Genomic DNA, 57,157 nt, shown 5'->3' on the forward strand with positions numbered 1-57,157 from the left:
TCCGCCAAGGGAGCAGACGGTCGTTTTGAAATACAATTCCGATTTTCCCGCGAAACTGATCGAAGTCGCGAAATGGATCACACCCGTCAACGGTAATCGTGCCGCTCGTCGGTTTGGTCAACCCGACGAGCAAGCCAAAAGCAGTCGATTTTCCGCAGCCGGTTTTCCCGACGATCGCCACCATTTCGCCCTTCTTCACCTCGAAATTCAAATCCAGTACGCCGTAATTCCCGGGGGAAAACTCTTTTGTGACTCCTTCAAACCGGACCATGGTTTCCATAGGATGTCCTCCTTATCGCTCTGACTTTGGACGCCAGCTGAGCAGTGTTCTTTCCAGTGCGCCAATGACAAACTGCATGAAGAAAATGAATATCACCAAGGCAAACGTCCAGGCAATCGCTTGCGACATTTCAAACAGAGCTTGGGCAGCTTGCAGTTGGAAGCCGATACCCAATGTAGCTCCGACCAGTTCGGCGACGACCGCAACACGCGTCGTATTCCCCAGGTTGACTTTCCAGGACGTGAGAATGTCCGGGATCAGCGAAGGCAGCACGAGCATGCGAAACATCTGGGTCGGCTTCGGTCTTAGCACCAGCAGCATTTCCCGAAAATCCTTGGAGATGGCCTGGATGGAATCGAAAATTTGCAACGAAAAGTTGGGCAGCGCGGTGATAAAGATGATAAAAAACATCCGAAACTCCGGTTGCGGAAACCAAATCACCGCAAACACCACCCAGGACAAAGCAGGAATCCCCTGGATCAGATTCAGCGCTGGCCGAATGTACTGATCGAAACTCTTGCTTTTGGACATGATCAGACCAATCGCCGTACCAATGACGAACGAAAAGAGCAAACCTAGCAAAATGCGGCCCATTGTAGCCAGGGCGTGTTTGGCAAGATCAAAGTTCAGAAAAATCGACAGCAGGTCTGCCCCGATTTGCTGTACAGGCGGAAATTTTCCTGGCGATTCCGTCACCCACGAGACAAACTGCCAAATGGCCAAGAGAAAAATGACGCTCAACCAACTCCGGTAATATCCCTTTTTTGCCACGGTAGCACCTCACCCGTCACTGTAATTTTTCGGTGTAAATGATCGATTCGTCGGGCATTTCCTTGATGTATCCGATGTCTACACCTGCCTGAAACACGGCCTTGATGTCTTGAACCAACTCGGAAGATGCTACAACGTCCATTCCCAGACGGTCGTTGTTTTCGATCAATTGCAAAATGACATCCGCATTTCCGCCGGGGATCTTCTCGGCGATGATTTCAGCGGCCTCTTGCGGATTTTCCTGAAGCCAGTTTGCCGCGTCCACGTATGACTGATACAGCTTGGGAACGAGCTCCTTGTTTGCCTCCACCCAATCCTGATGGGCAGCGACACCCAGGTACGGAATCCGATCCGAACCGGTGTATTCCTTCCAACGGTCGCGTCCGAAATCGACCTCATGGAATTTGCCGGGGTTGTTGTTGATCAGCGTCGAGTAGCCGGGCTCCCACAGTTGCACGCCATCGGCACGGTCTGCTGAAGCGTATGTGTTGAGTGCGGCGGTACCCGCGTTCATCACGGCCATTTTGTTCAGATCGACCCCTGCCTTATGGGCAAAGTAGGAAAACATGGCGTAGTTCGTGGTACTTTTTGCGGCAGCCAGGTTTTTGTTTTCCAGGTCTTTGATCGTCTGGATTTCGGGATTCGCGGATATTACCGTTCCCCAGAAGTTGAACAGGTTGAACAGATACGTTACCTTTACGCCTTTATCCATCCGGTTTGCTTCGGAAAGCAGTGCGGCACTTCCGCCAACCGGGTACTGCCCGGAAGCGAACTCGTTGTTGTAGGCGTCCGTATCCCGTTCGGTAAAGTTGATGCGAATGCCGTTTTTTTCATCAAACTTGTTCTTCTCAATAATCGGCGGCAAAAACGCACCCAAGGATGGAGGAGAGAAAACAACCATATTGATTTCCGGCAATTCGGCCGGCGTTTCCCCGCCAGCAGATGAAGACGGATTCGTTGATCCCCCACCACAACCGGCGATGCCTAACGACAGAACCAAGCAAAGTGCGGACAAACTGATGAAGCGCTTTTTCTTCATTTCCTTCTCCCCCTTATCGTGTAATCACTTCCAGGACATCCTGCGGTCTGACTGGCACATGTCGCATCACGTGTTCATACGGTTCCAGCGCATCGTTGATCGCATTGACGATCGCGGCCGGCGCACTCATATACCCCCCTTCGCCCACTCCTTTTTGACCCAAAGACGTCAGCGGAGATGGTGTGCAATGTTTTACCAACTCAATATGCGGAACTTCCATCGTGGAGGGCATCAGGTAGTCCATGAAGGTCTGTGCCGTCATCTGTCCGTTTTCGTCGTAGGTAAAATGTTCGTAGAGAGCTACGCCGATTCCGTGCGCGACCCCGCCGATAACCATTCCCTTGACGATGTCCGGGTTGATGACTGTTCCGCAGTCGTCTGCAATGAAGTATTTCAGAAACTCGATTTTGCCCGTTACAGGATCGATCTCGATGACCGGAATATGTGCGGAGAACGAGTAGCACGGATACATCTGCACCCGTCCTTCAGGCGTTGGCAGCACTCCGCCCAGCGGCACTTCCAGCACAAATTGCGATTGCAGTCCAGGGTCCATTCCTTCGGGCATTTTATGGTATTTCAAATGGGCGATGTCCACGATTTCCTTCCACGTCAACGCTCGCTCCGGTTCATCCTTCACGCGGATCGTCGAAAGATCCCAGTACAGTTGTTCTTCCGGCACCTGCAGGTTGTGGGCGGCAATCTCCAACATCCGCTTTTTCAATCGCTGTGCAGCCCCGCTTACGGCACCGCCTAGCACGATTGCCATCCGGCTGGCTACCGGAGATTGGGAAGGCAGCGCTGTTAGTGAATCGGAATGAATGACGCGGATGTCATCTCTCTCCAGCCCCAATTCTTCCGCGAGAATGGTGGCGACCATCGTTTGATGTCCCTGCCCGGATGAGGAGAAGCCAATTTGCGCGACGACTTTTCCGTACTGGTCGACTTTTACCTGACAGCCTTCCGGGAACGTGGTCTTGTCGTTTTTCGGATTCAGCAGCGGCTCGAACAAAGCGTTTCCACCGCCGGGCTCGATGCACGTGCCGATCCCGATTCCGACGATCCTGCCCTGTTTTCTCGCTTCGTCCCGCCAACGGATCAATTCCTCATAGTTCGCAAGGTCGAGCGCCTTCTGCAGGACGACGGGATAATTGCCGCTGTCGTATTTGGTTCCGCTCGGGATTTCGTAAGGGAACTCCTCCGGCTGGATGAAGTTTTTCTGGCGAATTTCGACCGGGTCCATGCCCAGTTCCTTGGCGATCTGGTTTACCGTCATCTCAATAATCCAGTTTGTCGGCGACTGGCCAAATCCGCGAACTGCCACTTGGCCGGTCTTGTTGGTCACGACGGCAATCCCTTCATATTCCACACATTTGATTTTGTAAGCGCCGACGATCGCCCCGACCGGTTTTCCCATTTGCAAAGGGGAGCGTCCCGGATAAGCGCCTTCGTCATCGATTGTTCTAATTTTCAGGCCATTTATAATACCGTCGCTGTCATATGCCGCTTCCACTTCGAAAATCCGGTCAGGACCGTGCATATCGCCGGCGCGCATATTTTCCATGCGATCTTCGATAAACTTCGTCGGGACGCCAAAGCGTCTGGCCAAATAGCCGGTCAATACGGAATGTTTGATCCCGCGTTTGACGCCGTAGCTTCCGCCCACATCGACGTCGTAGTGAACGCGCACTCCATTTAGCGGAATTTTCAGCGCACTTGCCATTTGCTCCGCGTATTGGGGCATCTGGATAGAAGCCCATACATCCAAAATCCGGTTCCCCTCGTCCCATTTGCAGACTACGCCAAATGTTTCGAGCGGCACGGTAGAATTGCGATTCCAGCGGTAACGCGCCTGGACCTTGTGGGAAGCGCTGCTGAATACTTGGTCGACTTCCCCCCAGACGAATTTGCGCTGCCACACCACATTGCTTGACGTACCTTTGTGAACGACGGGGGCATCCGGCTCCATCGCCTTTTCCGGGTCAATCACAAACGGCAACGGTTCGTACTCCACTTTGACCAACTCTGCCGCATCCTCCGCGATATACCGGTCATCGGCCAGAATGGCGACGACCCATTCGCCCGCGTAGCGGACTTCCTCGTACGCCAGCGGCCGCCACTCGATGCCCGGCACGTCGATGTACTGTCGCAGCGGCACGGTATCGCGAGCGATGTCTTCGCCTGTAACGATTCCGATGACACCCGGTACCGCAAGCGCTTCGCTGACATCGATCGAGACGATGCGCGCATGTGCATGAGGGCTGGCGACTACGGCTACATGCTTCATTCCTTCCAGCTTCACATCGGCCACATACTTGCCTTTTCCCAGTACGAATCGATAGTCTTCCATGGGTGGATTCTTTTTCCCCACTACCCGAAATTCCCGCATGTCCTTCACCCCTCTTGCAATTTTTGCGCAGCCAGTTTGACTGCATCCACGATCTGGACGTATCCGGTGCATCGGCATATATTTCCGGAGAGCGCCAAGCGGATTTCTTCCTCGGTCGGATTCGGGTTTTCCTCCAGCAAAGACTTCGTCGTCATCAGCATGCCAGGCGTGCAATACCCGCACTGCAAGCCGTGACACTCCCGAAACGCCTCCTGAATCGGCGAAAGGGCAACCTTCACTTCTCCTTCAAAAGATTGCGACGCCAAACCTTCCACCGTTTCCAGCCGATGTCCGTCTGCCTGGACCGCCAGCATAATGCACGACCGCACTACCTCGCCGTCCATGAGAATCGTGCACGTGCCGCAAACCCCGTGTTCACACCCGATATGCGTGCCGGTCAGGTCAAGCTCGTCACGCAAAAAATCAACCAATGTCATGCGGGAGCTTACCGTTCTTTCATGTTGGCGGCCATTGATCTCGACTTTGATCGTATGTGTGCTCATTTTCCGCCCTCCTTGTCTGTGCTCGCTTCCAAAAACGCTTCGATCAGAACCTGCTTGGTCAGTCCGATTGCAACACTGCGCCGATATTGCGCGGAAACAGCAGGATCATCGTCAGGCTCGAGAAGATCGCCAATCGCTTCGGCAGCTTCCATCAACAGATCGATTGTCGCTTCCTTGCCTTTCAGGAAGTCCTCTGTCTCCACCAGGCGCTGGGGCGCTCCGCCTACACCGCCTACACCAAGGCGCACATCTGCGATCACGCCATCGTGCAAATCGATTTGCCCGGCTGCGGAAACCAAAGCGAAATCGCCGTCCCTGCGAGCCATCTCCTGGAAGGAAGTCCCCCGCTTGCTCCCCGGCTGACAGGTGATGTCCGGAAATACCAGGGCAGTCGCCACTTCATCTGCTTGCAAGTCGTTCATCATGTAGCCGAAGAAGAAATCGGCCAGCGCTACCGTGCGGACGCCGTCTGTGCCATGCAATTCGAGACTGGCGTCGAGGATCAGCGACACCAGCGGGATTTCCGCAGAAGGATCGGCGTGGACCACGCTTCCGACCAATGTCCCGCGTGAACGAATCGGCCGATGCCCGACCAGCGGGATCGCCTTCGCCAACAACGGCAGATATTCTTGTACGACAGGGGAAGTCTCTGCCTGATGATGGCGCACTGTGGCACCGAATCGCAGTTCATTTCCGACCCGTTCAATCCGGTTCAGCTCCGGAATCTTGTTAATGTCAACCAACAAGGAGGGACGCGCCAACCTCATATTCAAGATCGGCAGAAGACTTTGACCGCCTGCGATGATTTTTGCTGTCCCCCCTGCCTGCGAAAGAGCAGCAACCGCTTCTTCCACACTATTGACAGCAATGTAATCAAAGTTAACCGGTTTCATTGGATATCCCCTCCTGCGCTACTTGTTCTCAAAATAGGAAACGGGCTCAAGCACGTGGGAGACCATCTTGGTGGTCAAAGGACCGGCACTCTCACTCTGCTTTTTTACGCGAATCCAGTCGGGATCGGCCGCGAATGCTGCCCAAGCCGCTTGTTTCTGTTCCTCACTGTCAAAACGGCAAAGGTACACCAGGATCGAAGGATCGTCCTTTCTTGTCCAAAACCCCAGTACCGAAATGCCGTGGCGCAAAAACAGGTCCATGGTTTCATCGCGGAAACGAGCATGAAGCGCTTCTGTTTTTCCTTCCGCCGCGTGATATTCGCGAAGCTCATAAATCATCGTTTCTCCTCCTCCTTGCTGGATGTGTGCCACATTCGCTCCCCGGTCTGTCTCCTTTTGTTATGAAAACGCTGTCATAACAAACAAGGGAAAAGTTCGAGAGGCGAGAGACATCCGTGTGGTTTGATGCTTTTTTTCAAGTCATCTCCAGAAAGATTCACCTTGCTGTCCGTAAAACGCCACCCTGCTTTTCTAGCTGTATCGAGGACTCCGGCGGCAATCTCCTCCTTTTCATCAAAGGCATCCCTGTTTCCGTGTCCATGAGCGACAATCGTCAGATTTAAAAATTTTTTTCATATTCTGGCAACAAAAGAGTAACATTTATAAAAATATATTTCAATATTTATTTTATTAGATATTTTCGATCAATTTTTAACTTTTGATTTCATAGGGTTCTATGTTAAATTTTAGGTATGGTTCGGGAATACTCTTGAAAAAAATTTTCGAATTAAATTTTTACATAGGTGGTTATGGCATGACTCAAGGACGGAAACCTGGAGTAATCGCACGCTTGAACAAAACCTTCCCAACCCTGAATGGAGCTTTGCGGGAAGTCGGAGCTTCCATCTTGAACGACCCCGACAAAGTCGTTCGGATGAATGTGACGTCTTTGGCCGAATTGTCGAATACGAGTGAATCCGCCGTTGTGCGTCTGGCAAAAAAACTTGGGTACACAGGCTTTCGTGACATGCAGATCAATCTTGCGTATGACTTGGGCGATCAGACTCGCAAGGACAATCAGGAGATCGAGCTGACCGATAGCGTCCCGGTGATCGCTGAAAAATCTTTTCATGCCAATGTCCTCGGCCTCTCGCAAACAAGAGAGATACTCGATGCTGAAGCATTGACACAGGCAGCACAGTTTATTCATCGGGCCCGAGCCGTACACATTTTTGCACAAGGGATCAACTATTCGACTGCCATCGACTTGTCTTACAATCTCGTAAAGCTGGGCATACTGTGCCAGGTGTATAACGACTCCTATATGCAGGGGGTAGCCTCGTCCATTTCCGATAAAAGCGATGTGGCGATCGGCATTTCGCATACGGGAGCGAACCGCGATGTCATCGAGGCGCTGTCGATTTCCAGGCAAAACGGCACGATGACGATCGGCATTACCGCGAAGGAGTTTTCCCCCATTACCAAAATGTCCGAAATCTCTTTGTGTACGTCCCCCAATGAAATGCTGGTGCTCGGCGAGCCCTTTTCTTCCCGAATGAACATGATGTATCTGGTCGACATCCTGTTTCTCAGAATCGCTTCCCTGTCCAATAAAAACGGGATGAACAGTTTGCAAAAGGTGAAGGACGCCCTGGAAGCAAAACGCTATCCCGGTTGAGCGACAGCAGATGATGCGTCGACTCCCGTCGGATAAAATCCCAAGCCATAAAAAATAAAAACAACAAAAAAGCGAGTCGTGGCAGTGTTTCAACGACTCGTTTTTTCGTTGTTTTGGCTACAGAACGCGGCAGCAACCGGTGTCTCCGGTCACTTCCGCCTGTGATGACCGGCAATTCCTTCTGATCGGCAGTTGATTGCTGTTTAACCATTTCCATGAATTGATCCCACCCGTACCTTCAAAGATGTCCCGCTGCCTCCATTGACATGACAGATGATTTCCGACAGGATGCTGATGGCGATTTCTTCGGGAGTTTCCGCCTTGATGTCCAAACCGATCGGCGAGTAAACAGACAGGTCTTCCGGAACCGCATCTACTTCCAGCAATTGTGCCGTTCTTTTTTTCGGTCCGAGTACACCGAGATAGGACAAGGACTGGGAGAGCATATGCTGCAAGAAAAGCTGATCCTGCTGAAAATGGTGCGTCATAATGACAGCGTAGTCCGTTTCCCGAACCACCAGATTTGACGGCACAGTGCCAATGGGCGATACGAGAATCTCGTCCGCTTCCGGAAATCTCTCCTGATTGGCGTATCCCGGCCGATGGTCCACGATCGTGACCAGCCACTGAAGCAGTTTCGCTCCGCGAACGAGCGGAACCACATCTGGCCCTGCCCCGAAAATCACAATGCGTGGAAGCGGTTTCAACTTTTCTACGTACAGTTCCAGCCTGGCACCGTTGTGCACGACAGAAGACAAGCCCGGTTCAGCAGGAATCGGCAAATCGCTCGTCGTTTGCCCGACTACTACCTTGCTGCCAACCGCATACTGCTGTGGCTGATCCGAAGCAACGATCGTGGCCGCGGGGAGATGATGCTCCATGATCTCCAGGATTTGCTTTGCCTCTGCCCTTTGGCGAAGCGGATCAAACGGCTCAATCCAGATCTTCAATGACCCGTTGCAGCCCACGCCGAGTCCCCACAGCAAATCTCCCGAGCCATAAAAATCGTATTCCTTCATTTGCGGAATCCCGGTTTCGATCACGCGCTTCGCATGTTCATAAATATCGCCTTCGACACATCCACCGCTCAATGTTCCGATGATGGTTCCATCCGGCAATATCACACTTTTCGCTCCTGTTCCCCGATACGTCGAGCCCTGTTTGTCAATAATCGTTGCAATCGCCGCACAGGCACCCTTTTCCCAGCAGCTCTGCAAGGTCTGTAAAATATCGAGCATATCGCAAAACTCCCCCACAATTTAAAATAGTTAGAACATTTACAATAAATTTATACCCTAATTGTATTTCGTTCAACCTCTTTCCTTTGTCCCGGTGTGCCAATTGCCCCTTGATCGTCTCGCCAAAGCCCGCAAACAATACGAAAAAACCAGCTGCCGACATGTCATCGGCAACTGGCTGCTTTCCGTATTCTTACTCAACGATATTGGCGTTTTTCAGGTCGATGTTGCCCAAACCGTCGACAACAACACCGGTAACTTTTTCGTTTTGCACCCACGAGTTGGTGTAGAAATAGATCGGCATGATCGGCATTTCATCCATCAGGATTTGCTCAGCCTGTGCAAGAATTTGCTTGCGTTTTTCCGGATCTCTCTCCAACGCGGACTGGTTCAGCAGTTCTTGGTACTGCGGATTTTCCCAGTTCGTATCGTTGTTTCCGCCTTTTTTATCCTTGTACAGCTCCAGGAAGTTGATCGGGTCGTTGAAGTCACCCAACCAGCCCATACGGCCGATTTGGTAGCTGCCTTGATGCAGGTCTTCGATGAACACTTTCCATTCCTTGTTTTCCAGTGTTACATCTACGCCGAGGTTTTGCTTCCATTGGTCCTGGATCGCTTCGGCAATCTTTTTGTGCGTCTCGGACGTGTTGTAGGAGAGCGTAACTGGCGGCAGGGAAGTCAGTCCCTCTTCCTTCATGCCCTCTTCCAACAGCTTTTTGGCTGTTTCCACATCGTTGTCTTTGAAGTAGCCATCCTTGTTCAGCACCATGGAAGGCGGTACAGCGCCCATCGCTGGGATTTGACCCGCTTGCAGGATGTTGTCGATCAGGCTTTGACGGTCAATCGCATACGCAAATGCTTTGCGGATTTTCGCGTTGTTGAACGGAGCTTGCTCGGTGTTGAATTTATACCAGTACGTACCTGCGATCGGCATCGTGTGCATTCTGCCGGAATCCGCCAGCGCCGGGATCGCGTCTGTCGGCAATTGGCTCATCGGCGCACCCGCCCAGTCCAGATCGCCGTTCTCAAACATCGACAGCTCGGTGTTTTCGTCCTCGATCATGGTGAATTCAATCTTGGTCAGATTCACGCTGTCTTTATCCCAATATTGATCGTTCTTCTCCATCACGATCTTGTTTTTGTGCTTCCATTCCGTCATCTTGAACGGGCCGTTTCCTACGTGGGTAGCCGCTTCCGCAGCCCAGTTTTCATTGGCTTCCACTACCTTTTGATTGACCGGGTAATAGGTGTAGAAAGCCGTCAACTCCGTAAAGAACGGCGTCGGGTTTTCCAGTGTAACCTGGAGCGTCTTGTCATCCAGCGCTTTTACGCCTACGTCGTCACGAGTGGCTTGTCCTTTGTTGTAGGCTTCGCCGTTTTTGATGTAGTAAAGCTGATACGCGTAGTTTGCAGCCGTAGCAGGGTCCAGCACGCGTTTCCAGGCGTACTCGAAATCGCCGGCGGTAACGGGATCGCCGTTGCTCCATTTGGCATCGCGCAGTTTGAATGTATATACGGTACCGTCCTCAGACACTTCAATGCTTTCTGCTGCAGCTTCGTGCACCTGGCCGTCTTCCCCGGTACGGGTCAAACCTTCAAATGTGGCACGAATGATGGTACCGGAAGTGGAATCCTCAGAAAGACCGGGATCCGCAGTCGGCGGTTCGGAGTGAAGGTTGAGTCTCAGCTCTTTTGGACCTTCAACAGGCGATTCTGCATTGCTGCCAGACTGTCCGGCTTGCTCCGCGCTGCCGCAGCCTGCAAGTGCAGCGCCGAGGACGAGGAGTGAACTCATGGCAATAAAAATGTTCTTTTTCATAAAAACCATATCCCCCTTGTCTAAATCTTTTCTCAATATACAACTTTTTATATTTACTTTGAACATATTTTAGTGTTATTTAATAAAATTTTATTTATTTATTAAAAAGAATTAAATTTAGATGAAAGTATATCCAGAAACGAAAAGCAGGAGCTGCTTCCGGCTGGTTGCAGCTCCTGCTTAGTATGCTCACTGTTGTCTTTTTTCTTTCCACAATTGTTAGTGAACGGCTGATTTTTCCTCTTCCGCATCAGATTTTGCTGTCGTCTCCGGTGGCCCCTGAAGCTTTTCCTGGATAAAACGCTGCACTTGCTGTACGTTCGGGATCAACACCGAGCCGGCACGATTGGATTCTTCAAACATACCCATTGGGGGGATCTGGTAATTGCCCGGATTTTCCGTATTTACTTGCATTCCCAGCGATGCCAGCTTCAACATGTCCAGCGAAGAAATGTTCGTCTGGATGTAAGGGGTGATCTCCTTCAAAATGTTCGGCAACTGGATCAACGTAGTGCCCTGTTTCATCTGGTCTGCCACCGCCGCCATCAGTTTGCGCTGGCGCTCGGTACGGGTGTAGTCCGAGGTGGCGTCGTAGCGAAAACGCACATACTGCAATGCCTTGTCCCCGTCCAGTGTCTGTACGCCTTTTTTCAAATCAATATCGTACTGTCCCTTGTCTGTAGGGTCGCGGTAATACATGTTTTTCTCGACTTCCAGCTCCACGCCGCCGAGTGCGTCGATCAGCGCCTTGAATCCATCAAAGTCCGTGATGACATAGCGGTCGATCGGAAGGGAGGTGAACTCGCTGACCGTTTGCATCGCCAGCTCCGGTCCTCCGTTTACAATCGCCGCGTTGATGCGCGAAGAGCCGTGCTTCGGAATGTCCACATACGTATCGCGCAAAATGGAAAACAGATCGTAGCGCTTCTTGACCGGGTCGATACTGACGACCAGCATCGAATCAGATCGCGGCAGTTCGTTCTGGCGCATTCCCCTGCGGTCTACCCCGAGCAAGAGAATATTGACGCGCTCCTTTCCGTCCCATTGCGGAATTTCCTGTGTTTTGGACGGTTCCGGTTTTGGCACCGTCGGCTTTGCTTCCGATACGAGGTTGGGCTGTTGAATGCCCTGTGTAAATTGATAAAAAGCATATCCGTAGTAACCTGCTGCCCCGAAAACCGCCACCAGCAGCAGAAACATCACTCGTTTCCAAATTCGCATGACGAATAACTCCCTTTATTCTCTTTCACTGCAGTTTCTGATACTCCCCCACTTTGTTTAGTATACTCGAATTGACTCGCTGCGGCTCAGCCTTTATTTGGCTGGATTGACATGTCTGTGACGCAGCCGCAGAAATCCGCCAGACGAAGCACTGGGGCTGAAAATACCGGCGAACTGTCATCGCATCTCGCTGCGAAACTTCGCAATCGAGAAGAATCGGCAGGTCCATCCTTGTGCTAGAATGCAGCCATGAGCACCTACCTGACTGATGATTGGAGGAATATGTCATGGCTGATGGCAACAGCATTTCGCCCGGCAACCGGATCATCCCGCACCTGTGGTTTGACAAGGAAGCAAAAGAAGCCGCAGCATTTTACTGCTCCGTTTTCCCGGATTCTCAGGTGAACAGTACGGCTACAATAAGCGACACACCTTCTGGCGACAGCCAACTGGTCACGTTCACCCTCTGGGGACATTCTTTTATGGCGATTTCGGCAGGCCCCTTTTTCACAATCAACCCATCCATCTCGTTCATGGTCATTTTCGATTCTTCCCGAGAAAAAAGCGCAGAGACGCTGATCGACGAGGTGTGGAGCAGGCTGTCCGAAGGCGGCACTCCGCAGATGCCCCTGGACGAGTACCCTTTCAGTAAACGGTATGGCTGGATTCAGGACAAGTACGGCGTCAACTGGCAGCTCATGCTCGCAGATCCGGAGGATGAACCGCGGCCGACGATTCTTCCCTGCCTGACATTCACTGGCGAACAGTGCGGGAAAACAGAAGAGGCCCGTGCGTTCTATCTGTCCGTATTCCGCAATGCCAAACCGGGCAGCTTGTTCCGCTACGGTCCCGGGCATGAGCCGAACGGTCCGGAGACGGTGATGTATTCTGATTATATGCTGGAAAACACCTGGTTTGTCGCCGCGGACAGCGTGTTGGATCAACCGTATCCGTTTAACGAGGCGATCTCCCTGTACGTCCGATGCGAGACACAGGAGGAAATCGACTACTACTGGAACAAACTTTCCGCCGTTCCCGAAGCCGAACAGTGCGGCTGGCTCAAGGACAAATACGGCATCTCGTGGCAAATCTCTCCTGCCGTGCTCGACGACATGATGACCACAGGTACACCGGAACAACGGGCTCGCATCACACTGGCGTTTTTGGAGATGAAGAAGTTTGACCTGGCAGAGCTGCACCGGGCTTTTGACGGAAAGTAAAGCGTCAGGCAGGGAAAACCCGCCCCGAAAACCACTTCGGAGGCGGGTTCTTTTTCATGTCTCGGCCGTCACACAAAAAAAAGACGCCCGTATTCGAGCGTCTTCGTCTGTTTCCTTATTCGCTGTACTTGTCGTACGCACTGGTCAGCAGATTGGCAATGGTTTGCAGATCGTTGTTTTCAATCTGGTGGCGTTCGATCATGGTCATAATTTTGCCGTCCTTCATAATCGCAAAAGACGGGGAAGACGGTGCATAGCCTTCAAAGTATTCACGTGCTTTCGCAGTCGCTTCCTTGTCTTGTCCCGCAAATACGGTGTACAGATGATCCGGTTTTTTCGGGTGGTTCAGGGAGTGAACGACAGCCGGGCGAGCCAGTCCTGCGGCACAGCCACAGACGGAGTTGACGACGACCAGCGCCAGACCCTTGGCATTAGGAAGGGTTTGCTCTACTTCTTCCGGGGTGCGCAGTTCCTGAAATCCGTTGCGTGTCAATTCGTCACGCATCGGCTGGATTACTTGGCTCATATATGCTTCATACGACATCATGGGCAATCTCTCCTTTAGAAAAAATAGCGATTAAGCCATTACCACCATTATACCCCGTTCCTCTGCTGAGGAGAATCGGGAAGTGTGCAGGCTTACACTTCCATCAAAATGGTCAGGATCATCGGATTGCGGCCGGTCTTTTCATAGATGAACGGCTTGATCACTTCGTTGATCTGCGCCTTCAGCTCTGACCATTCCTTGATCTTCTTGTCCAGCGCTTCCTGCAATCGCTGGCGAACGAGCGCAGTCGCTTCCTGGATCAGCGACTCCGAACCGCGTACGTAGACGAAACCGCGGCTGACGATGTCCGGTCCAGTCAGGATTTTGAAGTTTTTCATGTCCAGGCTGACGACGACGACCATCAGTCCGTCTTCCGCCAGATGCTTGCGGTCGCGCAGGACGATATTGCCGACATCGCCCACTCCGCTGCCATCGATCAGGACGATACCTGCCGGCACTTTGCTCAGCCACGCCTTTTCCCGGTTGCAGTTGAGCACGTCACCGTTGTCCATCAAGAAGATGTTGCTCTCCTCGATGCCCACTTGCTGCGCCAGCTTGGAGTGGGTCTTGAGCATCCGGTACTCCCCGTGGATCGGAATGAAATAGCGCGGACGGATAAAGTTGAGCATCAGCTTCAACTCTTCGCTGCTGCCGTGTCCCGAAGCGTGAATGTCGAACACGTGGCTGAGGACGACATTTGCCCCTGCCCGGTACAGCTTGTCAATCGTGCGGCTTACGTTGACCGCATTGCCCGGAATCGGCGATGCGGAGATAATCACCGTGTCCTCCGGATAGATCGAAACGGTGCGGTGCGATCCGGAAGCGATCCGGGTCAGTGCTGCCATCGGCTCCCCTTGGCTGCCCGTGCAAATGATCAGCACCTGGTTGTCCGCGTAGTTGTCGATGTGTTTAATATCAATCAGCATGCCCTCTGGCATCTGGATGTAGCCGAGCTCTTGCCCGATGAGAAATACCTTTTCCATGCTGCGTCCGATCACCGCTACTTTGCGGTTGCACTCCTGGGCGGCGTCTACCACCTGCTGGAGGCGATGCACATTGGAAGCAAAGGTAGCGAGGATGATTCTGCCCCGTGCCTTGCGCACTACATCGAGAATCCCTTCGCCGACGGTTCTCTCCGACATCGTGAAGCCGGGGCGTTCACTGTTGGTGCTGTCCGACAAGAGAGCAAGCACGTCGCCGCTCGCCCCGATTTTGGCGATTTTCCCGAATTCCGTAGTCTGGCCGACAGGCGTCATATCAAATTTGAAGTCACCGGTATGAATTACGATGCCTTCTGGTGTGTGCAGGGCAATTCCGAACGAATCCGGAATGCTGTGATTGGTGCGGAAAAAGGTAGCCTTCAAGCGGTCGAAAGGAATCTCCGTGTCCTCGGAGATGGGGATCAACTCGACATCGTTTTGCATCCGATGCTCTTCCAGCTTGGTCTTGACCAATCCGAGGGTCAGCCGTCCGCCGTAAATCGGCGCCTTGATCTGTTTCATCACATAAGGAATCGCGCCGATGTGATCCTCATGGCCGTGCGTCAACAACAGCGCCTTGATTTTATGCTGATTGGAGATCAGATAGGAGACGTCTGGGATCACGAGATCAATCCCGAACATCTCGTTCTCCGGAAATTTTACCCCACAATCAATGATGATGATCTCATCCTCGTACTCGACACAGTACATGTTTTTTCCGATCTCGCCGAGTCCGCCCATCGCGAAAATCTTAACGTCGCTCAAACTTGTTCCTCCTAACGTCATCGTGCATGATTTTGGAAACCCGAACCAAGCATGCCATTTCTATTGTAACACATTGTAAGCAATTCGTTTCATCTAGTGTTGACAGATTCTGGTCCAAACAATGCCGACTCATACAAAACGCCCACTTGCTAAACTGGTGCTCGCAAGTGGGCGTTGCACAATCTTTCTTTAGTCGGCCAATATTTTCATTTCCTTGAGCATCAAATCCATGTCCATATCGGCTGCCATGCCGTACGCTTGGCGCATATTGCCGTCTTTGTCGACGAGAAACATGCGCGCGGTATGGGTGATCGAATAGCCGCTCGGAGAGTTGTCATCCGGCAGCTTCATCACAGCCATCCCAAAATCCTGGGTGACAGCTTCGATCGCCGCTTCATCTCCGCGCAGGAACTTCCATCCGCTCTGATCGGCGCGAAATGTCTCCGCATACTCCTGCAATACTTCTGCGGTGTCGTACTCAGGGTCAAAGGTGATCGTCAAAAATTCCACCTTGTCCCCAAACAGATTTTCTTCCTTCAGTTTATCCTGCAGCAGTGTCATGTTATAGGTGGTCGCCGGGCAAATGTCCGGGCAGTTGGTGAAGATAAACTCGACCAGGCGGACTTTCCCCGTGCTTTCCGAGAAGGTGTACGTCGTGCCATCGATATTTTCCAGCGTAAAGTCACTCATCGCCTTCAAGACGGGAATCTGCTGCTTTTGCATGTACGGATAGCCCAAAACTCCGATAATGGCCAGAATCAGCACCCCAGCCAAGACAGGAAACCAGATTTTTTGACCCGGTTTTTCCTGTTGCATCTGTTCTCCACTCACCGCTATTTCCTCCCCCTGTATCTATATCTATGTCTCTATTCTACTTCTTTTTCACCGGGCCAGGCGAGCATGCCGCCTACCATGTTGGCAGCGTCGAATCCCTGGCTGCTCAAAAACTGGGTCGCCGTATGGCTGCGCGCGCCACTGCGGCAGACGAAGACGACGGGCAGCGATTTGTCCAGTTCATGCATGCGATGCGGCAAAAAGCTGAGCGGAATCAGCTTGGCCTGCTTGATGTGTCCGGCGTTCCATTCGTCTACCTCGCGCACGTCAATCACTTGCACCGGTTCGTTCGCTTCCAGCTTTTCCAGCAGTTGTTCCGGCGTTATTTCTTTTACTTGATCGTCCATTGGTTATTCCCCCTGAAATGGTATTTCCATCGATGTATGTAAAGAGCGATTGGTTTTTTTCCACTACTCATCATATCACAAGCCCTTTTGATTTTCTAATCGCTGACTGCATTGCCAATCCCTCAAAAACCAACCTGAAAACTTACGTATTGTTGTTGACATCCAGTCATTATTTTCTTACAATTGTGACAACAATTAGAGCAAGACCCAGCTTTCATCAAGAGCGGTGGAGGGACAGGCCCGATGAAACCCGGCAACCAGCATGGAGCATGCAAGGTGCCAATTCCTGCAGAATCGAATCACGGATTCTGAGAGATGAATGTGCGCACGGGATGACCGGAGCCTTCTTCTACTCAGGAGAAGGCTCCGTTTTTACTTTTACCTTCAATCGGAAAAGGAGAGATCTTGTCATGTCAGAAAAACAGTGGAAACCAGAGACGATCGCCATACACGGAGGACAGACGGTCGACCCGGCGACAGGCTCGCGCGCTGTGCCGATCTATCAGACGACCTCGTTCGTGTTCAATGACACGGAGCATGCTGCCAACCTGTTCGCGCTCAAGGAATTCGGAAACATTTACACACGGATTATGAATCCGACCCAGGACGCCTTTGAACAGCGCGTCGCCCTGCTTGAAGGAGGCGTGGGCGCACTTGCAACCGCTTCCGGGCAAGCTGCGATCACGTTTGCGATCCTCAACATCGCCCAGGCTGGCGATGAGATCGTCTCCTCCAGCAGTCTGTACGGAGGGACATACAACCTGTTCGCCCATACCCTGCCGCGCTTGGGGATCAAGGTCACCTTCGTCGATCAGTCCAATCCGGAGAATTTCCGCGCTGCCATCACCGACAAGACAAAAGCTGTCTTTTGCGAAACGATCGGAAATCCGCGCATCGACGTAGCCGATTTGCAGGCGATCGCGGCCATCGCCCACGAAAACGGCGTGCCGCTGATTGTCGACAACACGTTCGCGACCCCGATCCTCTGCCGTCCATTCGAGCATGGTGCCGACATCGTCGTCCATTCCACGACCAAGTTTATCGGCGGGCACGGTACCGCGATCGGCGGCATCATCGTAGACTCGGGCAAATTTGACTGGAACAACGGAAAGTTCCCCGGACTGACGACTCCGGACCCGAGCTACCACGGTGTGGTGTACACGGAAGCGGTCGGGCCTTTGGCGTACATCATCAAAGCGCGGGTCCAACTGCAACGCGACATCGGAGCAGCCGTCGCGCCGTTCAATTCCTTCCTCTTCCTGCAAGGGCTGGAGACGCTCCATCTGCGGATCGAGCGGCACAGCGAGAACGCGCTCGCCGTCGCCCGCTATCTCGCTTCCCATCCCGGAGTGGAGTGGGTCAACTACCCGGGGCTGGAAGGGGACAGCCAGTATGAGCTGGCGCAAAAATACTTGCCAAAAGGTGCCGGAGCCATCCTGACGTTCGGGATTCGCGGCGGTGTAGCGGAAGGCAAAAAGCTGATCGAATCCCTGCAACTGTTCTCGCATCTGGCAAACGTGGGCGATTCCAAGTCGCTGGTCATCCATCCGGCCAGCACGACCCACCAGCAGTTGACCGAACAAGAACAGGCTGCTGCCGGCGTCACTCCGGGAATGGTCCGCTTGTCCGTAGGAACCGAATCGATTGACGATATTATCGGCGACCTGGAGCAAGCCTTGAAACAGGTAGCCAACGTAAGCACGGTCTAACAAACAAAACATCGAAAAAAGCCCCGTCGCGACAACTACTGGCTGCGACGGGGCTGCTTTCATTTCCTGTCCTTGGATTCGTTAAAATGCGCGCAAATACTGCTGGGGAAGCTCGATTTCGCCAGACAGCTCGCGAATCGCATGAATCGCCCAGTACGGGTCGCGCAGCATTCCGCGTCCGACAGCGACCAGGTCGGTGTCTCCGTTGCCGAGAATCGCTTCCGCCAACTGCGCATCCTCCAGGCGGCCCACTGCGATCACTGGCACGTCGAGCGCTTCCTTGATCGCACGCGCGAACGGAACCTGGTAGCCTGGATGCACACCCGGACGGCCTCCGGAGCCGATCGGTCCTTCTCCTCCGCTCGACAGGTGGAAAATGTCCACACCCGCTTCCTTGTACCGCCGGCACAATTCCGTGCTGTACTCCAGCCCGTAACCGCCATCCACATACTCAACAGCAGACAGACGCATGATCAGCGGCATGTCCTCCGGGATTACCTTTTTGACCGCTTCGATCACTTCCACGCCAAACAGGGCGAGATCGCGTCCGTACTTATCATCGCGCTTGTTCGTCAGAGGGGATTGGAACTGATGGATCAAATACCCGTGGGCACCGTGAATCTCGATCGTATCCATGCCTGCCTCCACAGCGCGGCGGGCAGACTCGGCGAACTTGATCACCATCTGCTCCGCTTCCTCTGTCGTCAAGGCGCGCGGCATCTTGTAGCGGGAGCCAGGGAACTGAATCGCCGAGGCGCTGACCGGAACCTCCGCGTCCTCCGCCTTCCGTCCGGCATGGCCGATCTGAACGCCGATTTTCGCTCCGTACTTATGTACCTCCGAGACGATGCGGGCAAATGCAGGGATCTGCTCATCGGACCACAGCCCCAGGTCGCGGTTGGTAATCCGGCCATCCGGCTCCACATCTGTCATCTCCACGATAATTAGTCCGGTTCCGCCTACGGCACGGGAAACGTAGTGAACAAAATGCCAGTCAGTCGGAGTACCGTCATGCGCCTCTACGGAATACTGACACATCGGCGGCATGACCACACGATTTTTCAATGTAAGTCCCTTGAATTGAAACGGGGCAGCCAACAAAGCCATTTTTTCACTCCTCCTCCTCTTTTTCACCATCATGCCAAAGTGCAGCCATGAATGCAATCTCGTGCTGCACTTCTCCCACCCCGGACTCGCGCATCGCGTAAAAAACGCCCACTTGCCGGCATGGGCAAGTGGACGTCTGCCTGTTTTGCAGTCGGATTACTCCGGCATGGAACCGGTGTAGATCGATTGCGGACGAATGATCCGGTTGTTCGCCGCCTGCTCCAGCACATGGGCACCCCAACCGACGACGCGGCTGACGGCAAAGGTAGGCGTAAACAAGTCGTCGTCCAGACCGACGGCACGCATCACGGCAGCGGCAAAAAATTCGACGTTGGTGTTGAGCTTGCGACCCGGCTTGTATTCCTCCAGCAGCTTCAGCCCCACCTGTTCCACATGTGTCGCCAGGTCAAACCAGGGATCGTCACCCGACAGTTCCGAGGCGACGACACGCAAAGCGGTCGCGCGCGGATCGACAGTCTTGTAGACGCGATGGCCAAAGCCCATCAGTCTGCCGCCGTTCTCCAGCTTGTCGCGCAGCCATGGCTCCGCATTTTCCTTGCTTCCGATCGCTTCGATCATCTCCGTCACTTCCGACGGTGCGCCGCCGTGCAGCGGTCCTTTCAACGAGCCAATCGCGCCGGCAATCGCCGAAATCAGATCCGACTGTGTCGAGCTGACGACCCGGGCTGTAAATGTAGAAGCATTCATGCCGTGCTCCTGCGTCAAGATCAGGTACGCATCCAGCGCCCGTACATGCGCGTGAGAAGGCTTTGTTCCTTTCAGCATGTACAGGTAGTTGGCGGTATGTCCAAGCCCGGCATCCGGCTCAAGCGGTTCCCGCCCTTGCACACAGGCATGGCGAAAGGCTACGATCGTCGGCATTTTCGCGGCAACGGAAATGACTTCGTCAATCGTAGGTGGCCAGCGGTGCGTCGAATTGCCCAGTGCCGACACGCCAGTACGCAGCACACTCATCATGTCCACATCTGCGGGTATTGCGCGAATGACCGCCTTGACGTAATCAGGCAGTGTGCGTTTCGCTTTCATTTTGTCTGTCAGCGCTGCCAATTCCTGCTCGGTTGGCAAGTGACCGTACCACAGCAAGTGCGCCACTTCTTCAAACGTATGTCTGATCGCCAAATCCCGCGCCCAATAGCCGCGATATACCAGTAATCCATTCAGACCGTCGACAAGGCTCAAGTCTGTTTCCGCTACGGCGATTCCGTCCAGGCCAACTGCCAGCATAGGTTGTGAACCCATCATCTCCACCCCTTCAACATCTCTTTCTTATCAGTATACTAATCACCTTTCGTAATGATAAATAAAATATTGAAGTGGTATTGATTTTGTTTTGTAATTAGACTTGCGCTCTTCCTCCCGGCAGCACAGGTGTCATCGGCGGATACAGGGAACGCAAAATATCGACAAACGCTTTGGCTGCTTCACTCATGCCCCCCTTGGGAACGACCAGGTAGGAGGCCACTTTGGGCACGTTCAGTCCGGGCGTCGGCAGCTCGATAAAGCGATTTTCAAACAAATCGCGGGTGACCGCCGAATGTGGCAAAAAGGACACGCCCAGCCCGTCTTCGATGAACCGCTTGGTGATATCGACCTGGGATACAGCCATCGTCCGCAAAGCCAATCCTCGCTGTCGCAGCAGCAGCAAAAGCTCATCCCAGTAGCCGGGGTGGTTGTAGGTCAGCAGCCGCTTCGTTTCCAGCTCATTTTCCCAATCCGGCAGCGGCGCTTCCATATCTCCGCCGTTGTGCGGGACGACGAACACGATCGGGTCCTCATACAGCAAATATGCCGACAGTTGGAACTCTCCCGGAATAATCCGGGTCAAGCCCAGGTCTGCCTGCCCTTTTTGTACCCAAGGTCCTATTTCGACAGATTCTGCGATCTTGATCGACAAATCCACATCGGGATACAGCTTGGTGTAGCGATGAAGCAAATGTGACAATCGCGTTCGGGCGATAATCGGGGAGACGACGATCTCCAGCTTTTCCCGGTACCCCTGACGCCATGCCTGCAAGTCTTCAAGGCCGTGGTTCCACTTCTCCAATACGCTCTTGACGTGAGGCAGGTACCGCTTCCCGGCCGCAGTCAGCCGGACGCGCTTGCCCACCCGTTCAAACAGAGGGATGCCCAATTCCTTTTCCAATATGCGAATGTGTTGGCTTACGGTCGGCTGAGCAATAAACAACAACTCCGCCGTCTGGTGAAAGTTCTCCGTTGTCGCCGCCACAAGAAATGTTTGCAAAACGCGTAAATCCACGTGCCTTCCCCTTTCTTCCTAGACAGTTGTAAATCGTTCACACCCTCCCAGCACTCCGTACATCCTTCTTCCTAATATCGGCAAATCATGCACGGACATCCACTCTATTTCCCAAATTTTGCATACAGGACGTAAGGCACAAGATTGCAGGTACTTTTTTCCTTATTTCATTTTAAATTTACTAATTATGGTTTTCATGTTGTTTCCTGTGCTACAATACGAAACTGGGTGCAAAAATCGACAAACACGGGCACCCTGTAACCTAGAGATAGAAACCGTAAAGGGGAGAAGAGAAATGGAGACGACAACCAACGCAAGTCCTCCACGCAAGAAATCCAAAAAAATGATGCTCGGCATCGGTGCCGCCGTAGTCGTCGTACTGGCAGGTTTGGGAACGGCTTACGCCAAGCTCGATTTGTTCAAGAGTGCGAAAACCATTTACCTGCAAGCAGAGGCGACGAGCATGATGCAGCTTTCCGATCAAGTATCCACTGCCTATGCTGAATACGATGCGTATATGAAACCATATTTGGAGCAACCTGTACACACGACGACGGAGATTTCCGACTTTGTCCTGGACGCCGATATTCCAGATCCGTCGGCACAGGCCGTGCTGGACCTGCTCAGCAGTGCCAAAGTCGTAATGGACGCCAATGTGGATGAGAAAAACCAACTTCAATCCGGGAAAGTAGAGCTGCATCTCAACGGTTCTCCATTGACTTCTCTCGAATACTTTCAAAAGGATACCCAATTCGGCTTTTCATTGCCTGACTTTTACAGCAAGTACTTCTATGCAGATTTGAAAGACCGGGACACGCTGGAAGCGAATTTCGGAGAGGGATTGCCGAAGCGTTTTGTCACGACTGGCGATTTTTACGAGGCTGTGAAATTGGACAGCAGCGAAGTAAAGTCGCTTCTGACTCCGTACGCGCTGCTGTACGCGGGCAGCGTCAAGGACAGCCAGGTCAGCATGAATGACGCAGCTACCTTCAACGTGGAAGGCTACGAGACGAAAGCCAAGGAAATTACCGTCAGCTTCACCCAGGAAGAGGCTTCTGCGCTGCTGACCGAGATCGCAGAAAAGGCAAAAGCGGATGAGGCGCTGCTCACGTTCCTCTACACGCGTTACAGCAATCTGACCACACTGATGGACGACAGCGGCTATCCGGTCAACGCCTTGTCCCAGGAGGAGTTCAAAAAACAGTACGACCAGTTTTTTGCAGATATGATCGAAGAAGTAAAAGTCGGCACACCGACGCAGGAACAACTGAAAATGGTCGTGATGGTCGACAGCAACTATCACATTCTTTCCCGCAAGCTGTATTTCACCGGTGAGCAAGGAAACGAAGAGCAAGTTCTGTGGAACAGCGTCGCCTTTACCAACGGTGCTGACACGTACCACCGCTATTCCGTACATGATCCAGAAAACTGGGATAGCAACGAAATCACCTTCACTTACAAAGCAACCGAACAAGACGGAAAAACAAACGGAACGATGAGCTTCCTGTTCGTCGAGGCAGACGAACCGCATCTTGATTTGACGTCTACGTTTGAAGCGACAAAACAAGACAAACAAGAGAATACAACCTATTCCTTCACGCTTTCCGTACTGGACGATACGATTGGAGAGCAAATGTCTTTGTCGGGCGACATCACAGCAAACGTCACCAACACGGAAAGTGGCCGTCAATCGACAGCCGATGTCACGATCAACTTCGATCAGGCTACGCCAGATATGCCACAAGGAATCAGTCTGAAAGTGAACGCGACCGAAGAGTTCGGCAAGCCGCTGGAGATTCCGACCATCAGCGCAGACAACAGCGTGAATCTCGCTACACTGGATGACATGCAAATGATGGAAATCGAGCAAGAAGTCGGCATGAATCTGCAACAATTCATGATGAACAACGCAGCATTGTTCGAAGAATTTATGATGATGCCGTAAGCTGGTTACACCACGTTTTACAAGCAAGAGCAGTCCGGAAGTCTCCATGATCGAGACTTTCGGGCTGCTCTTTTTTTGCAGGCGAGAAAATGTGAAAAAGAGGGCAACGGCAAAACAGCCGGGTGCAAGGAACTCCTCCACACACGGCTGCTGTGTCCGCAAATCGTTACCGCTTTTCGATAATACTGTCGATCAAGCCGTATTCCAATGCTTCCTGGGCCGACAGGTAGAAGTCGCGATCGGCGTCGCGCTCTACCTGTTCAACCGTTTTGCCCGTACGCTCGGCGATGATGCTGTACAGCTTGTGGCGGGTGCGCAGGATGCGGTCTGCCGCGATTTTCATGTCGCTCGCCTGCCCCTGCGTGCCTCCCGTCGGCTGGTGCAGCATGACCTCGGCATTAGGCAAGGCGAATCGCTTGCCGGGCGCACCGGAAACGAGCAACATCGCTCCCATGGATGCGGCCATGCCGGTGCAGATCGTGGATACGTCGGGCGATATGAAATTCATCGTGTCGATGATCGCCAAACCGGCCGTGACAGAGCCGCCGGGCGAATTGATGTACAGGTGGATATCCTTTTTCGGGTCTTCTGCAGCCAGAAACAATAGCTGGGCGACGACGGCATTGGCAATCTGGTCATCGACCACGCTGCCGAGGAAGATAATCCGGTCTTTCAACAAGCGAGAATAAATGTCGTACGAACGCTCTCCGTAACTGGTCTGCTCCACGACGACTGGGACGAGGTTCATCGCCGATTCCTCCTTTATCTTCATCTTATATCCGGATGAAATACGCTACGCTGCCAGGCTCATGCGAATCGACTGGGCTGATCCGCCTGCCGAACGCTTTTGGGCAAAGCCGGAAGATACCTCGGTGACAATCGCGGGGCTTTCCTTGGTGCCTACCTTTCGGATCGTCACCGTCGGCTCCTGCTCCACGCCCCCCTGCTTCTGCTCCCCGGGGAGCGCAACGACCTGCCCTGTTCCTTTTCGCGGACTGCTCTCCCAGATGATGATCGGCCCTGCAATGACGGGCTCGGTTTGCTTCGCCTTCACGCCTCTTCTCCTCCTTTGGGGTAGACCGCAAGAATGACCTGATACGTCTCTGCTCCTGTTGCGGAGTGCTGGTACTTTTTCACTAACTCGTTGACCAGTTGGACGTACTCTTCGACAAAAGCGCTCCGCTGTTCGGCGCTCGCCAGCCGGACTGATGTATCCAGGGTGGCACTGGGGATATCCTCCTCCTGATCCGAGCGCTCCATCAACAGGAGCGCATCCCGCTTGATCCGTTCCGCGGTAGTAACCAAGTGGGACAGCGCTCCTTGATCCTTGATCTGCTGCACGGTATTGCCTGCCCAATTCAGTCCTTCTGACAGCACGTAGGTCCGGGCGATAGCCAGGTACAGCACTTCGACCAGATTGCGCACCTGGCGACTGCCCACACGTCGGACCAACCCTACCTTTTCCAACGCCTTTAGGTGGTAATTGACCCGCTGGGGAATTTCATTGATCGCCCTCGCTACCTCCGCGGCAGAGGCTGGTTCCGCCAGGCGACTCAAGATTTCCGCGCGCAGCGGGTTCAGCAGCGCCATGGCCTGTTCCGGCGATTCGACTAGATAGGTCTCCAACTGCTCCTCTTGGGCCACACAACCACCTCGCAATAAATAACATTTACGTAAAAATATATTATTACGTAGTTTTCTTTTTGTCAAATGCTGGGATGCAGCTTCCGAACATTTTCTTATTGCCTGTTTATTTAAACAGGCGTAGAATGAGGTTTATCTAAAGGAGGTGTCGCCATGGAAGAACTGTTGCTACTGCTTTCGTTGGACGATATCTTCGCCTTGCTTGCCACTTTTGTGGGAGGGCTGACGTCGATTGTTTACCTGCGGCACTGCCTCCATCCGCATATGCTGGCGATGCAAGTTCGCACAGAAGATGCCTACAGGCCATCCATCAATATTCGGATGATTGAAACGTATCCGATGGATTCATGGGGTACCCTGCGCTCCCGCCTGTTCCGGCGCAAGCAGCACACCGACAGCGAATCAGATGCTCTCAATCGCCTTCTGGTACCATCCGTTTGACGGAGAATCCAAAAGGAGGTTGATCGTATGATCGCGAAATTTATCGGGGAAGCCTTGCTGTTTGTCGTTGCCCTGCCTATCTTCGCCTACCAGACGGTGGAGAGCTTGCATGGCCTGGCTGAAGTCTTCGCGCAGATGACCGATTACATGAACTGGAAGTAATCGATTTCGTACTGCAAACTCATTCACCCCAAACATAACAAAAAATCCTGACTGCGCCTCGGCTGCGGTCAGGATTTTTTTCGTATGCCTCTACTGTTCTGCCTCAATGCGGTCGCCTCGCGAAGTCGGCTGGGAAATCACCAAGAATTCGACATCATCCAGACGTTCATTTTTCATCTGATGCGGCACTCCCGGCGCTACTTCGACGCCTTCGTGCTGACGCAAGACGATGCGCGTGCCGTCTACCTCGAGCATCGCCTCGCCAGACAGGACGAAGAAAAACTGGCGCGACCTCGCATGGTAGTGGCGCACCTCTGCCGTCCTGGCCGGCATTCGCTCGTGAATCACGCTCAAGTCATTTCCTTTTACCAGATGCCAGCCGTCACACGCGTCTCCCCACTGGTAGTGCTCCGCATTTTTTTTGCTGATGGAAAACGGGCGTGGCGCCGCCTGCTGTTCCACAGGGCGAGAAACAGGCTGTTGCTCAATTGGACGTGCGGCCGTCTTTGCCTGTGGTGTAAATCCTTTGAACCGCGTCCCTTGCCATGCGAGTATTCCCGTCTCATCTTCCCGGACAACTCCGTATTCCTGTCCGCTGACCGGCAGTTCGAAGCGTTCCCCGGCGCTTGTTTCAAATGACACAAAATACGAGGTACTTGCGGAGGTATTCCCCGAGCCTCCCCATACTTTCATTCGCTTGCCGACCACCGTAACCAGCTCCTGCCTGACCGGCGAAGCATTATTGTTCGCCCAGGTCCGCAGACCTTTGACGATGACAAAGACAATCCCGCCTATGACGATCAGGGGAATCAGTGTGAACATTAGTGAGAACAGAATATTGTGCATCCCCATAAAGCCCGGTTCGTAAAACAAAACAACCTCTCTCCCCTCGCAATAAGAAAACCGTATGTATTGATCTTACCATAATTGGATGCGAATTCGGCATTTTCCGACAGCATGTGCCACCGTTCATTTACTGTCCCAAGTAAACGTGTTACAATGGAAAAGTGTCCTAGCCAACACATATTGTTTTACTTATATGAGGAGCCTGTCTCAAGAGGCTTCTTTTTGCCTTTTTGAAAGAAACATAATAGCGAACCCTTATATGGTGATTCGTATTTCTGAAGGGGGATCATGCTGTATGCTTGTGTTGCAACTAGCCATCATTTTGTTGGCGTCCAAACTGGCTGGTGATCTGTCAGTCCGCTTGGGACAACCCTCTGTATTGGGGAAACTGATTATCGGGATTATCCTCGGTCCATCCGTACTGGGCTGGGTGACGAACTCGGATATACTCCATGAACTGAGCCAGATCGGGGTCATCCTGCTGATGTTCCTCGCCGGATTGGAAACCGACCTGGATGAGTTCAAAAAATCAGCCAAAGCATCAACTAGCGTTGGACTAGCTGGTATTATCGCACCCCTTGGACTCGGCTACCTCGCCGGGATGGCAATGGGGATGCACACCTTCGAATCGCTCTTCCTCGGACTGCTGCTCTCTGCGACCAGTGTCAGCATCTCGGTTCAGACGCTAAAAGAGCTAGGCAAGCTAAAATCAAAAGAAGGTGCTACTGTCCTCGGTGCGGCTGTAATCGACGACGTCGTGGTCATCCTCGCGCTGGCCTTCCTGATGAGCTTTTCCGGCGGCGATGTCGATTTGGGCATGGTTGTCCTGAAAAAAGTGATTTTCTTTGGAGCCATCATTCTGCTTTCCTGGAAGGTAGTGCCATGGGTGCTGAAGCGCTTCGCCCCGCTGCAAGTGACCGAGCCTGTCGTCACTGGCGCCTTGATTATCTGTTTTCTGTTCGCGTACTTTGCTGACTACACCGGTGTAGCCAACATCATCGGCGCCTATATCGCCGGTATCGCGATCAGCCTGACCAACTTCAAAAACGAAATTACGCACAAGACGGAAACGATCAGCTACGCTGTTTTTGTCCCTCTGTTCTTCACCTCGATCGGGGTCAGCGCAGAATTTAGCGGCATCCTGAACAACCTCTGGCTGATTATCCTGCTGAGCCTCCTGGCTATCTTCACCAAGCTGGTCGGCGGCGCGATCGGAGCGAAGATTTGCGGCTTCCCGTGGGCGAATTCGATGGCTGTCGGCGCTGCGATGATCTCCCGTGGCGAAGTGGCCCTGATCATTGCCGCCATCGGGCTGGAAAGCAATCTGCTTACTGCGGACATGTTTGCTGTGCTGATCGTCGTCGTACTCGTCACGACGATTGTAACGCCACCGCTGATGAAATTCTTCTTCTCCAAAGTAAAGGAAGGTCCAGAAAAACTGGCCCTCGACAAAGGCGAATAAGTCGACACCAACTCTCTTCCCAGGTAAATACCGGGAAGAGAGTTTTTGCTTGTGTGGCCCGAGCCCTGCACCTTAGTACAGCGGCAGCCCCTGCTCCCGCAAGTACGCCTCTTTAATCTGAATCAGCGTATCAAACACCGGATGACGCTCACCGTACACCTGTTCAAACAGCGCCTGGCTGTAGCGAAGATCTTTTAGCGTCAACAGCGGGTAATCTTTCATTCCGTACGTGCCATCCGGCAAGTACGCGTAGTGCAAATCGCCGGCCTCGTTTTCCCAGTGCGGCGCAGTGGCAATCACACCGTCCCGCAGCTTCTCCGCCGCTATGAGGTACTCTTCATTGGACGTTGTCTTGTACAGCTCCAGCAGGTAGTTCATTTCGGCGAGCTGGTGGTTGAGCGAAGCATGCGTCTTGATGTCCGGCTTCGCGTCAAAGGCGTAGTCGGATACAAGATAGCCTCCGTTATCCATCAAAAAATGCCGTGCCTCGATATGGTCGAGCAGGTAGCGCGCGTACTCTTCCGAACTCGCGAGCAGCCGCGGGTCCTGGTAGCGGTTGTAGCCTTTCAACAGAAACAGGGCCTGGTCCGTATTGAAGCGGGTATCGTAAAAATACCTGCCGATTCCGTAATCGCCGTTTAGCCAGAGCGAAGTCGGCGACGTATACCAGTAGCCCTTGTCATTTTGCCAGCGCAAGGAGGCGTACAGCGATACGAGGGCAAAATCTTCGAAAATCTGGCTGCCCTGAGTTCGCAAAAACTTCTCCCCGACCGCATTCGTCGGGTTTAGCCAAAAACTTCGCGGCGACGTGGGCGAATACGTGCTGGGCGTGGCGACCAGCATGCCTTCACGCGTCCATTTGCGCACCCGGTTGAAGTCCCCCATCCGCAGGTCGACGGCGGTACTGCTCTCCCAGTCGAAGAGCGGCTTCGCTCCTACAAACCCCCAGGTCTCGACGATCGAATTCGAGACTTGCGGCAGGGTGATGACGAGCCCTTCACGGGTGGGAAGCACCGCTTTGCCCAGCTCGTAACGCTCTTTGCGCACCTCGCTCTCCTGTTTTTCGTAAACATCTATGTAGCCGATCAGCATCGAACGGTTGGATTCCTCAATAAACGCCGTCTCCTTGGGAAGAGCGGTGCCGGCTTCACCCTGCATGGCTTCGGACCAGACCGACTTGACGAAATCAAAACCGTCGGGATACGTAATCGTCCGGTATGTAAAATCTTCCTGCAGCTCGATCGGTACTATCAAAACGATCGGTTCCGGGCTCCACCCCTTTGGTTCATAGCGGAGAAAATAATACAACGTACCGCTGGGAAGCACTGCCGTCGTCATCGCCAAACGTCCCTGCTCCTGTCCTTGCACCGCTACCTCCCACGTCCGCTCCTCTTCGGTATAGAGCGCATTGGGATGTATAGCCTGGGTCAAAAGCGTGGCGCTGGTGCCAGCAGAAAAGACTGGTTTGACCGCCGAAGAGTAGACTGGCGCATCTTCCGGGATGGAAGCAACTGCAGTTACAGAAACAGCAGAAAAAAGAATAAATACGAGAATCGGCAAACGAAGTTTTTTCATGGTGTTTACGGCCTCCTTTGCAGATAGCTGCTTCTGTTTGACGCAAATCGTTTTCCAAATGTTTCAATTCGCACTGCCATTGGAAAGTACCTGCCGGTTTGATATATTTGCTTTTTACCGATTTGCAATAACTTTTCCGCTGAGGCAAGCTACAATAGGTAAGGAAGGAAAATGGATTTACGCACAGAAAGGAATATCTGTTATGAATAAAATCTGGCGCTGTTCGGTACTTCTACTGGCCCTGTTGGCGGGAGGTTGCGGGGTGATTGAGACACCCAATGAATTGATGCGGGCTCCGTCGGCAGATGGCGATTACAGATCGATCAACCAAGCCGTGATGCAATACCTTCCTGCCGGAGCACAATTGACCATTCCCTTGCAGCCGGACGAAGCAAGTGCAGTCACGCTGCAGGATTTGGACAACGACGGCAAACCGGAAGTCATCGCGTTTTACAAACCGGAAAAAACCGATTACGAGATCGGCGTCCTGATTCTTGAGCAAAACCAGGGGCGCTGGGAGAAGCTCGCTTCCTTTACCAACGTGGGCAGTGAGTTGGACTACGTCAATTTTGCCGACTTGACCGGGGATAACGTGCCAGAAATCCTGATCGGACTGGGCGGCGGCGATCAGTTGAACAAAGAGCTTACTGTCTATTCGCTGGATCAGGGCGGCATCCAGGAAATCATCAAGCAGCCGTACTCCGTCATGGCGGTCGGTGAACTGACCCAGAACGGGCAGACCGAGCTTGCCCTCGTCCTGCACAACCACAACCAGCTCACTTCTACGGTACAGCTATACGGATTGCAAGAGGATCGACTCACCATGCTGACCGAAACAAGACTGGAGGGTGACATCAACGGTTACGAGCGGGCGCTGATCGGGAAAGCCTCTGCCGACACCAACGGCTTGTTTCTGGAAGCCGGGCTGGGCGCACATTCCGCATCCACAGAGCTGCTGATCTGGGACAACGGCGAGCTGCGCAACCCCCTGACGAATGCCGAGCTGGGCGTCGATCCTACGTTCAAGCCGTATCCTCTGTACAGTGAGGACATTGACCAGGACGGCCTGATCGAAGTGGGAATCCACGTCCAGCCAGCCGGGAGCGAAGATTTGCCTTTGGCCTCCGTCCCCTGGATCTCTGCCTACTACCAATGGGACGGCAAGGACAGCCTGATTCATGTGCAGGATCATTACCGCAACTACGTGTACGGAATCGACTTCCAAATCCCTGAAAAATGGGGAGACGCCTTTACCCTGGAGGAAGACCCGGAACCTGATTCGCGAGTGGTCAATCTCTTCTACTACGACGAGGAGAGCAAAGACAAGGCGCTGCTTTTGAGCCTCCAGGCAATTCCCCTGCAAGAATGGAAGCAAGCCGAAGAAAGCCTGAAACAGCAGCGCAAAAACTACGTCTTGTTAAAAGAGACGGGAAAACTGGTGCATGTCGCCGTCCAGCCGGATGCACAGCCGCATTTGAGCGGGGCCTCTCTGGCTGCCTACAACTCCATGCTGCTCACGGCTGACGAAATCCGCCAGCTCTACCGCACGCTGCCCGTTCCGCTGTAAACATTTGCGTTGATGCTATACAATCATGGTAAGGAGAGTAACTCGATGAAAGTGCTGCTGCTGGAAGACGAAAAATCGATTCGAGATTTTATCCGCATCAACTTACGGCGAGAAGATATCGAAGTAGTGGAAGCAGGCTCAGGGGAAGAAGCGCTGAAACTGGCAGATCAACACCAGGGCATCGAGATCGCGATCCTCGATGTCATGCTGCCGGGAATTGACGGCTTCACGGTATGCGACCGTCTGCGGCAAAAAGACCCGCGACTGGGCATCATCATGCTCACCGCGAAGAGCCAGGAAGCAGACAAGATCAAGGGACTGGGATACGGTGCCGACGATTACATATGCAAGCCTTTTAGCCCGGCCGAACTCTTGGCCAGGGTAAAAGCCTTGCACCGCCGCCTCTCCGCTCCCCCCGCTTCCTCCCAAAAAGCGGCCAAACGCATTGACCTGGATCCGTTCACGATGCTGCTGGACGAACGAAAGTTTTTCAAAAATGATGTCGAGATCGACCTGACACCAAAGGAGTTTGCCATCATCAAGCTGTTGGGCGAGAACGCCAACAAGGCGATCAGCCGCGATGAGATCCTGAGCAATGTGTGGGGCCAGTTTTACCTCGGCGACCTGAAAGTAGTCGATGTCAATATCCGGCGAATCCGCCAAAAAATCGAAGAGGATCCGGCCAATCCTGCCTTCCTGGAGACGGTATGGGGATACGGATACATGTGGCGAAAGGAACATTTTGATGAAAGGAATTAGAGGCAGACTGATTGTCCATTTCGGACTCATTCTGCTCTTGATCGTTCTCTTGCTCGAGAGCTTTTTTTATCTTGCTGTCCATACGTATTACCTCGGAACAGCCCAGGAAGCACTTGTCACCCGATCCACCACCTTCACGACCTTTATCAATAAATACACGGCGAATTACCGGCTAAAAGACAAAACCCGCTACATCCTGGAGAGCATCAGCGATGACGAGTACGCCAAAATCGAGATTCTCGACCTGAACGGGAGACTGATCCTCAATTCATATGGCTTTCAGACGGGTGAGGTCATCTACACGCCGGACGTACAGGAAGCGCTGCGGGGGGAGACAGGAATCCACGTCGGTATGACGCCTCATTCAAAAGAACGGGTAATTGCCGTGTCCAATGCCCTGACGTACGAAAATGAATACGTCGGGGTATTGCGCTACTCCATCTCAGCCGAACCTCTCTACCGCGCAGTCAATCACATCGCCTTGTACGGTGTTGGTGCCGGGGCTGTAGTCGTCCTGCTCGCCCTGTTCCTCTGCCTGCTCGCTGCCAAGCGCATTGTCGATCCGATTGAAGAGTTGACCCGGGCTGCGACCCAGATGGCGAAGGGGAATTTTTCCATCAAGACTACCAAGCATTACGATGATGAAGTCGGGACATTGGCGGAAACCTTTGTGTATATGGCGGAAGAACTGGAGAAAAACGAGAAGCTGAAAAACGACTTTATCTCCTCCGTCTCGCATGAACTGCGCACCCCGCTGACCTCGATCAAAGGTTGGACGGAGACGTTGATTACGGGCAATCTGAAGGACAGGGAGGAGACGATGCTGGGGTTGGATGTGGTCTCCAAGGAGACGGACCGGTTGATCGGACTCGTCGAGGAACTGCTCGATTTTTCCAAATTCCAGTCTGGCGAGATGAAGCTTTCGCGGGAAGAGATGGACCTGCGCGAGATTTTGGAGGACGTACGGGTACAATTTGCTGTCCGCGAACAGGAAAAGCAGGTGTCGCTTAGCATGGAACTGCCGCCAGAGCCACTGGTCTTCACCGGAGATCCCAATCGCCTCAAGCAAGTGTTCGTCAACCTCCTGGACAACGCCTTTCGCTTTACGCCGCAGCACGGTTCGATCCGGGTTGCGGTCATCCGGGAGGAACAGCACCTGCTCGTGCGGGTGTCCGATACCGGCGAGGGCATCGCCAGGGAAGAGCTTGCCTATATTACCCGGAAATTTTACAAAGGCAGCTCCAAGCTCTCCGGCAGCGGATTGGGACTGGCGATTTGCAAAGAGATCGTCGAGCTGCATGCCGGAAACCTGAGCGTAGACAGCCAACTGGGCAAAGGCACGACAGTCACAATCCAGTTGCCGCTGACAGCGTAATCACCTTTTTATCAGTCAGGAGGCTTCGTGAATGAATGTTGCACATTCCGTCGTTGTCGTAACCGGAAGCGGAAGCGGGATCGGCCGTGCTGTCGCGATGATGTACGCCCGGTACGGAGCGCATGTAGTCATCGCCGAACGCGACCGTGAAGCAGGCACAGCCACAGCCGAAGCAATCAACGAAAAGAGCGAAACGACGGGCAGCGCCTTTTTCCATCCGGTTGACGTGAGCGTCCCTGCCGACATCGAGGCACTCATGCAGATGGTCAAAGAGCGCTACGGCCGTCTCGACATTCTGGTCAACAACGCCGGAGTCAGCCACTGGGAATCTCCCTACGACCTCTCCGTCGACACATGGGATCGCATCCTCAATACCAATTTGCGCAGTGTCTTCCTCTGTTCGCGGGAAGCCGCGAAAATCATGCGGGAAAATGGCGGCGGCGCGATCATCAATCTCGCCTCCACCCGAGCCCGTATGTCGGAGCCGAATACAGAGGCGTACGCGGCTTCCAAGGGAGGCATCCTCGCGCTGACCCATGCCCTGGCCGTCTCGCTCGGACCAGACCGCATCTGCGTCAATGCCATCTCCCCGGGCTGGATCGAAACCGGCGACTACGCCTCGCTGCGCCTGGAAGACCATGAGCAGCATCCGTCCGGCCGCGTCGGCAAACCGGAAGACATCGCCCGCGCCTGTCTGTTTTTGACACAGCGGGACAACGACTTTATCACCGGAGCAGAACTGGTGATCGACGGCGGCATGACGCGAAAGATGATCTACGTGCCCTAGCTGCCTCTGTAAGCCGCGGGCGACAAGACGAAAAGAAGCCACTCTACCAGTCACTGGCGAGTGGCTTCTTTTTGCATGTTTCCCGTTTATCCTACCACGTTCGGAATGGCGGAGAACCCGGAGCCTGGTGCTGGATCTGCTCCAGAATCGGATATCCGTATGCCAGTACGATCAGCACGGTTACCACCCCGACCCAGACAGTCCAACGCTCGAGAATGGCCGGTGCCTGCTGTTCGGTTTCCGGTTCTGCGATCGGGTATTCTGTATGCCCCTTGGGTGCGTAAAAGGTGAGATAGAGCAAAATCAGAATCAACAGAACCGCCGCTACGAACAGCAACCCGCCGCCAAACGCCATCACCCGCTGATAATCCATCCAGCCTACTGCCGTGGCGTTGTCCATGTACGTCGTATACGAGGTTCTGCGCGGCGCTCCCTGCAAGCCCATCGTGTGCATCGCCAGCGACATCAGAAACATCCCGACGGCCCAAAATACGGTCTGCACCATCCCCATGCGGTTCGCCGTAGGTGTCAGCTTGCGCCCTGTCAGCACGGGTATCAGCCAGTAGCTGACGCCGAAAAAGGTGAGTGCGACCGCGGCTCCGACCGTGATGTGGAAGTGACCGGTTACCCAAATCGTGTTGTGCACGACTGCGTTCAACTGGTTGCTTGCATTGATAATCCCCCCGGCACCACCGGGAATGAAGAACAGCATCCCGACAAACGGTGCGAAGAAGCGCACATCGGTCCAGGGCATTTTTTTGAACCAGCCGAACAGGCCGACTCCTCCTTTTTTGCGCCCGGCAATCTCAAAGGTGGCAAACATCGAGAAAGCTGTCATCAAGGATGGAATTACGACAATCAGCGTCAGGATGACGTGAATCATTTTCCACCCTGGCGAGATTCCCGGCTCCATCAACTGGTGGTGAAATCCGACCGGAATGGAGAAAATCAGCAGGCAGATAAAAGCCAGGCGAGCCAGCGAGTCGCTGAATATATGGCCGCCAATCACGCGCGGCACGCATACGTACCAGGCGATGTAGGCAGGCATCAGCCAGAAGTAAACCAACGGATGGCCGAAGAACCAGAACAGCGTGCGGCTCAGCATAATATTGATCGTACTGGTCCAGCCCAGCGACCAAGGGATCAGTTGGAACAGTACCTCGATCGCTACCGGAATCGTCGCGATGATCCACATGACATACGTCGTCACCGCCATAAATACGAACAAGGGAGAGGTTTTGCCTTTGTTCAGCCGCTTCCAGCTGCGGTAGCTGGAAAAAATTCCGATGCCGGCCAGCCAGCTTCCGACTACAACCAGCGCCGTACCAATGTAAAAGACCGGGTGCGCTTTCAGCGGCGCGTAGAAGGTGTACAGGACCGAAGCCTCGTTCATCAAAATGGTGACGACCGCCATCCCTGTCCCGACGACCATCAGCACCCATCCCGACCAGCCGTATCCGCGGGCAGTCCGGTGCAACGCTCCTCCCGTCGTCTTGGCTACCCCCGAATAGAGAAAGCCAATGATGAAAAATGTGGTAAAGATAAGTGCCATCAATACGCCATGGGCGGTCAATATTTGATAGTAGTTGGTCCAACTGGGCAGCTCCATCAAGCCGCCTCTCACCATGCCTTGCACCATCCCGGCCAGCGCCGCCAGTCCAAAGGCGATGTAGGCCACCCAGATATACGCCAGACTGAGACGAGCAGACGGACCCTCGACAGCTACGGTTGTTGCGGTCCCTTCCTTTCGCAAAAAGGCCATTGTTTGTCACCTACCCTTATTTTACAGTGATCGTGGTCGCCATCACCTGATGGCCGATCCCGCAGTATTCATTGCACAAAATCAGGTACTCACCCGGCTCGTCAAACGTATGTGTCGCGGAGTTGACGTGCCCGGGCATCACCATGAAGTTTACGTTTGTCCCGACGATCTGGAACCCGTGAATCACATCCGGGCTGGTTACGTGAAAATTGACCGTCGATCCGACTGGCACCTCCATGTTGGAAGGCGAAAAGCCAAACACGAACGCCGTCATGTAGGCATCGTACTCGTTTTCCCCTACCTGCTTCAGACCGGGATTGTCAAACGGGGGTGTCTCCGTCACCTCGGCCGGGTCGATCATCGCCATATTGCTCGGTGGAGCCATGCCCATAGCGAACGCGTTGACGCACAGTAGCACGATGAACAACGCCAGTCCGCCGGCTCCGAGAATCAGCCAGATTTTTTCATATCGATGCAAATGCATAGCAGAATTCCTCCTCGCCTTTTGTTACGCCCGATCCAAAAACAGTCCGAAGATGCCAAACCAGCTCAGCAAAATAACGGCTCCGACAATCAACACGGAAGCGAGCGTACCTTTGAGATTTTCCTGCTGCGGCTGTGTCTGCTCCGGCATTTTTCCCTCTCTGTTCACGCTGTGCTGCGTCTCCATCGCGTTATCCTCCTTTCGCAAGGCTTTTGCATAATGGCGCGGTTCCTTGCACGCCTTCATTCTACTCTCGCGACAAGCGGGAAGTAATTCAGGGAAATCCCTGATAACGACCGGGAAACCTCCTGATTTTCCCTGTTTTTGGTCACATTCTGGACAAAAAAAGACGACCGGGTAAAGTCCAGTCGTCTGCATTTTGTATTGGATACTATTCGAAGTCCAGCCAGCCTTTTTTGATCGCGTAGCGCACCAGATCCGGCCGTGTGCGCAGATGCAGCTTTTCCATGATATGCGCCTTGTGCGACTCGACGGTCTTCACCGACACGACGAGCTGCTCAGCGATCTCCTTGTTGCTGAAGCCTTTGGCGATCAGGACGAGCACCTCTTTTTCCCGCTCCGTCAAAATCTCGTACTTGGCCTGCTCTTCGCCTTTTTTGACCATGGCCAGAAATTCCTCGATCAGCGACTTGGTGGCAGACGGGTACAGATACGCGTCTCCCTGTACGACCGTGCGAATAGCCTGAATCAGATCGAGGTCGGGGGCGCTTTTCAGGATGTAGCCGGCAGCGCCTGCCTGCAGTACGCGAAACAGGTACTCTTCGTCATCGTGCATCGTCAGGACGAGCACCTGGATCTCTGGAGCCGTCTCCTTGAGCCTGGCTGTCGCCGTCAAGCCGTTTTCACCCGGCGGCATGCTCAAATCCATCAGGACTACGTCCGGTCGCAGTTCGAGCGCCTTTTCGCACGCTTCCTTGCCATCAGCGGCATAGCCGACCACCTGCATATCCTCCTGGGCGTTAATCAGCATGCCAAGACCGGAGCGAACGATCGCGTGGTCGTCAGCGATCAGGATGCGTATGGACATCTTCATTTCCCTCCTTGGGCAGCGGGATTCGCACGATCAGCGTAGTGCCGTCATCCGGCGCAGAGCGAATTTCCAGTGTGCCGCCGACGAGCTGTGCCCGCTCCCGCATCCCGAACAGCCCCAGTCCGCTACCCTCGCGCAAGGCACGCTCGACATCAAAACCGACGCCGTCATCCACTACCGTCACGACGATTTCTTTCTCCCTGTCTTCAAACATGATCCCGAGCTTGCTGGCTTGGGCGTACTTCGCGGCGTTCGTCATCGCCTCCTGGACGATGCGGTACAGGGCGGTTTCCACGGCTGCGGCATAGCGCCGCCGCTCCCCTTGCACATGCAGCTCTACCTGGAGGTCGAAGCTCTTCTCCACCCGCTTCATCAGCGAGCGCAGAGCAGGCAGCAGTCCGAGATCGTCGAGGGCAGAGGGACGAAGCTCCAGCGCCATCCGCTTTACCTCCTCCATCGCTTTGGCCGTCATTTGCAACAGGTCATTCACGTGCTGGCGGTTCGCTTCGGTCAGATTGCCCTGTCCGATCACATTCAGGCCGACCAAAATGCTGTACAGCGCCTGCCCGATGCCGTCATGCAGCTCGCGGGCAATCCGCTTGCGCTCCTCCTCCTGGGCCTGGATGGCGTAGTTGGTCAGCTTGTTCTGGTAGCGTTCCTTCTCCGCCTGCTGCTGGGCGGACATGTCGCGCACAATCATCACCAGCTTGTTGCTGGAATCGTCAGGCAGCCGAGCCGAACTTGCCGCCACCGGATATTCCCGGCCGTCTTTCGTACGCAGCCGCATCTCGAAGGACGGCATTTGTGCTTGGGTAAAAAAGCAATCGGCACATGTCTTTTCTTCCAGACAAGTCGCCATGCCTCTGCATATTTCGCAAATGTGCCGGACCCCGATCAACTCATGCTTGCTCCAGCCCGTCATGCGCTCCAGCGCGGAATTGGCCATCGCGATCAAGCCGTCACGATCGACCACCAGGATCGCGTCACTCACGTTGGCAAAGATGGACTCCAACAATGCGGCTTCACCCGTCGTGCCGCGTTCTTCCTTCAACGTGCCCATGCGCTCCTCCTTTTTGACAATACGAATTACTGTCATTGTAGGTCTTTCGGGACGGAAAGTGTATCAGGGAATTCCCTGTTTTTATACACCCCTGTCGGCTGCAGTTTTTTGAAAACGGACAGGCCGAACACGATCCATACGAGGGGAACATGGTTTGCCGGGATGGGCAATAAATTTTCCATACAGACCAAATTTGCTCATGTCGCAAGCTCCTCTTTTTCCTTCATCATCCGATAGTGGGCGGCCATGCCGCTCGTTACTTCGATCATCTTGTCCAGCAGTATGTCCGGCTCCGCGATCACAATCGCTTTGCCATACGGCAGCAAAAAATACGGCACATAGGTGCGAAGCGAATCCTCGCCGAGACGAAACATTGCTTGTCCCCCCGTGCGTTCGAGCAAGGCGTGTGCAAACAGCCAGTGCTTGCACAATTCATCGAGTGCTTGCTCGCTTCCCTGGATGCGTACAGTCAGGAGGGATTCCGCATCCAGCGAACCAGGCAAAAGGTTCTGCAAAAGAAAGTCACGAGGGGAAAACGAGTCCGGCCGCTGAAAGGACTGCTCGGTATGCTCCACCCGAACGATGCGATCCACGCGAAAGCTGCGGTACTGCTGTCGCACATGGCAATATCCTACCGTGTACCAGCTTCCCTTCCAATGGACGATGCCGTACGGGTCTAGCCTGCGGATTGTCGGCTCGATCCCCCTGTCTTTCACGTATTCCAACTCCACCGTTTGTTCCTGTGCTGTCGCTTCCGCCAGCAACTGCAAGCGCATCTGCAAGGCAGCATTGGACGGTGGATGAATCACCGAGAAGCCTTCCGCGTGCCGTTCCATCCATGCGAGCTGCTCTTCGTTGGTGTACCGCTTCAGCTTTCCCACCGCCCGATTCAACGCGTCCGTAAACGGATAGCCGCTGTCCCGCGCAAAAATCGAGGCGTGAATCAGCGCCTTTTGTTCCTCCATGCTAAACAGCAATGGTGCCTTTGCAAAATGCTCCATGATACGGTAGCCGCCGTGATGACCCGGCTCGGCGATAATCGGTACGCCACTGGCGCATAGCGAATCAATGCAGCGATACACGGTGCGAATGTGGATCTCCAATTCGTCCGCCAACTGCCGGGCGGTCATTCGTCTGCCTGACTTCAACAGCCACAGGATGGACAGCATATTGTCTGTTTTTGACACAGGGGACACCCTCTTGCCGAGATTTTTCCTCATTCTACCATGTCAGCACGATGGAGCAAACCAGACCGCGAATCTGTCCCGCTCGTCAGTGTCAGCCGTACATTCTCGGGATGTCCGCGATTCCCGCCTGCCGCATAAGCACCGTCATCTGACCGCGATGGTGGGCCTGGTGCATGAGCACAAAGCGAAGAGAAGCCCCATTCTTCCACCGTTCTCCGGCCATTTCCCTCTCCTCCTGCAAACTGTCATCGCCCCACTGGGTCTGGACTGCCGCCAGCATATCACGGCTAATCATGCGGTACGCCTCGAGTATTTCCGCTGCTGTCATCGGTTGCTCGGCCCGAGGCGCTGGAAACGACAAGCCCAAATACGTCATGTAATGAAGCGATCCCACCAAATGCCAAGCGATTTCCCCGAGCGTCCAATGCCCTGGTGCAATCCGCCGCAGCAGCGACTCATCTGTCAAGGAGCTCAACAGTCGTACCGTCTGTTCAGACTCCTGCGTCCATTCCGTAACAAATTGCTCTACGCTTGTAATCATCCTGCATCCTCCCTGAAAAAAATCAAAATGTTTTCGTCTACAGGGCAAGTATAAAAAAGCTCCACTGACAAAGGCTGTCAGTGAAGCAAGAAAAAGCGGGTACGGATTCTTTTTACGCGGTTAACGCGGAGCAAACCCCTGCTGGCTCACAAAAATCCGGTCGGTGGAAAAGACGCGGGCTAGCCTGTCATAGACCATGCGAGAAGCATCGGGGTGATACCACTCTTCCAGACCCAGCTCCCGATACATAGAAGCTATGCCCATTTTTTGCGTTCGCCTGCCCCCGCTGCCATCTCCCCTAAAGTAGTCGTCGAGACAGACCCGGTCTACTGCGGCAGCCAGTGTTTCGGCAAACCCCTCGCTGCTCGGCAGAAGCGGCGCAATCGCAGCCTGCACCGGGATGCCCGCATCTCGCAAGCGTCGGAGTGTCTGCAGCCGTGCTTGTACGGGAGGAGCATGGGGAGTGAAGTGCCTGCGAATGTCCTCACGATCGGTTTCTACCGTCATGCTGACTCTCACTCTGTCTCCCAGGCGCTGCAGCAACTCGATGTCTCTGGCTACCAGCGGGCTGCGGGTCTGTACCAAGAGAAAGTCAGGAGGTTCTTCTGCCATGACCGCAAGCAAAGAGCGGGTAACCTGCTCCTTGTGTTCGACGGGTTGGTAGGGATCGGTACTCGACGACATAAAAATCGTCACCATCCCTTTTGCCTTGGCCCGCCGCAGCTCTTTGCGCAAAAGCGCAGCCGCCTCCTGCTTGACGTCCACCCACGTTCCCCACTCCTGCTGGCGAAACAGCGACACGGGCATTTGCCGCACGTAGCAGTACGCACAGCCAAACGAGCAGCCTGTATACGGATTGAGCGAATGGGTGTAATCGGTTAAAAAGCCAGTCCCTTTGTTGAGCAATGTCTTCGGATGCTTGTAGAAAATGGACGGGTTCATGCACTCGTCCTCCTTTCCCGCCAGCCGATGTTATGAACCATAATAATCCTTTTGCAGCCAGAATAAAAGAAGCGGCCCACGATGCAAATCGGGACCGCTTTTCCTCATATGATCTTATTCCGTTTCAGATGCGGTCTGCGGAATTTCCACGACCAGTTTTTGGGCAACTCCCTGTGGCGGCATGCTGCGTGTCAGGACAGGTCCGTAGAAGGCGTACACCTTCATCTCTGGTTTCAGCTCTTCTGCCTTCATCGGCTGTTGGTCGCGCGCGTTGACGATCTCGGTATTCTCGTCTACCACCAGCACTACTTTTTCAGGCGCACCCTCGTTCAACGCTTCCCCTTCTACCAAAATCCTGTGGTGACCATCCGCAGTTGTCTCGACGCTCGCCAGTTTGCCTGCTGTGCCGAGCACATCCTGGACTTCCAGGCTATCCTGCACGACGATTGTGATCGCACCGGCCTGTGGCGGCATGCTCAAAGCCATGAAATTCGGATGGACCGCTTCCACTTTCATGCCCAGCTTCAAGTCTTGTGCTGTCAGCTCTTTTCCGTCAGCGCCCGTAATCTTTGTTTCGTCGCTGATGTGGAGAATGATCCCCGTTTCATAGCCGTTGAGCAGGAAGGAGATGCTTCCGTCTTCCTTTTTCATAATCTTTGTGACGGTTCCGGTTACCGGCGGAGCAGTATCGATTTCTTCCTCCGTCACGCTGATCGCATCCTCCGTTACTGTCACCTCAGCCTGCATTACCTCTTCGACGAACGACATCGACACATAGGTGTTGCCATCTACGAGAATCGACGGGTGATCCACTGCCTGGATGCTAAGTGCTTGCGCCTGATGAGCATCTCCCAGCTTCACCTGTCCGGCGATCTCTCCTTTCCTAACTTCCGCTGCTTTCAGCGCAGTATTCCACGTGACTTCAAAGCCAAGGTTTTCTGCTACCTCCCGAAGCGGAAGCAAATAGCCCTTTTGTGCCGGTGCTGCAATCGCCGCAAGTTGAATCGGTTTGCCGTTTACTTCGACGGCAAGCTCATTTTCTGAAGCTGCCGAAACCGCTGAAATATTGGTTCCAAAGACGGCCAGTGCCGCTATAGCCAAAAAGCCTTTTTCAAGTTTTTTCATATGCGTAGCCTCCATTATCATTCTGTGGTTGTTTCGATCTGTCTATTCATTGGACGGAGGCATCCGCAAAACGTTTCACGGTTGTACCTGCTGCTCTGGCGGGCGCAGCATCGGCACGTCAGGCTTGCCCGCAGAATTGTCGTAGAGATAGTCCGGCACCTTGCCGACGAGCAAGGCTTCCGTAATCGGGAGCCGGGTGGTGACCGTCTGCTGATCGGTCGCAAACGGAATGATGACGCGCAAATCGACCTGGACGTAGATGTAGACCGTGACCAGCACCATGTTGATCCCCGCCTCTTTCATCCCGGTTTCCAAGCGCGTTTTGACCGCACCGATGGGCGTGAATGTAACGGGGATCTGTGGACCGATATGCTCGAGGAAGACATTTTTGGTAGCCAGGCCGAGCGGGATCGACGTCTCGACGTTTTCCCGCTCGAACTCTCGCAACCGGTTTTGGATGCGCGAGGTAGTTTCCCCGACGATGCGGGAATACTCGTTCAGGTTAAAATTGACCGCGCGAATCGTTCCGTCATTGTCTTTTTCCATTCGGACAATCTGGTTGAAATCGACCCCTTGTTGGCTCAGGCGCTTGGTGACCGCATCCGATATCGCCAGCTTCGCCGCTTGCTCTGCCTTGGCCTGGGCGATGAGCATCAAGGTCGGCTGAACCTGCCGCTCCACGATGAAAAACAGCATCCCCAGCACCCCGAGCAGGACGACAGCCACCGCCAGCATGCGTCTGCCGCGCCTTTGCCAACGCATCCGTTTGTAGCGCACGTGCGATCCCTCTCTCCTGTATTGCCGTCTCGCCCCGGTGCCCGGTCAGGAGCGTACGGTACGCATCGACGCGCCTTGCTTTTTGTTATGCCGCTGCTGTCCGAAGAGGACGCCTCCGATCCCGGCCACAAACGTCGGGACGCCTGCCGTGACGAGGATCAGCGCCCAATCGCGCAGGTTCAGATCGGTCGTCTTGAAGATGGGTTGCAGCGCATCCATGTAGACTACGCCGAGGACCATGATCAGGGAGGAGATCACTGCCCAGACGAGGTACTTGTTTTCAAAGATGTTGCGGTGGAACACGCTGTACTGGCTGCGGCAGTCAAAGACATGGATCAACTGCGCCATTACCAATGTGACGAAAGCGACCGTCTGCGCATGGACGAGATCGTCCGGGTTTTCCCGCAGCGTCAGCCAGAATGCGAGCAAGGTCATCGCGCCAATCAAAAAGCCGCGGCTGATGATCTTCCAGCCCAGTCCCCTGCTGAAAATGTTTTCGTTCTTGTTGCGCGGCCGCTGATACATCGTGTCTTTTTCTGCCGGGTCCACTCCCAGCGCCATCGCCGGCAGTCCGTCCGTCACCAGGTTGACCCACAAAATCTGGATCGGCACCAGCGGCAGAGGCAGGCCGAGCAGCATGGCAAAGAACATCACGAGAATTTCGCCGACGTTGGAAGCCAGCAGATAACGGATAAACTTGCGGATATTATCGTAAATATTGCGCCCTTCCTCGACAGCGGCGACGATGGTGGCAAAGTTGTCGTCGCGCAGCACCAGGTCCGCCGCTTCCTTGGTCACGTCCGTCCCGGTAATGCCCATGGCAATCCCGATGTCAGACGTCTTGATCGCCGGGGCATCGTTCACGCCGTCTCCTGTCATCGCTACCACATGGCCTCTGCTTTGCAGGGCGCGGACGATGCGCAGCTTGTGCTCCGGCGAGACGCGGGCGTATACGTTGATGCGGTCGACGTACTCGGCGAGCTGTTCGTCTGTCAGCTTATCCAGCTCACGCCCCTCCAGCACTTCCCCGTAGCCGCGGGTCATTCCGATCTGCCGCGCGATCGCCTCCGCCGTCACCTTGTGATCGCCCGTTATCATCACTGTCTTGATTCCTGCCTGATGGCACAGCCCTATCGCCGAACGCACCTCATCGCGCGGGGGATCAATCATTCCCGCCAGACCGACAAAAACGAGATTGCTCTCCATCACGCCAATTGGCTGGCCGGGACGATAGCCTTGCAGATTGCGGTAGGCAAAGGCGAGTACGCGTAGCGCACGGGAAGCCATCGTTTCCGTCTGTTCCAGCACGCGGTGGCGAATGGAGGCTGTCAGCGGCTGCAGCTCGCCCTTCCACAAAATGTGGCTGCAACGGGCCAGCACCGCTTCCGCCGCTCCCTTTGTCAACAGTGCGTAGCTGCCGTCGCTTCCCTTTTCCACGACCGACATCATTTTTCGCTCGGAATCAAAAGGAAATTCTTCGACGCGGTCAGCCGCCTGTCCGTTTCTTCCCTTTTCGCCCAGAATCGCCTTGCCTTTTGCCGCCAGTACCTTGAGCGCACCTTCCGTCGGGTCGCCCACGATGTTCCATACACGCGTCGTTTTGCCCAATCCCAGCAGCTTGCGCGCAGTTTGCTCCTCGCTGGTGAGACGGGCATTGTTGCAGCGGTCGGCAATGCGCAAGATTTGGTTGAGCGCGCCGTCGCGACCGGGTGAAACCGTTTTTCCCTGCAAGGTAAAGGAACCCTCCGGCTCGTAGCCGTTGCCGCTGACCTCGTAGGTCGTATCGCTGTGCCATACATGGGTGACAGTCATTTTGTTCTGGGTCAGCGTGCCGGTTTTGTCAGAACAAATGACGGAAGCGCAGCCCAGCGTCTCAACCGAGGGCAGCTTGCGGACGATCGCATTGCGCCGAATCATCCGCTGCACACCGAGAGCCAGCGCGACAGTGACGATGGCAGGCAGCCCTTCGGGGATCGCCGCTACAGCCAGGCTGACCCCGGCGAGGAACATCGTAAACAGCTCATGGCCGTGCCATACCCCGGCGACGATGACGACGATCGTCAGCAGCAGCGCGACGATGACGAGCAGCTTGCCCATTTGCTCCAGGCGAATTTGCAGAGGTGTCTCCGCCTCCTGAGCCGTGTTCATCATGTGGGCTATTTTGCCGATCTCCGTGTTCATCCCCGTCCCGACGACGATGCCGCTGCCAGTGCCGCCCGTGACCATCGTTCCCATGAAGCCGAGGTTTTTCTGGTCGCCCAAAGGCAGGTCCGAATCGACTGACGCGTAGTCCAGACGAACCGTCGTCTTGCTGACGGGGACGGATTCACCGGTCAGTGCCGATTCCTCTATCTCCAGACGGTTGGAAGTCAGCAGCCTCAGGTCGGCAGGCACCCGGTCGCCTGCTTCGAGCAATACGACATCGCCCGGAACGAGACGGGAAGCCGGGATCATGGCAATCTCTCCGTCCCGCACCACTCTCGCCATCGGCGAAGCCAGTTCCTTGAGCGCCTGCAGTGAACGCTCCGCCCGTGATTCCTGGATAAAGCCCAATACCCCGTTGATGATGATGATGGCGATAATCGTGATCGCATCCAGGTACTCCCCGAGAAAATACGAAATCAACGTGGCGACGAACAAGATCAAGACCATAAAATCCTTGAACTGATCGAGAAAGAGCGTATAAAGAGGCTTTTTCTTGCTTTCAGCCAACCTGTTGGCCCCGATAGCAGCCAGCCTCCGCTCTGCCTCCCGCTGCGTCAGCCCCTGTGTCGCGTCACTTTGAAGGACTTTGGTCACATCGGCTGACGCCAGCGTGTACCATTTCCGAATTGGCTGTGAATCCACCTGCATCTCCTCCATCCAGAGCTTCTCAACTCATTTCATGTCTATGCAGACGAGCCAGAAAATAAAACAACCCGTCCCGCAAAGAGGACAGGTTCGCCCATTTTATTGCAAACTTTTGGCTACTCCGATGCAGATCAACAAAATCGGCGGCAGCCAGGTCAGCTTCGCCAGCCATGCATTGTTGCCGACGCGGCTGCCCAGCGCAAGGCCGATGCGCAGCAGCAAGGAACTCATGGCGGCGATGCACAAGGAGACGAGCAGGGGTGGATACCCCAAAAAGGTCAAACTGATTCCTGCTCCAAACGCATCCAACGACAGTGCAAGCCCCAGCATGACAGCCTCCCAACCCATGATGTGCCCGGATCGGTCCGCGTCAGCCTGGGACGGGTCCCGCAATATCTGAATGATTAGCCCGAACACGCGAAACTGCGACAATACGGCGCTTGCTTGCTCGGGATTTGCGCCTGCTTCCTCAGCAGTCCGTACATCCGGACTGCCTTCGCTCGACGACGGTTTGGCGACAAACAACCGCCAAAGCGTAAACAGGCCCATGCCGATCAGTACAGCGGCACCGATCAATTGGCCGAGCTCGGGCGTCAGCCACATCGTAAGCGAGGAGCCAGCCAGCATAACACCATAGACGACAGTAAACGAGCAGGCAGATACGACGACGAGAGAGAAAAACGGCATTCTCATTTTCCGCAAACCATACGTCAGGCCGACGCTGACACTGTCCATGCTGATGGCCAGGGAAACGAGCAGGAGTGATAGCCATCCGCTCATTATGTGGTCACCTCTTTCCCGTTGCCTACTAGGTATACGCGGATGGCCCATCCAACGTGCATACAGAAAACGGAACAGAGGCTACGTTTTAGGTGCAGACTTCGAACTTTGCGTACAAAAAAGCCATCCGCTCGCTGTCTTGCAAGCAAGCGGATGGCCGTACCTTTTCTCCTCAATCAAAACTCGTCAAAACCGTCGAAGTCGTCAAATCCCATATCCATTTCTTCATCTGCGGAAAGAGCTTCATCCCCCGCCATTTCCTCGCCAAATCCGGACATCATCTCATTGAGCAGCATGCCCCCGAGAAAACCGGCTGCCATACCGCCGATCAAACCGCCCATCCCGGAACGGGCATGACCGCCTGCTCCCTGGTTGTACGCTGCCATCGACGCATACGGGATCGCTTGCGGATTGTTGGCGTACTCGCGGATTTTATCCAGCAAAAAGCGGGACAGCGCCTCTTCCTGTCCGGCAGCGAGCAGCTCCTGCGGGACGATGATTTCGGCCTTGTACTCCTTGTCACGCCCCAACTGAGCGCCAACCAGGTCAAGCTCGACCAGCATCCGCAATTCTTCCGGTCCTGCAAAGAATATCGCAGACAGCTCTTTCAACGGCAGTCCCACATCGCTACCCGGGAAAAACGAAAATTCCTGTCCGTACTGTGTCAGTTTGCCCGAATCCGGCTTCTGGCGAAAATCGCTGCGCTCCAATGCTTGCAGCACGCGCTCCACCGGTTCGGGAGGAAGAATCACGACCAGGTCCATATCGGTCGGGTCAACCGCCATTTCCACATCCAGCTTGGTTTGCAAGTTATACGAAACAGAAGGAGCGGTAACGGCCAATCCCGCCGGAACCTGGAACGAAAAGGGGATTTCCTGAACAGCAGGATTTGGCTGGACAGTGAAGTTGCTTTTCACCGGATACGTCTCCACCGTCTTGATCACTTCCTTGCCTCTCAGCGAGACTTTCATCAGCAATGCGACCTTCAGATCGACGATGCGCTGCTCGACATTCCCGCCTTCAATCCGGATTACCCCTGTCATCGTCTCACCCAGGCGATAGCCCTGGCCATCCAAACGAAGATCAATCTTGGCAGCTCCCACGCCAAACTTTGCCATTAGCTTTTTGAACATCCCTTTATCCTCCTCATACAAATCAGCTTTCGCTTATATGTGTATTGTACCAAAGAGGTTCTCCGGGTGCGAGCGGCTATTCCGCTGTCAGACGTGGAGTTCTACCGCGACTTCCTCACCGAAGGCAAACTGATCGCGAATATCGCAGACCGCTTCCCATTCTTCCCCGCCGACCTGAATCGAGTAGAGCAGCTCCCGTCCTTGAAACTGTACGTGCTTCACCCGCCCGCGGATCGCTTCTGTTCCGTCCTGCCACGCTCGCAGTTTGACCTGATCGGGCCGTACCGGCAGCACGTTTTCCTGGTAAAAGGGCGAATAGTCGTGCGCCACACGGATGCCGGGAATGTCCTGCCCTTCCATGATAAACGTCTCCCTGTCCGACCATTTTCCTTTGACAAAGTTGGCACGACCTACGAATTTGGCGACAAAGCTCGACTGCGGAGAGTAGTAAATCTCCTGCGGCGTACCTGCCTGTTCGACTTTGCCGCCGCGCATGACGACGATTTTATCCGCCATCGCAAGCGCTTCCGACTGGTCGTGCGTGACGTAGACGATGGAGGTCCCGAGCTCCCGGTGAATATGCTGGATCTCTTTGCGCATCTGCATGCGCAGCTCGGCGTCCAGGCTGCTCAGCGGCTCATCCATCAAAAGCAGCGAGGGATCGAATACAATCGCTCTCGCCAGGGCGACGCGCTGCTTTTGCCCGCCTGACAACTGGCTGGGGTACCGTTCTTCCATCCCGCCCAGGCCGACCATGTCCAATATTTTCGCCACCCGCTCGCGGGGGTTTTGGCGGTAGGCATCCGGTACATCCTGCTGATGGCGCAGCGGAAAAGCGACATTCTCATAGACGGTCATGTGCGGCCAGAGCGCGAATGACTGGAACACCATGCCGATCCGCCGCTGCTCCGGCGGCTTGCGGTACGACCCGTCTGCGACCCGCTCGTGGTTGATCCAGATTTCTCCGCTCGTCGGCGATTCGAATCCGGCCAACAGACGCAGCAGCGTCGTTTTCCCGCATCCGCTCGGCCCCAAAAGAGCGACGAATTCCCCGTCGCCAATCTGCAAGTCAATGCTATGAAGGGCTGTAACCTCGCCAAATTTCTTTGATACTCCTGTTACGACAGCGTTGTTCATCCTTCTACCCTCCGTTGCCAGTATCGTTTCAACAGACCGCCTGCAGCCAGCAGCACCAGGATCGCCGTCACAATCACCGTAGACAGCGCGGTGCTGTGTGTCGTATAGCCCGCCCGCTCAAAGCCGAAAATGATTACCCCGATCGTCTCCGAACCGGATGACCAGAGCAGGGACGAAATCGTCAACTCGGTAAACGCAGTCAAAAAGACGAGCAGCAAACCGGTCAGCATCCCCGGCGCAAACAGCGGCAGCAGGACGCGCCGCCATCTCGTCCACACCCGTCCTCCGTTGATGCGAGCCGCTTCCTCGACTTCCTTGCCGACCTGCATGATCGATACCGTACTGCTTTTCACCTGCAAGATCAGAAAGCGGGTCACGTACGCGATCAAAATCAGCCAGATCGTGCCGTATACGCCCGGCTGCCAGCCAGGAATCGGTTCGATCCAGGTCAAAATCATCGCCAGACCGAGTACCATTCCCGGCAAGGCGTACGGAAGCGACACCGCGCTTTCCATCGTTTTTCCGACCAGCGAGGGACGCTGAATCCGCCAGTACGCAAACAACGTACCGATGACCATGGAGATGATGCCGCACAAACTGGCCAGCAGCAGACTGTTGAAGATGGCGTCGCGTGTGCCTGCGTGATCGTGCAGGACAAAGAGAAAATGCTTCCAGGTCAAGTTTTCAGCGATAAACGGCAATCCGTACGCTTTGATAAACGCAGTCGAAGCCATCGAGAGCAGAGGCAGCAGACTCGTCGCCAAGAGGAAAAACCATACCGCTCCCTCGACGATCACGCGGCGTTTCCCCAGCGAGCTGCGAACCGATCGATCTTCCGCGCTCGTCTGATCCACACGGCTTTTGCGCAGTAAAAGCCACTGCAGTCCTGTCCCCAAAAGCGCAATCGCGCCTAGCAAAATGGAGAGTACGGAAGCACGGGCAAAAGCGGTGGGACCAAAGCCGATGACCTGCTCGTAAATTAATGTGCTCAATACAGAAATATTCTCCGGTATTCCCAAAAAGGCAGGAATTCCGAAGTTGTCCAATCCCGAGATAAACGCGAGCAATCCGCCTCCGGCAATCCCCGGCAAGGCGAGCGGCAATGTCACCTGACGGAAAACCGTCCAGGAGCTTGCTCCGGAAGAGCGGGCAGCCCATTCCAGTTCCTTGGGTATCCGGTAGAGCACAGAGAGCGTCAGCATGTAGACGAGCGGATAGTGGGTCAATCCCATCACGACGATAATCCCGTCCAGCCCGTACACATTCCACAGCTCGACCTGCGTTCCCGCCAGCCAGCTAGCCAGCCGGTTCAGCAAGCCTGCCGGGCCTGCCATCTGCGTCCAGGCCAGCGTCATGACGTAGGAAGGGATCAACAGCGGCAGCAAGGCGAACAGATGAATGACCGCCTTGCCGCGAATATCGGTATACGCACACAGCCAGGCCAGAACGACTCCGATCAGCAAGGCAATCCCGGTGGAGACACCTGCTGCGACAAATGTGTGTTGAACCGCGGTCCACGTCCGGGGATTCGCAAAGACTTCCGCAAAGGTGCCCAATCCCCATCCGGCATCGGTCTTGAGGCTAAGCAGGAGCAGCTTCCACAGAGGATAGACAAAAAAGAAGGCGACCAGCACCAGGATGATCCATAGTGTCGCCTTTTCAAGTGAAAGGGGAGCGGCGAATTTCCGCCGCTTCCCCGTTTGCTGTTCGGTTACTGCCGTTTGCCAGTTACTCGCCACCCAGCATCTCTCCAAATTTCTTTTTATCCTCTTCCCGCGACGCTTCCAATTCATTCGTATCGGCAGACAGCACCTTGATCTGATCCAGTGCTTTCAGGCCGTTCGGTGCCGGAACGCCTTCGCGAATCGGCGTGTAGCCCAGGCTGGCTGCGAGCTTTTGCCCTTCTTCAGACAGTACGAAGTCGACAAATGCCTTGGCAGCTTCCGGATTCGCAGAATCTTTCAAAATCCCGACCGGTTCGGTAATGACCGGTACGCCTTCCTTCGGGTAGATCAGATCGACCGGGGAGCCGTCTTTTTTGGCGTTGGCTACCAGATAATCGACGACGATCCCGTAATCCTTTTCTCCGCCGGCAACACTTTTCAGCACCGCTCCATTACCTTGGGTCACCATGACCTGATTGGCCTTCAGCTTCTCAAAAAACTCCCAGCCAAAATCGCTTTGACGCGTCAGCACACCGACGTTGTATGCCGCAGCACCCGAGTAGAGCGGGCTTGGCATAATCGTTTTGCCTGCCGTCTCGGCGCTCGTCAGTACCTGCCAGCTATCCGGCAGTGTCGTGACCTTGCTCGTATTGACTGCCAATACTGTCGCCATCACCTTTGTACCCGTGTAGGCACCGTCCGGATCTTTCAGGTCTGCGGGAATCCCTTCGGCTTCCGGAGATTTGTAGGAGAGCAAGAGATCCTGTTTTTTGAGCGAGGCAAATGTAGGGGCGTCAGCGACCAACAGCAAGTCTGCTTTTACCTGTCCTGCCTGAGCCTCTGCCTGCAATCTGCTGATGACTTCCTCGGTACCGGAGCGGAACAGATCCACCTTTACATCCGGATATTGTTTCGTAAAGGCTTCAATCAATGCCGCGGCATCCGCATCGGGCTGTGAGGTGTAGAAAGTCAGTGTTCCTTCTACTTTTGGAGCTTCCGGTTGCGCCTCGGCAGCACCGCTTGCAGCTGGCGTGCTGGCAGGAGCCGGCGTTTGGTTTTGAGGCGAGGATACAGGTGCCGAACCGCAAGCTGCCAGTCCGATAGCCGATACAGCGGCCAGTAGAGAGATTGTCCATTTTTTCAAGGTAACGCGCTTCATGTTCCATTCCTCCCAAATTTGCGATTTGCGAAAAGCAACTTCCCTCTTGTTTGGATCAGTTTGCGAACCATTTCGCCATCTTCGTTTTCATCGCAGTATTCGTCATGTTCAATTGAAGCGGCGTAATCGTGACATATCCGTCGCGCAGCTTGTAATAGTCTGATTCCTCGTCATCGAAGTACAGCTCGCTGAGATTGTCGGACAACCAGTAGCACAAATACCCCTGCGGGTCGTTCAGCCCGACGTACTGGTAGCGCAGTACATCCATTGCCAGAGGCGTGACTGCTACCCCTTTCACCATTTCTTTGGACAGGTACGGCAGATTGATGTTGAGGACAGTATCTGCGCTGAGCTTGTGCCGGAACAGCGTCTCAAACACGTCATAGGCGAGCTGCTCCATCAGTGAAAAGGACGCGTTCGGCTTCAGCGTGGCCAGCGAGACTGCGATCGAAGGAATTTGGTACATGGCCCCTTCGATGGCGGCAGAGATCGTGCCCGAGTAGAAGACATCTCTGCCCAGATTCGGACCGCGGTTGATCCCTGAAACGATAACGTCCGGTTTTTCTTTGAGGATGACCTCGATCGCCATTTTGACGCAGTCGGCCGGTGTACCGTTGACTGCCCATGCCTCCAGCGAGGTGTCGAAAAAATTCACCTTGTTTGCCTTCACGGGAGATTTCAAGGTTATCGCGTGGCTGATCGCACTTCGTTCCTGGTCAGGGCAGACGATCGACACCTTTCCGAACGGCAGCAAGGCTTGTGCCAGGCACAGCACGCCGTTGGAAAAGATACCGTCGTCATTTGTGATGAGAATATTCAAGGCAAAAATTCCTCCTGTCAAAATGAGACACAATGATTGCACTGTTGCAGATACGACACGTTTGCTTTCAGCAGCCCCAGATCGCGGGATTCATCCAGTCCCTCTACGACAATCGGCTTTTCCGCTTGCCAGAGCAGCGGCCATATCCGCTCCAGATCGATGTTGCCCGTACCCAATGGCAGATGCAGCTTGGATGATGTGGCATCGCTCACGTGGATTTTGTCAATGCCGTCCAGTTGTTTGTAAAACTCTGCAAGCGATGTCGTGAGCGGCACATGCGCAATATCAAAGGTAGCAGTCGTCGGATAGTCCAGCGCCGCACGCAGGCGATTCAGCTCCACGGGCGTGACGACCATCTCCTTGGGCAGCGGCTCGATATGCTCGATGGATAAGGCAAGCCCCCGATCCACTGCTTCTTTCGCCAGGATGTTCAGACTCTCGATCAAAATCGGTTCATGCCATCCGCGATGACGCTGCGACAAGGTGACCCGCCCCGGGTGGATCGTGACGCTGCCAGCCCCAATCTCTCCCGCCAGCTCCAATGAACGGATCACTTCCTGAATCGATTGCTGGCGAATCCCCCGGTTGAGCGAGCACAGATTCAAATCCCAGCTCGCTGCATGCAGGGTCAGCTTCAGTCCGGACTGTTTGGCCGCAGCGCGTATGTTGCCCGCGTCGCTTTGGTGAAACCAGACATGCTCGGCCCATACCTCCATTCCGCCAAACCCGTATTGGCGGGCGATCGGCAACGCATCCTCCACCGGATAAGCCCACATCAGTGTCGAGGAAACATACAGCACGTCCACCACTCCTTTACTTCGGCTGGGATGGGCACGCTTCCCACGGGATGGGGGTTGCGGGAATGGTGTCCGTGAAAGTCACTGCCTCCGGAGCGAAGCAGACTGTGCCTTTTGGCTTCTCGTTCCCAATAGGCCATCTGCGCAAAAGAATGGCGGGAGTAATACACTTCGATCCCGTCGATTCCATAGGAAAGCAGGTTGTCCAAAGGCACCTGATCGGGATAAATGCCGGGGTGGGCGAGAATCGCGATCCCTCCTGCCTCATGCGTACATTCGATGGCATCACGTGCGGTGAACGCCGGTCTTGGCACGTAAGCCGGGCGATTTTTGCGCAAATACATCTCAAAGGCAGCCTGTGACGTGGAGGCATGGCCCCGCTCCACCAATGCTTCCGCTACGTGGGTGCGGACGAGCACACTTCCTCGCGCCTTGGCCTGACATTCTGCTACCGTGACCTCCATCCCCAGCCGGTTGCAGGCTTCGACGATCTCCGCGATCCATTCCAGTCTCTCCTGCCTCCGTCTGTCCATCACATGCAGCAAGTGCGGGTCGGAAATATCGATGCCGTACCCAAGGATGTGCAGTTCGCCATCCGGTCCGTCGGTATTCCACTCAATTCCGGGAATGAGCGCGATCCCCATCTGCCTGGCTTCCTCGCGCGCCTGCAGGTAACCGTCAACTGTATCATGGTCGGTGATTGCCAGGTGGCGCACACCACGTTGCTTTGCTTCCATCAACAGCTCACGGGGAGACATGTTTCCATCCGAGGCTGTGGTGTGCACATGCAGATCCATCATGTTCCATCCCCCGTTTTTCATTTCGCCATGCTCTTCGTTTGTCTGCTCCCATTGTAGGACTGTTTGGTTAACACCATATGAAGGGCAAAGTAAGGTTTGATAAAAGCCAGGGCCTGGTATAAATGCGTTTTTCCCCGATTCGATTCGCGTTTTATTAAGAACGCGTAAACAATTTACGAAATATTTACGAAATGCGCACAAAAAAGGCGCTGACCCGCTTGTCATGGCGGGCCAGCGCCTTTTCCTCTTTTTTACATTAGACTACGTCGTATCCTTGCTCTTCGATCGCTTCCCGGATCGCATCGAGCGACAGGCTGCTCTCGTCGTAGCTGACTTCAACCGTTTTCGCGGAGAGGTCGACCTTACCGGTTGCGCCCAGCTCCTTCAGTGTTTTTTCAATCGTGCTTACGCAGTGGTTGCAGGACATGCCTTCTACAGTCAATGTTTTTGTTTGCATCGAATATGCTCCTCCTTTTGTCTTTGCATCGATTGTCTGCCATTACGGCCTTGCCCGTTGCAGGCGCAGGGCATTCAACACGACGGATACCGAACTGAACGCCATCGCCGCTCCAGCCAGCCACGGTGCGAGAAAGCCCATCGCCGCCACCGGGATGCCCAACGTGTTGTAGGCAAAGGCCCAGAACAGGTTTTGCTTGATGTTGCGGATCGTCTTGCGGCTCATCACGATAGCGTCGGCGACACTGGTCAAATCACCGCGCATCAGGGTGATGTCGGCTGCCTCCATCGCTACGTCGGCACCGGTGCCAATCGCCATGCCGATGTCGGCCGTCGCCAGGGCGGGCGCGTCGTTGATGCCGTCGCCGACCATTGCTACCTTTTTTCCTTGCTGCTGCAGCTTTTTCACTTCGGCGGCTTTTCCCTCTGGCAGCACTTCGGCAATCACCTGGTCGATTCCTGCCTCGCGGGCGATCGCTTCCGCCGTCTGCCGGTTGTCGCCCGTCATCATAACGACGTTTAGTCCCATCGCTTTGAGACGACCCACAGCTTGGGCAGAAGTCGGCTTGATCGTGTCGGCTACAGCCACCATGCCCGCCAGTCTGCCGTCGATGGCGACGAGCATCGCTGTTTTCCCTGCCTGCTCCAGAGCGAGCATGGTATCTGCGATCTGACGATAAGACACCTGCTCCTGCTCGAGCAGACGCCGCGTCCCGACCAGCACCTCTTTGCCTGCGACAACAGCGCGAATACCGTAACCGGGTATCGCCGCGAAGCCGGTCGGCTCTGCCGATACGTCAATTCCCTTGTCTGCGATGCCTTGTACCAGCGCCTGGGCCAACGGGTGCTCGGAGTGTTTTTCAGCAGCTCCGACGAGCGCCAGCATCTCCCTCTCGTCTCCCTCGACTGCGACGACATCGGTCAAGGTTGGCTCACCTTTGGTAACAGTACCGGTTTTGTCGAGAACAATCGTGTCGACTTGATGCGCTGTTTCCAGATGCTCGCCGCCTTTGAACAGAACGCCGAATTCCGCAGCCCGCCCGGAGCCAGCCATGATCGAAGTTGGCGTCGCCAGACCAAGCGCACATGGGCAGGCGATGACCAGTACCGCTATCGCCTTTTCCAGCGCTTGCGCGAAATCTCCCGGCAAGACGAACAAATACCAGATGGCAAAGGTAAGAATGGCGATGCCGACGACGATCGGCACAAAGATCCCGGAGATGTTGTCGGCCAGACGCTGGATCGGCGCCTTGGAACCTTGCGCCTCTTCGACGACGCGGATGATCTGCGCCAGCGCAGTGTCCTTGCCCACCTTGGTCGCCTCGATCTTCAACACCCCATGCTTGTTGATCGTCGCCCCGATCACGGCATCGCCAGCTTGCTTGTCGACCGGAATGCTCTCCCCGGTCAGCATCGACTCATCGACGGAAGACTGCCCTTCCAGCACCACACCGTCGACCGGCAGCTTTTCTCCGGGCTTTACATGCAGCACATCTCCCGGTCGCACCTCTTCCACCGGAATCGTCAGCTCCGCTCCGTCGCGAATGACAGTCGCCGTCTTGGCTTGCAAGCCCATCAGTTTGCGAATTGCCTCCGACGACCTGCCCTTGGCTTTCGCCTCAAACAGTTTGCCCAGCAAAATCAGCGTAATCAATACGGCACTCGTCTCGAAGTACAGCTCCACCATGTGGGCGTGCGAGCCGATCGACGCAATCGTCAGGTACACGCTGTAAAAGTAGGCTGCCGACGTTCCCAGCGCGACCAGGACGTCCATATTGGCGCTTTTGTTGCGCAATGCCTTGTACGCCCCGACGTAAAAGGAAGCGCCGACGACGAACTGGACAGGTGTAGCAAGAGCGAGCTGCACCCACGGATTCATCAGCAACTCTGGCAGCCATATAAATGAAGTGAAAGAAAAATGGCTGACCATCGCCCAAAGCAGCGGCAAGGAAAACAGCGCGGAAATGAGGAATTTGCGTTGCTGCTTGCGTATCTCCTCTGCCCGGCGGTCCCGTTCGGATTCGCCCGCTTCCTCCTCCTTGCGCACCGCGTGATACCCCAGCTTCTCCACCTGGCGCAGCAAATCAGCGACGCCGATCTGTGAAGCATCGTATTCGACCGTCCCCGTCTCCAAGGCCAGGTTTACATGGGCTTTCAGCACGCCCGGCAGACGGTTTAGCCCCTTTTCGATTCGTGCCGAGCAGGCCGCGCACGTCATTCCTGAGATCGACAGTTCCACCTTGTCGCCCTTCACAGCGTACCCGAGGGCTTCGATTTTTCCGCGGATAGCATCGATGTCGACTTTCGACGGGTCATAGGAAACCGTCGATTTTTCCAGGGCCAGATTCACGCTGGCTGACTCTATCCCCTCCATCCTGCCCAAACCTTTTTCGATCCGCAGGGCGCAAGCGGCACACGTCATTCCGGAAACGGGCAGCGTGGCCTCTTTTGTCT

54 protein-coding genes, 1 pseudogene and 1 riboswitch (2 of these 56 running past the window's edge) are annotated in these 57,157 nt (G+C 54.5%); of the genes and pseudogenes, 11 read left to right on the plus strand and 44 right to left on the minus strand.

The features are described 5' to 3' along the window. The 7 genes in view from ACAF76_RS19100 to ACAF76_RS19130 are tightly spaced (at most 44 nt apart) and all read right to left on the minus strand, a layout consistent with a single transcriptional unit that may run on beyond the window. A protein-coding gene (locus tag ACAF76_RS19100) for an ABC transporter ATP-binding protein (protein ID WP_421617227.1) crosses the window boundary here: on the minus strand, positions 1-280 show its 5' end (the start). It extends 455 nt beyond the left edge of the window; 280 of the gene's 735 nt are visible here — the first part of the coding sequence; it begins with the start codon at positions 278-280; its stop codon lies beyond the left edge, outside the window. 12 nt (positions 281-292) lie between these two features. Further along, the gene (locus ACAF76_RS19105) at positions 293-1,051 is read right to left on the minus strand and encodes an ABC transporter permease (protein ID WP_421617228.1); all 759 of its coding nucleotides are present in this window, start codon (positions 1,049-1,051) and stop codon (positions 293-295) included. A 16-nt stretch (positions 1,052-1,067) separates the two neighbouring features. Continuing rightward, positions 1,068-2,090 carry an ABC transporter substrate-binding protein gene (locus ACAF76_RS19110; RefSeq protein ID WP_421617229.1) on the minus strand — a complete coding sequence of 341 codons (1,023 nt, stop codon included), beginning with the start codon at positions 2,088-2,090 and terminating at the stop codon, positions 1,068-1,070. Positions 2,091-2,103: 13 nt separating this feature from the next. Then, entirely contained in the window at positions 2,104-4,437 is a 2,334-nt protein-coding gene (locus tag ACAF76_RS19115; protein WP_421617230.1) for a xanthine dehydrogenase family protein molybdopterin-binding subunit, read from the minus strand. Between the two features lie 44 nt (positions 4,438-4,481). Continuing rightward, positions 4,482-4,979, minus strand: a complete 498-nt coding sequence (locus ACAF76_RS19120) for a (2Fe-2S)-binding protein (protein ID WP_421617231.1) — start codon at positions 4,977-4,979, stop codon at positions 4,482-4,484. Continuing rightward, positions 4,976-5,872: an FAD binding domain-containing protein gene (locus tag ACAF76_RS19125; RefSeq protein WP_421617232.1), complete on the minus strand. Its 897-nt coding sequence runs from the start codon at positions 5,870-5,872 to the stop codon at positions 4,976-4,978. The genes ACAF76_RS19120 and ACAF76_RS19125 overlap by 4 nt, the downstream gene beginning before the upstream one ends. An 18-nt stretch (positions 5,873-5,890) precedes the next feature. After that, on the minus strand, positions 5,891-6,211 hold the full coding sequence (locus ACAF76_RS19130) for an NIPSNAP family protein (protein WP_421617233.1): 321 nt from the start codon (positions 6,209-6,211) through the stop codon (positions 5,891-5,893). Between the two features lie 475 nt (positions 6,212-6,686). Here ACAF76_RS19130 and ACAF76_RS19135 point away from each other — a divergent pair, with 475 nt between their 5' ends. Next, positions 6,687-7,550, plus strand: a complete 864-nt coding sequence (locus ACAF76_RS19135) for a MurR/RpiR family transcriptional regulator (RefSeq protein ID WP_421617234.1) — start codon at positions 6,687-6,689, stop codon at positions 7,548-7,550. Positions 7,551-7,753: 203 nt separating this feature from the next. On the opposite strand, the gene ACAF76_RS19140 is transcribed toward ACAF76_RS19135, so the two are convergent. From ACAF76_RS19140 to ACAF76_RS19150, 3 genes are all read right to left on the minus strand, one after another. Beyond that, on the minus strand, positions 7,754-8,788 hold the full coding sequence (locus tag ACAF76_RS19140; protein WP_421617235.1) for an XdhC family protein: 1,035 nt from the start codon (positions 8,786-8,788) through the stop codon (positions 7,754-7,756). Between the two features lie 193 nt (positions 8,789-8,981). After that, positions 8,982-10,607, minus strand: a complete 1,626-nt coding sequence (locus tag ACAF76_RS19145; RefSeq protein WP_421617236.1) for a peptide ABC transporter substrate-binding protein — start codon at positions 10,605-10,607, stop codon at positions 8,982-8,984. Positions 10,608-10,826: 219 nt separating this feature from the next. Next, positions 10,827-11,828, minus strand: a complete 1,002-nt coding sequence (locus ACAF76_RS19150; protein ID WP_421617237.1) for an LCP family protein — start codon at positions 11,826-11,828, stop codon at positions 10,827-10,829. Between the two features lie 287 nt (positions 11,829-12,115). On the opposite strand from ACAF76_RS19150, the gene ACAF76_RS19155 reads away from it, so the two are divergent. Further along, positions 12,116-13,048, plus strand: a complete 933-nt coding sequence (locus ACAF76_RS19155) for a VOC family protein (protein ID WP_421617238.1) — start codon at positions 12,116-12,118, stop codon at positions 13,046-13,048. 115 nt (positions 13,049-13,163) lie between these two features. On the opposite strand, the gene ACAF76_RS19160 is transcribed toward ACAF76_RS19155, so the two are convergent. The 4 genes from ACAF76_RS19160 to ACAF76_RS19175 all read right to left on the minus strand — a co-directional run bounded on the left by ACAF76_RS19160 (position 13,164) and on the right by ACAF76_RS19175 (position 16,521). Further along, positions 13,164-13,595, minus strand: a complete 432-nt coding sequence (locus ACAF76_RS19160; protein WP_421617239.1) for a BrxA/BrxB family bacilliredoxin — start codon at positions 13,593-13,595, stop codon at positions 13,164-13,166. 92 nt (positions 13,596-13,687) lie between these two features. Continuing rightward, on the minus strand, positions 13,688-15,361 hold the full coding sequence (gene rnjA, locus ACAF76_RS19165; RefSeq protein WP_421617240.1) for a ribonuclease J1: 1,674 nt from the start codon (positions 15,359-15,361) through the stop codon (positions 13,688-13,690). A 168-nt stretch (positions 15,362-15,529) separates the two neighbouring features. After that, positions 15,530-16,171 (minus strand): SCO family protein, encoded by a 642-nt coding sequence (locus ACAF76_RS19170; protein ID WP_421617241.1) that lies wholly within the window; start codon positions 16,169-16,171, stop codon positions 15,530-15,532. Between the two features lie 35 nt (positions 16,172-16,206). Further along, positions 16,207-16,521 (minus strand): rhodanese-like domain-containing protein, encoded by a 315-nt coding sequence (locus tag ACAF76_RS19175; RefSeq protein WP_421617242.1) that lies wholly within the window; start codon positions 16,519-16,521, stop codon positions 16,207-16,209. Between the two features lie 211 nt (positions 16,522-16,732). Then, positions 16,733-16,843: riboswitch (SAM riboswitch) on the plus strand. Positions 16,844-16,931: 88 nt separating this feature from the next. Here ACAF76_RS19175 and ACAF76_RS19180 point away from each other — a divergent pair. Next, positions 16,932-18,230 (plus strand): homocysteine synthase, encoded by a 1,299-nt coding sequence (locus ACAF76_RS19180; protein WP_421617243.1) that lies wholly within the window; start codon positions 16,932-16,934, stop codon positions 18,228-18,230. Between the two features lie 81 nt (positions 18,231-18,311). On the opposite strand, the gene ACAF76_RS19185 is transcribed toward ACAF76_RS19180, so the two are convergent. The 3 genes from ACAF76_RS19185 to ACAF76_RS19195 form a co-directional block, all read right to left on the minus strand. Beyond that, positions 18,312-19,337, minus strand: a complete 1,026-nt coding sequence (locus ACAF76_RS19185) for an NADH:flavin oxidoreductase/NADH oxidase (protein ID WP_421617244.1) — start codon at positions 19,335-19,337, stop codon at positions 18,312-18,314. 156 nt (positions 19,338-19,493) lie between these two features. Next, positions 19,494-20,597, minus strand: coding sequence for a citrate/2-methylcitrate synthase (locus ACAF76_RS19190; protein ID WP_421617245.1), 1,104 nt, complete (start codon positions 20,595-20,597; stop codon positions 19,494-19,496). A 97-nt stretch (positions 20,598-20,694) separates the two neighbouring features. Beyond that, on the minus strand, positions 20,695-21,615 hold the full coding sequence (locus tag ACAF76_RS19195) for a LysR family transcriptional regulator (protein WP_421617246.1): 921 nt from the start codon (positions 21,613-21,615) through the stop codon (positions 20,695-20,697). A gap of 295 nt (positions 21,616-21,910) precedes the next feature. Here ACAF76_RS19195 and ACAF76_RS19200 point away from each other — a divergent pair, with 295 nt between their 5' ends. Continuing rightward, positions 21,911-23,560 (plus strand): hypothetical protein, encoded by a 1,650-nt coding sequence (locus ACAF76_RS19200; RefSeq protein WP_421617247.1) that lies wholly within the window; start codon positions 21,911-21,913, stop codon positions 23,558-23,560. A gap of 166 nt (positions 23,561-23,726) precedes the next feature. On the opposite strand, the gene clpP is transcribed toward ACAF76_RS19200, so the two are convergent. Genes clpP through ACAF76_RS19215 form a run of 3 tightly spaced genes read right to left on the minus strand, consistent with a single transcriptional unit; the run spans position 23,727 to position 25,150 of the window. After that, positions 23,727-24,332, minus strand: coding sequence for an ATP-dependent Clp endopeptidase proteolytic subunit ClpP (gene clpP, locus ACAF76_RS19205; protein WP_421617248.1), 606 nt, complete (start codon positions 24,330-24,332; stop codon positions 23,727-23,729). A 21-nt stretch (positions 24,333-24,353) separates the two neighbouring features. Continuing rightward, complete coding sequence (locus ACAF76_RS19210) at positions 24,354-24,614, minus strand: hypothetical protein (protein WP_421617249.1); 261 nt, start codon at positions 24,612-24,614, stop codon at positions 24,354-24,356. Further along, positions 24,611-25,150, minus strand: coding sequence for a winged helix-turn-helix domain-containing protein (locus ACAF76_RS19215; RefSeq protein ID WP_421617935.1), 540 nt, complete (start codon positions 25,148-25,150; stop codon positions 24,611-24,613). The genes ACAF76_RS19210 and ACAF76_RS19215 overlap by 4 nt, the downstream gene beginning before the upstream one ends. A gap of 207 nt (positions 25,151-25,357) precedes the next feature. Here ACAF76_RS19215 and ACAF76_RS19220 point away from each other — a divergent pair, with 207 nt between their 5' ends. After that, a complete protein-coding gene (locus ACAF76_RS19220) occupies positions 25,358-25,645 on the plus strand; it encodes a hypothetical protein (protein ID WP_421617250.1) in 288 nt (95 codons plus the stop codon). A 27-nt stretch (positions 25,646-25,672) separates the two neighbouring features. Beyond that, the gene (locus ACAF76_RS19225) at positions 25,673-25,807 is read left to right on the plus strand and encodes a hypothetical protein (protein ID WP_421617251.1); all 135 of its coding nucleotides are present in this window, start codon (positions 25,673-25,675) and stop codon (positions 25,805-25,807) included. Between the two features lie 90 nt (positions 25,808-25,897). On the opposite strand, the gene ACAF76_RS19230 is transcribed toward ACAF76_RS19225, so the two are convergent. Beyond that, a complete protein-coding gene (locus tag ACAF76_RS19230; RefSeq protein ID WP_421617936.1) occupies positions 25,898-26,236 on the minus strand; it encodes a cupin domain-containing protein in 339 nt (112 codons plus the stop codon). 99 nt (positions 26,237-26,335) lie between these two features. Next, positions 26,336-26,659 (minus strand): annotated as a pseudogene (locus ACAF76_RS19235) (DUF2500 domain-containing protein); the annotation flags it as partial. Positions 26,660-26,948: 289 nt separating this feature from the next. Between ACAF76_RS19235 and ACAF76_RS19240 the strand changes: the two are divergent. Next, entirely contained in the window at positions 26,949-28,115 is a 1,167-nt protein-coding gene (locus ACAF76_RS19240; RefSeq protein ID WP_421617252.1) for a cation:proton antiporter, read from the plus strand. Positions 28,116-28,187: 72 nt separating this feature from the next. On the opposite strand, the gene ACAF76_RS19245 is transcribed toward ACAF76_RS19240, so the two are convergent. Continuing rightward, positions 28,188-29,690: a hypothetical protein gene (locus ACAF76_RS19245; RefSeq protein WP_421617253.1), complete on the minus strand. Its 1,503-nt coding sequence runs from the start codon at positions 29,688-29,690 to the stop codon at positions 28,188-28,190. A gap of 202 nt (positions 29,691-29,892) precedes the next feature. Here ACAF76_RS19245 and ACAF76_RS19250 point away from each other — a divergent pair, with 202 nt between their 5' ends. From ACAF76_RS19250 to ACAF76_RS19265, 4 genes are read left to right on the plus strand one after another with little or no spacing between them, the layout of a single operon-like run. Beyond that, positions 29,893-31,257 (plus strand): FG-GAP repeat domain-containing protein, encoded by a 1,365-nt coding sequence (locus ACAF76_RS19250; RefSeq protein ID WP_421617254.1) that lies wholly within the window; start codon positions 29,893-29,895, stop codon positions 31,255-31,257. Between the two features lie 45 nt (positions 31,258-31,302). Then, positions 31,303-32,016, plus strand: a complete 714-nt coding sequence (locus ACAF76_RS19255; RefSeq protein WP_421617255.1) for a response regulator transcription factor — start codon at positions 31,303-31,305, stop codon at positions 32,014-32,016. Next, entirely contained in the window at positions 32,003-33,391 is a 1,389-nt protein-coding gene (locus ACAF76_RS19260; RefSeq protein ID WP_421617256.1) for an ATP-binding protein, read from the plus strand. Before ACAF76_RS19255 ends, ACAF76_RS19260 begins: the two co-directional genes overlap by 14 nt. 31 nt (positions 33,392-33,422) lie before the next feature. Continuing rightward, a complete protein-coding gene (locus tag ACAF76_RS19265; protein WP_421617257.1) occupies positions 33,423-34,178 on the plus strand; it encodes an SDR family NAD(P)-dependent oxidoreductase in 756 nt (251 codons plus the stop codon). Between the two features lie 91 nt (positions 34,179-34,269). On the opposite strand, the gene ACAF76_RS19270 is transcribed toward ACAF76_RS19265, so the two are convergent. The 21 genes from ACAF76_RS19270 to ACAF76_RS19370 all read right to left on the minus strand — a co-directional run. Continuing rightward, positions 34,270-35,940, minus strand: a complete 1,671-nt coding sequence (locus tag ACAF76_RS19270) for a b(o/a)3-type cytochrome-c oxidase subunit 1 (protein ID WP_421617258.1) — start codon at positions 35,938-35,940, stop codon at positions 34,270-34,272. A 16-nt stretch (positions 35,941-35,956) separates the two neighbouring features. After that, a complete protein-coding gene (locus ACAF76_RS19275; protein ID WP_421617259.1) occupies positions 35,957-36,424 on the minus strand; it encodes a cytochrome c oxidase subunit II in 468 nt (155 codons plus the stop codon). A 24-nt stretch (positions 36,425-36,448) separates the two neighbouring features. Next, positions 36,449-36,610, minus strand: coding sequence for a cytochrome c oxidase subunit 2A (locus ACAF76_RS19280; RefSeq protein WP_421617260.1), 162 nt, complete (start codon positions 36,608-36,610; stop codon positions 36,449-36,451). 205 nt (positions 36,611-36,815) lie between these two features. Then, a complete protein-coding gene (locus tag ACAF76_RS19285) occupies positions 36,816-37,472 on the minus strand; it encodes a response regulator (protein ID WP_421617261.1) in 657 nt (218 codons plus the stop codon). Then, positions 37,447-38,535, minus strand: coding sequence for a PAS domain-containing sensor histidine kinase (locus ACAF76_RS19290; protein WP_421617262.1), 1,089 nt, complete (start codon positions 38,533-38,535; stop codon positions 37,447-37,449). The genes ACAF76_RS19285 and ACAF76_RS19290 overlap by 26 nt, the downstream gene beginning before the upstream one ends. Before the next feature lie 197 nt (positions 38,536-38,732). Continuing rightward, positions 38,733-39,722 carry a helix-turn-helix transcriptional regulator gene (locus ACAF76_RS19295; protein ID WP_421617263.1) on the minus strand — a complete coding sequence of 330 codons (990 nt, stop codon included), beginning with the start codon at positions 39,720-39,722 and terminating at the stop codon, positions 38,733-38,735. 91 nt (positions 39,723-39,813) lie between these two features. Further along, positions 39,814-40,263 (minus strand): DinB family protein, encoded by a 450-nt coding sequence (locus tag ACAF76_RS19300; RefSeq protein ID WP_421617264.1) that lies wholly within the window; start codon positions 40,261-40,263, stop codon positions 39,814-39,816. A 120-nt stretch (positions 40,264-40,383) separates the two neighbouring features. After that, a complete protein-coding gene (locus ACAF76_RS19305; protein WP_421617265.1) occupies positions 40,384-41,205 on the minus strand; it encodes an SPL family radical SAM protein in 822 nt (273 codons plus the stop codon). A gap of 114 nt (positions 41,206-41,319) precedes the next feature. Further along, complete coding sequence (locus ACAF76_RS19310) at positions 41,320-42,330, minus strand: stalk domain-containing protein (RefSeq protein ID WP_421617266.1); 1,011 nt, start codon at positions 42,328-42,330, stop codon at positions 41,320-41,322. Positions 42,331-42,405: 75 nt separating this feature from the next. Then, positions 42,406-43,092 carry a sporulation protein YunB gene (yunB, locus tag ACAF76_RS19315; RefSeq protein WP_421617937.1) on the minus strand — a complete coding sequence of 229 codons (687 nt, stop codon included), beginning with the start codon at positions 43,090-43,092 and terminating at the stop codon, positions 42,406-42,408. 60 nt (positions 43,093-43,152) lie between these two features. Next, a complete protein-coding gene (locus tag ACAF76_RS19320; protein WP_421617267.1) occupies positions 43,153-45,954 on the minus strand; it encodes a calcium-translocating P-type ATPase, SERCA-type in 2,802 nt (933 codons plus the stop codon). Between the two features lie 102 nt (positions 45,955-46,056). Beyond that, on the minus strand, positions 46,057-46,737 hold the full coding sequence (ytaF, locus tag ACAF76_RS19325) for a sporulation membrane protein YtaF (protein ID WP_421617268.1): 681 nt from the start codon (positions 46,735-46,737) through the stop codon (positions 46,057-46,059). Positions 46,738-46,913: 176 nt separating this feature from the next. Beyond that, positions 46,914-47,870 (minus strand): sporulation protein, encoded by a 957-nt coding sequence (locus tag ACAF76_RS19330; protein WP_421617269.1) that lies wholly within the window; start codon positions 47,868-47,870, stop codon positions 46,914-46,916. A gap of 87 nt (positions 47,871-47,957) precedes the next feature. After that, complete coding sequence (locus ACAF76_RS19335) at positions 47,958-49,007, minus strand: ABC transporter ATP-binding protein (RefSeq protein WP_421617270.1); 1,050 nt, start codon at positions 49,005-49,007, stop codon at positions 47,958-47,960. Next, entirely contained in the window at positions 49,004-50,746 is a 1,743-nt protein-coding gene (locus ACAF76_RS19340) for an ABC transporter permease (protein WP_421617271.1), read from the minus strand. Before ACAF76_RS19340 ends, ACAF76_RS19335 begins: the two co-directional genes overlap by 4 nt. Then, the gene (locus tag ACAF76_RS19345; RefSeq protein WP_421617272.1) at positions 50,736-51,830 is read right to left on the minus strand and encodes an extracellular solute-binding protein; all 1,095 of its coding nucleotides are present in this window, start codon (positions 51,828-51,830) and stop codon (positions 50,736-50,738) included. Before ACAF76_RS19345 ends, ACAF76_RS19340 begins: the two co-directional genes overlap by 11 nt. Before the next feature lie 55 nt (positions 51,831-51,885). Continuing rightward, a complete protein-coding gene (gene surE, locus ACAF76_RS19350) occupies positions 51,886-52,650 on the minus strand; it encodes a 5'/3'-nucleotidase SurE (RefSeq protein ID WP_421617273.1) in 765 nt (254 codons plus the stop codon). Between the two features lie 17 nt (positions 52,651-52,667). Continuing rightward, positions 52,668-53,450, minus strand: a complete 783-nt coding sequence (locus ACAF76_RS19355; RefSeq protein WP_421617274.1) for a sugar phosphate isomerase/epimerase family protein — start codon at positions 53,448-53,450, stop codon at positions 52,668-52,670. Beyond that, complete coding sequence (locus ACAF76_RS19360) at positions 53,426-54,247, minus strand: PHP domain-containing protein (RefSeq protein WP_421617275.1); 822 nt, start codon at positions 54,245-54,247, stop codon at positions 53,426-53,428. Before ACAF76_RS19360 ends, ACAF76_RS19355 begins: the two co-directional genes overlap by 25 nt. A 256-nt stretch (positions 54,248-54,503) precedes the next feature. Continuing rightward, positions 54,504-54,704: a copper ion binding protein gene (locus ACAF76_RS19365; RefSeq protein WP_421617276.1), complete on the minus strand. Its 201-nt coding sequence runs from the start codon at positions 54,702-54,704 to the stop codon at positions 54,504-54,506. A 42-nt stretch (positions 54,705-54,746) separates the two neighbouring features. Then, positions 54,747-57,157: the 3' portion of a heavy metal translocating P-type ATPase gene (locus tag ACAF76_RS19370; RefSeq protein WP_421617277.1), read on the minus strand. It continues 10 nt past the right edge of the window; 2,411 of the gene's 2,421 nt are visible here — the last part of the coding sequence; its start codon lies beyond the right edge, outside the window; the stop codon is at positions 54,747-54,749.

It is taken from the genome of Brevibacillus sp. TJ4 (genome assembly GCF_044627595.2).
GTDB lineage: Bacteria > Bacillota > Bacilli > Brevibacillales > Brevibacillaceae > Brevibacillus.

What these genes read in the sequence shown, in the direction of transcription:
- ACAF76_RS19110 (WP_421617229.1), bottom strand. Translation starts at nt 2,090, where the DNA reads ATGAAGAAAAAGCGCTTCATCAGTTTGTCCGCACTTTGCTTGGTTCTG.
- ACAF76_RS19115 (WP_421617230.1), bottom strand. Translation starts at nt 4,437, where the DNA reads ATGGAAGACTATCGATTCGTACTGGGAAAAGGCAAGTATGTGGCCGAT.
- ACAF76_RS19120 (WP_421617231.1), bottom strand. Translation starts at nt 4,979, where the DNA reads ATGAGCACACATACGATCAAAGTCGAGATCAATGGCCGCCAACATGAA.
- ACAF76_RS19125 (WP_421617232.1), bottom strand. Translation starts at nt 5,872, where the DNA reads ATGAAACCGGTTAACTTTGATTACATTGCTGTCAATAGTGTGGAAGAA.
- ACAF76_RS19130 (WP_421617233.1), bottom strand. Translation starts at nt 6,211, where the DNA reads ATGATTTATGAGCTTCGCGAATATCACGCGGCGGAAGGAAAAACAGAA.
- ACAF76_RS19135 (WP_421617234.1), top strand. Translation starts at nt 6,687, where the DNA reads ATGACTCAAGGACGGAAACCTGGAGTAATCGCACGCTTGAACAAAACC.
- ACAF76_RS19140 (WP_421617235.1), bottom strand. Translation starts at nt 8,788, where the DNA reads ATGCTCGATATTTTACAGACCTTGCAGAGCTGCTGGGAAAAGGGTGCC.
- ACAF76_RS19145 (WP_421617236.1), bottom strand. Translation starts at nt 10,607, where the DNA reads ATGAAAAAGAACATTTTTATTGCCATGAGTTCACTCCTCGTCCTCGGC.
- ACAF76_RS19150 (WP_421617237.1), bottom strand. Translation starts at nt 11,828, where the DNA reads ATGCGAATTTGGAAACGAGTGATGTTTCTGCTGCTGGTGGCGGTTTTC.
- ACAF76_RS19155 (WP_421617238.1), top strand. Translation starts at nt 12,116, where the DNA reads ATGGCTGATGGCAACAGCATTTCGCCCGGCAACCGGATCATCCCGCAC.
- ACAF76_RS19160 (WP_421617239.1), bottom strand. Translation starts at nt 13,595, where the DNA reads ATGATGTCGTATGAAGCATATATGAGCCAAGTAATCCAGCCGATGCGT.
- rnjA (WP_421617240.1), bottom strand. Translation starts at nt 15,361, where the DNA reads ATGACGTTAGGAGGAACAAGTTTGAGCGACGTTAAGATTTTCGCGATG.
- ACAF76_RS19175 (WP_421617242.1), bottom strand. Translation starts at nt 16,521, where the DNA reads ATGGACGATCAAGTAAAAGAAATAACGCCGGAACAACTGCTGGAAAAG.
- ACAF76_RS19180 (WP_421617243.1), top strand. Translation starts at nt 16,932, where the DNA reads ATGTCAGAAAAACAGTGGAAACCAGAGACGATCGCCATACACGGAGGA.
- ACAF76_RS19185 (WP_421617244.1), bottom strand. Translation starts at nt 19,337, where the DNA reads ATGGCTTTGTTGGCTGCCCCGTTTCAATTCAAGGGACTTACATTGAAA.
- ACAF76_RS19190 (WP_421617245.1), bottom strand. Translation starts at nt 20,597, where the DNA reads ATGGGTTCACAACCTATGCTGGCAGTTGGCCTGGACGGAATCGCCGTA.
- ACAF76_RS19200 (WP_421617247.1), top strand. Translation starts at nt 21,911, where the DNA reads ATGGAGACGACAACCAACGCAAGTCCTCCACGCAAGAAATCCAAAAAA.
- clpP (WP_421617248.1), bottom strand. Translation starts at nt 24,332, where the DNA reads ATGAAGATAAAGGAGGAATCGGCGATGAACCTCGTCCCAGTCGTCGTG.
- ACAF76_RS19215 (WP_421617935.1), bottom strand. Translation starts at nt 25,150, where the DNA reads ATGGCGCTGCTGAACCCGCTGCGCGCGGAAATCTTGAGTCGCCTGGCG.
- ACAF76_RS19220 (WP_421617250.1), top strand. Translation starts at nt 25,358, where the DNA reads ATGGAAGAACTGTTGCTACTGCTTTCGTTGGACGATATCTTCGCCTTG.
- ACAF76_RS19225 (WP_421617251.1), top strand. Translation starts at nt 25,673, where the DNA reads ATGATCGCGAAATTTATCGGGGAAGCCTTGCTGTTTGTCGTTGCCCTG.
- ACAF76_RS19240 (WP_421617252.1), top strand. Translation starts at nt 26,949, where the DNA reads ATGCTTGTGTTGCAACTAGCCATCATTTTGTTGGCGTCCAAACTGGCT.
- ACAF76_RS19245 (WP_421617253.1), bottom strand. Translation starts at nt 29,690, where the DNA reads ATGAAAAAACTTCGTTTGCCGATTCTCGTATTTATTCTTTTTTCTGCT.
- ACAF76_RS19250 (WP_421617254.1), top strand. Translation starts at nt 29,893, where the DNA reads ATGAATAAAATCTGGCGCTGTTCGGTACTTCTACTGGCCCTGTTGGCG.
- ACAF76_RS19255 (WP_421617255.1), top strand. Translation starts at nt 31,303, where the DNA reads ATGAAAGTGCTGCTGCTGGAAGACGAAAAATCGATTCGAGATTTTATC.
- ACAF76_RS19260 (WP_421617256.1), top strand. Translation starts at nt 32,003, where the DNA reads ATGAAAGGAATTAGAGGCAGACTGATTGTCCATTTCGGACTCATTCTG.
- ACAF76_RS19265 (WP_421617257.1), top strand. Translation starts at nt 33,423, where the DNA reads ATGAATGTTGCACATTCCGTCGTTGTCGTAACCGGAAGCGGAAGCGGG.
- ACAF76_RS19270 (WP_421617258.1), bottom strand. Translation starts at nt 35,940, where the DNA reads ATGGCCTTTTTGCGAAAGGAAGGGACCGCAACAACCGTAGCTGTCGAG.
- ACAF76_RS19275 (WP_421617259.1), bottom strand. Translation starts at nt 36,424, where the DNA reads ATGCATTTGCATCGATATGAAAAAATCTGGCTGATTCTCGGAGCCGGC.
- ACAF76_RS19280 (WP_421617260.1), bottom strand. Translation starts at nt 36,610, where the DNA reads ATGGAGACGCAGCACAGCGTGAACAGAGAGGGAAAAATGCCGGAGCAG.
- ACAF76_RS19285 (WP_421617261.1), bottom strand. Translation starts at nt 37,472, where the DNA reads ATGTCCATACGCATCCTGATCGCTGACGACCACGCGATCGTTCGCTCC.
- ACAF76_RS19290 (WP_421617262.1), bottom strand. Translation starts at nt 38,535, where the DNA reads ATGGGCACGTTGAAGGAAGAACGCGGCACGACGGGTGAAGCCGCATTG.
- ACAF76_RS19300 (WP_421617264.1), bottom strand. Translation starts at nt 40,263, where the DNA reads ATGATTACAAGCGTAGAGCAATTTGTTACGGAATGGACGCAGGAGTCT.
- ACAF76_RS19305 (WP_421617265.1), bottom strand. Translation starts at nt 41,205, where the DNA reads ATGAACCCGTCCATTTTCTACAAGCATCCGAAGACATTGCTCAACAAA.
- ACAF76_RS19310 (WP_421617266.1), bottom strand. Translation starts at nt 42,330, where the DNA reads ATGAAAAAACTTGAAAAAGGCTTTTTGGCTATAGCGGCACTGGCCGTC.
- yunB (WP_421617937.1), bottom strand. Translation starts at nt 43,092, where the DNA reads ATGCGTTGGCAAAGGCGCGGCAGACGCATGCTGGCGGTGGCTGTCGTC.
- ytaF (WP_421617268.1), bottom strand. Translation starts at nt 46,737, where the DNA reads ATGAGCGGATGGCTATCACTCCTGCTCGTTTCCCTGGCCATCAGCATG.
- ACAF76_RS19330 (WP_421617269.1), bottom strand. Translation starts at nt 47,870, where the DNA reads ATGTTCAAAAAGCTAATGGCAAAGTTTGGCGTGGGAGCTGCCAAGATT.
- ACAF76_RS19335 (WP_421617270.1), bottom strand. Translation starts at nt 49,007, where the DNA reads ATGAACAACGCTGTCGTAACAGGAGTATCAAAGAAATTTGGCGAGGTT.
- ACAF76_RS19345 (WP_421617272.1), bottom strand. Translation starts at nt 51,830, where the DNA reads ATGAAGCGCGTTACCTTGAAAAAATGGACAATCTCTCTACTGGCCGCT.
- ACAF76_RS19360 (WP_421617275.1), bottom strand. Translation starts at nt 54,247, where the DNA reads ATGATGGATCTGCATGTGCACACCACAGCCTCGGATGGAAACATGTCT.
- ACAF76_RS19365 (WP_421617276.1), bottom strand. Translation starts at nt 54,704, where the DNA reads ATGCAAACAAAAACATTGACTGTAGAAGGCATGTCCTGCAACCACTGC.